Annotated in this window: 44 protein-coding genes and 7 pseudogenes (1 of these 51 only partly in view); 29 read left to right on the top strand and 22 right to left on the bottom strand. The window is 68.7% G+C overall.

Annotated elements, in window-relative coordinates:
- Nucleotides 1–12: 12 nt before the first annotated feature.
- Nucleotides 13–176: pseudogene (locus tag ACP4J3_RS18670) on the top strand (IS5/IS1182 family transposase); the annotation flags it as partial.
- 207 nt (nucleotides 177–383) lie between these two features.
- Here the strand turns inward: ACP4J3_RS18670 and ACP4J3_RS18665 are convergent.
- The 3 genes and pseudogenes from ACP4J3_RS18665 to ACP4J3_RS18655 form a co-directional block, all read right to left on the bottom strand.
- Nucleotides 384–564, bottom strand: a pseudogene (locus tag ACP4J3_RS18665) (hypothetical protein); the annotation flags it as partial.
- Between the two features lie 422 nt (nucleotides 565–986).
- The gene (locus ACP4J3_RS18660) at nucleotides 987–1,262 is read right to left on the bottom strand and encodes an aldehyde dehydrogenase family protein (RefSeq protein ID WP_426535736.1); all 276 of its coding nucleotides are present in this window, start codon (nucleotides 1,260–1,262) and stop codon (nucleotides 987–989) included.
- A complete protein-coding gene (locus tag ACP4J3_RS18655; protein WP_426535734.1) occupies nucleotides 1,256–1,609 on the bottom strand; it encodes a hypothetical protein in 354 nt (117 codons plus the stop codon). The genes ACP4J3_RS18660 and ACP4J3_RS18655 overlap by 7 nt, the downstream gene beginning before the upstream one ends.
- A gap of 60 nt (nucleotides 1,610–1,669) precedes the next feature.
- Between ACP4J3_RS18655 and ACP4J3_RS18650 the strand changes: the two genes are divergently transcribed.
- Entirely contained in the window at nucleotides 1,670–2,122 is a 453-nt protein-coding gene (locus ACP4J3_RS18650; protein ID WP_426535732.1) for a DUF1569 domain-containing protein, read from the top strand.
- Nucleotides 2,115–2,735: a TetR/AcrR family transcriptional regulator gene (locus ACP4J3_RS18645; RefSeq protein ID WP_426535730.1), complete on the top strand. Its 621-nt coding sequence runs from the start codon at nucleotides 2,115–2,117 to the stop codon at nucleotides 2,733–2,735. Before ACP4J3_RS18650 ends, ACP4J3_RS18645 begins: the two co-directional genes overlap by 8 nt.
- 294 nt (nucleotides 2,736–3,029) lie before the next feature.
- Here the strand turns inward: ACP4J3_RS18645 and ACP4J3_RS18640 are convergent, their stop codons facing one another.
- Complete coding sequence (locus ACP4J3_RS18640) at nucleotides 3,030–4,658, bottom strand: right-handed parallel beta-helix repeat-containing protein (protein WP_426535728.1); 1,629 nt, start codon at nucleotides 4,656–4,658, stop codon at nucleotides 3,030–3,032.
- A 179-nt stretch (nucleotides 4,659–4,837) separates the two neighbouring features.
- Nucleotides 4,838–7,921 (bottom strand): right-handed parallel beta-helix repeat-containing protein, encoded by a 3,084-nt coding sequence (locus tag ACP4J3_RS18635; RefSeq protein ID WP_426535726.1) that lies wholly within the window; start codon nucleotides 7,919–7,921, stop codon nucleotides 4,838–4,840.
- A gap of 658 nt (nucleotides 7,922–8,579) precedes the next feature.
- Between ACP4J3_RS18635 and ACP4J3_RS18630 the strand changes: the two genes are divergently transcribed.
- The 3 genes from ACP4J3_RS18630 to ACP4J3_RS18620 all read left to right on the top strand — a co-directional run bounded on the left by ACP4J3_RS18630 (nucleotide 8,580) and on the right by ACP4J3_RS18620 (nucleotide 11,105).
- Entirely contained in the window at nucleotides 8,580–8,897 is a 318-nt protein-coding gene (locus tag ACP4J3_RS18630) for a hypothetical protein (protein WP_426535724.1), read from the top strand.
- Between the two features lie 23 nt (nucleotides 8,898–8,920).
- Nucleotides 8,921–9,262 (top strand): amidohydrolase family protein, encoded by a 342-nt coding sequence (locus tag ACP4J3_RS18625; protein ID WP_426535722.1) that lies wholly within the window; start codon nucleotides 8,921–8,923, stop codon nucleotides 9,260–9,262.
- 571 nt (nucleotides 9,263–9,833) lie between these two features.
- Nucleotides 9,834–11,105, top strand: coding sequence for a PucR family transcriptional regulator (locus tag ACP4J3_RS18620; RefSeq protein ID WP_426535720.1), 1,272 nt, complete (start codon nucleotides 9,834–9,836; stop codon nucleotides 11,103–11,105).
- Between the two features lie 294 nt (nucleotides 11,106–11,399).
- On the opposite strand, the gene ACP4J3_RS18615 is transcribed toward ACP4J3_RS18620, so the two are convergent.
- From ACP4J3_RS18615 to ACP4J3_RS18605, 3 genes are all read right to left on the bottom strand, one after another.
- Nucleotides 11,400–12,605, bottom strand: a complete 1,206-nt coding sequence (locus ACP4J3_RS18615; RefSeq protein ID WP_426535718.1) for a thiolase family protein — start codon at nucleotides 12,603–12,605, stop codon at nucleotides 11,400–11,402.
- 165 nt (nucleotides 12,606–12,770) lie between these two features.
- Entirely contained in the window at nucleotides 12,771–13,880 is a 1,110-nt protein-coding gene (locus ACP4J3_RS18610) for a saccharopine dehydrogenase family protein (RefSeq protein WP_426535716.1), read from the bottom strand.
- A gap of 8 nt (nucleotides 13,881–13,888) precedes the next feature.
- Entirely contained in the window at nucleotides 13,889–15,508 is a 1,620-nt protein-coding gene (locus tag ACP4J3_RS18605; protein WP_426535714.1) for an AMP-binding protein, read from the bottom strand.
- A 396-nt stretch (nucleotides 15,509–15,904) separates the two neighbouring features.
- Here ACP4J3_RS18605 and ACP4J3_RS18600 point away from each other — a divergent pair, with 396 nt between their 5' ends.
- Complete coding sequence (locus tag ACP4J3_RS18600; RefSeq protein ID WP_426535712.1) at nucleotides 15,905–16,339, top strand: transposase domain-containing protein; 435 nt, start codon at nucleotides 15,905–15,907, stop codon at nucleotides 16,337–16,339.
- A gap of 95 nt (nucleotides 16,340–16,434) precedes the next feature.
- Here the strand turns inward: ACP4J3_RS18600 and ACP4J3_RS18595 are convergent, their stop codons facing one another.
- Complete coding sequence (locus ACP4J3_RS18595) at nucleotides 16,435–16,842, bottom strand: LysR substrate-binding domain-containing protein (protein WP_426535710.1); 408 nt, start codon at nucleotides 16,840–16,842, stop codon at nucleotides 16,435–16,437.
- 26 nt (nucleotides 16,843–16,868) lie between these two features.
- Between ACP4J3_RS18595 and ACP4J3_RS18590 the strand changes: the two genes are divergently transcribed.
- The gene (locus ACP4J3_RS18590) at nucleotides 16,869–18,005 is read left to right on the top strand and encodes an AMP-binding protein (RefSeq protein WP_426535708.1); all 1,137 of its coding nucleotides are present in this window, start codon (nucleotides 16,869–16,871) and stop codon (nucleotides 18,003–18,005) included.
- A gap of 213 nt (nucleotides 18,006–18,218) precedes the next feature.
- Here the strand turns inward: ACP4J3_RS18590 and ACP4J3_RS18585 are convergent.
- From ACP4J3_RS18585 to ACP4J3_RS18565, 5 genes and pseudogenes are all read right to left on the bottom strand, one after another.
- Nucleotides 18,219–18,588: pseudogene (locus ACP4J3_RS18585) on the bottom strand (CoA transferase subunit A); the annotation flags it as partial.
- 99 nt (nucleotides 18,589–18,687) lie between these two features.
- A pseudogene (locus tag ACP4J3_RS18580) lies at nucleotides 18,688–18,948 on the bottom strand (fumarylacetoacetate hydrolase family protein); the annotation flags it as partial.
- Nucleotides 18,949–19,177: 229 nt separating this feature from the next.
- A complete protein-coding gene (locus tag ACP4J3_RS18575) occupies nucleotides 19,178–19,645 on the bottom strand; it encodes a carbohydrate-binding protein (RefSeq protein WP_426535706.1) in 468 nt (155 codons plus the stop codon).
- A gap of 1 nt (nucleotide 19,646) precedes the next feature.
- The gene (locus ACP4J3_RS18570; protein WP_426535704.1) at nucleotides 19,647–20,018 is read right to left on the bottom strand and encodes a hypothetical protein; all 372 of its coding nucleotides are present in this window, start codon (nucleotides 20,016–20,018) and stop codon (nucleotides 19,647–19,649) included.
- A gap of 25 nt (nucleotides 20,019–20,043) precedes the next feature.
- Nucleotides 20,044–21,477 carry an amidohydrolase family protein gene (locus tag ACP4J3_RS18565; protein ID WP_426535702.1) on the bottom strand — a complete coding sequence of 478 codons (1,434 nt, stop codon included), beginning with the start codon at nucleotides 21,475–21,477 and terminating at the stop codon, nucleotides 20,044–20,046.
- 197 nt (nucleotides 21,478–21,674) lie between these two features.
- Here ACP4J3_RS18565 and ACP4J3_RS18560 point away from each other — a divergent pair, with 197 nt between their 5' ends.
- Nucleotides 21,675–22,553 carry a LysR family transcriptional regulator gene (locus ACP4J3_RS18560; protein WP_426535700.1) on the top strand — a complete coding sequence of 293 codons (879 nt, stop codon included), beginning with the start codon at nucleotides 21,675–21,677 and terminating at the stop codon, nucleotides 22,551–22,553.
- 273 nt (nucleotides 22,554–22,826) lie between these two features.
- Here the strand turns inward: ACP4J3_RS18560 and ACP4J3_RS18555 are convergent.
- A pseudogene (locus tag ACP4J3_RS18555) lies at nucleotides 22,827–23,195 on the bottom strand (aldehyde dehydrogenase family protein); the annotation flags it as partial.
- A gap of 69 nt (nucleotides 23,196–23,264) precedes the next feature.
- Here ACP4J3_RS18555 and ACP4J3_RS18550 point away from each other — a divergent pair.
- Nucleotides 23,265–23,561 (top strand): hypothetical protein, encoded by a 297-nt coding sequence (locus ACP4J3_RS18550; protein ID WP_426535881.1) that lies wholly within the window; start codon nucleotides 23,265–23,267, stop codon nucleotides 23,559–23,561.
- 1,107 nt (nucleotides 23,562–24,668) lie between these two features.
- On the opposite strand, the gene ACP4J3_RS18545 is transcribed toward ACP4J3_RS18550, so the two are convergent.
- Together ACP4J3_RS18545 and ACP4J3_RS18540 are read right to left on the bottom strand one after the other, a co-directional pair.
- Entirely contained in the window at nucleotides 24,669–25,076 is a 408-nt protein-coding gene (locus ACP4J3_RS18545) for a hypothetical protein (protein ID WP_426535698.1), read from the bottom strand.
- Nucleotides 25,077–25,186: 110 nt separating this feature from the next.
- Entirely contained in the window at nucleotides 25,187–25,723 is a 537-nt protein-coding gene (locus ACP4J3_RS18540) for a hypothetical protein (protein WP_426535696.1), read from the bottom strand.
- A gap of 438 nt (nucleotides 25,724–26,161) precedes the next feature.
- Between ACP4J3_RS18540 and ACP4J3_RS18535 the strand changes: the two are divergent.
- Nucleotides 26,162–26,914 (top strand): annotated as a pseudogene (locus tag ACP4J3_RS18535) (transposase).
- A 137-nt stretch (nucleotides 26,915–27,051) separates the two neighbouring features.
- Here ACP4J3_RS18535 and ACP4J3_RS18530 read toward each other — a convergent pair.
- On the bottom strand, nucleotides 27,052–28,155 hold the full coding sequence (locus ACP4J3_RS18530; protein WP_426535694.1) for a lytic polysaccharide monooxygenase auxiliary activity family 9 protein: 1,104 nt from the start codon (nucleotides 28,153–28,155) through the stop codon (nucleotides 27,052–27,054).
- 250 nt (nucleotides 28,156–28,405) lie between these two features.
- Between ACP4J3_RS18530 and ACP4J3_RS18525 the strand changes: the two genes are divergently transcribed.
- The 4 genes from ACP4J3_RS18525 to ACP4J3_RS18510 all read left to right on the top strand — a co-directional run bounded on the left by ACP4J3_RS18525 (nucleotide 28,406) and on the right by ACP4J3_RS18510 (nucleotide 31,605).
- Nucleotides 28,406–29,020 carry a Uma2 family endonuclease gene (locus tag ACP4J3_RS18525; protein ID WP_426535692.1) on the top strand — a complete coding sequence of 205 codons (615 nt, stop codon included), beginning with the start codon at nucleotides 28,406–28,408 and terminating at the stop codon, nucleotides 29,018–29,020.
- 109 nt (nucleotides 29,021–29,129) lie between these two features.
- Nucleotides 29,130–29,888: a GntR family transcriptional regulator gene (locus ACP4J3_RS18520; protein ID WP_426535690.1), complete on the top strand. Its 759-nt coding sequence runs from the start codon at nucleotides 29,130–29,132 to the stop codon at nucleotides 29,886–29,888.
- The gene (locus ACP4J3_RS18515) at nucleotides 29,885–31,153 is read left to right on the top strand and encodes an MFS transporter (RefSeq protein WP_426535688.1); all 1,269 of its coding nucleotides are present in this window, start codon (nucleotides 29,885–29,887) and stop codon (nucleotides 31,151–31,153) included. The genes ACP4J3_RS18520 and ACP4J3_RS18515 overlap by 4 nt, the downstream gene beginning before the upstream one ends.
- Before the next feature lie 218 nt (nucleotides 31,154–31,371).
- Nucleotides 31,372–31,605 (top strand): hypothetical protein, encoded by a 234-nt coding sequence (locus tag ACP4J3_RS18510; protein ID WP_426535686.1) that lies wholly within the window; start codon nucleotides 31,372–31,374, stop codon nucleotides 31,603–31,605.
- A 219-nt stretch (nucleotides 31,606–31,824) separates the two neighbouring features.
- Here ACP4J3_RS18510 and ACP4J3_RS18505 read toward each other — a convergent pair whose 3' ends face one another.
- Complete coding sequence (locus tag ACP4J3_RS18505; RefSeq protein ID WP_426535684.1) at nucleotides 31,825–32,829, bottom strand: acetylxylan esterase; 1,005 nt, start codon at nucleotides 32,827–32,829, stop codon at nucleotides 31,825–31,827.
- 185 nt (nucleotides 32,830–33,014) lie between these two features.
- Here ACP4J3_RS18505 and ACP4J3_RS18500 point away from each other — a divergent pair, with 185 nt between their 5' ends.
- The 5 genes and pseudogenes from ACP4J3_RS18500 (at nucleotide 33,015) to ACP4J3_RS18480 (ending at nucleotide 38,959) form a co-directional block, all read left to right on the top strand.
- The gene (locus tag ACP4J3_RS18500) at nucleotides 33,015–34,007 is read left to right on the top strand and encodes an ABC transporter permease (protein ID WP_426535682.1); all 993 of its coding nucleotides are present in this window, start codon (nucleotides 33,015–33,017) and stop codon (nucleotides 34,005–34,007) included.
- Nucleotides 34,001–34,873, top strand: a complete 873-nt coding sequence (locus ACP4J3_RS18495) for a carbohydrate ABC transporter permease (protein ID WP_426535680.1) — start codon at nucleotides 34,001–34,003, stop codon at nucleotides 34,871–34,873. The genes ACP4J3_RS18500 and ACP4J3_RS18495 overlap by 7 nt, the downstream gene beginning before the upstream one ends.
- Nucleotides 34,874–34,933: 60 nt before the next feature.
- A complete protein-coding gene (locus ACP4J3_RS18490; protein WP_426535678.1) occupies nucleotides 34,934–36,589 on the top strand; it encodes an extracellular solute-binding protein in 1,656 nt (551 codons plus the stop codon).
- Entirely contained in the window at nucleotides 36,586–37,272 is a 687-nt protein-coding gene (locus tag ACP4J3_RS18485; RefSeq protein WP_426535676.1) for a hypothetical protein, read from the top strand. Before ACP4J3_RS18490 ends, ACP4J3_RS18485 begins: the two co-directional genes overlap by 4 nt.
- A pseudogene (locus tag ACP4J3_RS18480) lies at nucleotides 37,269–38,959 on the top strand (beta-galactosidase). Before ACP4J3_RS18485 ends, ACP4J3_RS18480 begins: the two are co-directional and overlap by 4 nt.
- Before the next feature lie 58 nt (nucleotides 38,960–39,017).
- On the opposite strand, the gene ACP4J3_RS18475 reads toward ACP4J3_RS18480, so the two are convergent.
- Together ACP4J3_RS18475 and ACP4J3_RS18470 are read right to left on the bottom strand one after the other, a co-directional pair.
- Entirely contained in the window at nucleotides 39,018–41,030 is a 2,013-nt protein-coding gene (locus ACP4J3_RS18475) for an alpha-glucuronidase (protein ID WP_426535674.1), read from the bottom strand.
- A gap of 20 nt (nucleotides 41,031–41,050) precedes the next feature.
- Complete coding sequence (locus ACP4J3_RS18470; RefSeq protein WP_426535873.1) at nucleotides 41,051–44,788, bottom strand: GH92 family glycosyl hydrolase; 3,738 nt, start codon at nucleotides 44,786–44,788, stop codon at nucleotides 41,051–41,053.
- A 414-nt stretch (nucleotides 44,789–45,202) separates the two neighbouring features.
- Between ACP4J3_RS18470 and ngcE the strand changes: the two genes are divergently transcribed.
- The 9 genes from ngcE to ACP4J3_RS18425 all read left to right on the top strand — a co-directional run bounded on the left by ngcE (nucleotide 45,203) and on the right by ACP4J3_RS18425 (nucleotide 57,286).
- Nucleotides 45,203–46,666, top strand: a complete 1,464-nt coding sequence (gene ngcE, locus ACP4J3_RS18465) for an N-acetylglucosamine/diacetylchitobiose ABC transporter substrate-binding protein (protein WP_426535672.1) — start codon at nucleotides 45,203–45,205, stop codon at nucleotides 46,664–46,666.
- Nucleotides 46,667–46,682: 16 nt separating this feature from the next.
- Nucleotides 46,683–47,609 (top strand): carbohydrate ABC transporter permease, encoded by a 927-nt coding sequence (locus ACP4J3_RS18460; protein ID WP_426535670.1) that lies wholly within the window; start codon nucleotides 46,683–46,685, stop codon nucleotides 47,607–47,609.
- Between the two features lie 2 nt (nucleotides 47,610–47,611).
- Nucleotides 47,612–48,535, top strand: coding sequence for a carbohydrate ABC transporter permease (locus ACP4J3_RS18455; protein WP_426535668.1), 924 nt, complete (start codon nucleotides 47,612–47,614; stop codon nucleotides 48,533–48,535).
- A 218-nt stretch (nucleotides 48,536–48,753) separates the two neighbouring features.
- Complete coding sequence (locus tag ACP4J3_RS18450; RefSeq protein ID WP_426535666.1) at nucleotides 48,754–49,965, top strand: ROK family transcriptional regulator; 1,212 nt, start codon at nucleotides 48,754–48,756, stop codon at nucleotides 49,963–49,965.
- A gap of 134 nt (nucleotides 49,966–50,099) precedes the next feature.
- Nucleotides 50,100–51,200, top strand: coding sequence for a substrate-binding domain-containing protein (locus tag ACP4J3_RS18445; RefSeq protein WP_426535871.1), 1,101 nt, complete (start codon nucleotides 50,100–50,102; stop codon nucleotides 51,198–51,200).
- Nucleotides 51,201–51,406: 206 nt separating this feature from the next.
- Entirely contained in the window at nucleotides 51,407–52,198 is a 792-nt protein-coding gene (locus tag ACP4J3_RS18440; RefSeq protein WP_426535664.1) for an ATP-binding cassette domain-containing protein, read from the top strand.
- Entirely contained in the window at nucleotides 52,195–53,496 is a 1,302-nt protein-coding gene (locus ACP4J3_RS18435) for a sugar ABC transporter permease (protein ID WP_426535662.1), read from the top strand. Before ACP4J3_RS18440 ends, ACP4J3_RS18435 begins: the two co-directional genes overlap by 4 nt.
- Nucleotides 53,497–53,689: 193 nt before the next feature.
- Nucleotides 53,690–55,618, top strand: a complete 1,929-nt coding sequence (dxs, locus tag ACP4J3_RS18430) for a 1-deoxy-D-xylulose-5-phosphate synthase (RefSeq protein ID WP_426535660.1) — start codon at nucleotides 53,690–53,692, stop codon at nucleotides 55,616–55,618.
- A gap of 144 nt (nucleotides 55,619–55,762) precedes the next feature.
- Nucleotides 55,763–57,286 (top strand): amino acid permease, encoded by a 1,524-nt coding sequence (locus tag ACP4J3_RS18425; RefSeq protein WP_426535658.1) that lies wholly within the window; start codon nucleotides 55,763–55,765, stop codon nucleotides 57,284–57,286.
- A 19-nt stretch (nucleotides 57,287–57,305) separates the two neighbouring features.
- Here ACP4J3_RS18425 and ACP4J3_RS18420 read toward each other — a convergent pair whose 3' ends face one another.
- A protein-coding gene (locus ACP4J3_RS18420; protein WP_426535656.1) for an NTP pyrophosphohydrolase crosses the window boundary here: on the bottom strand, nucleotides 57,306–57,671 show its 3' portion. Its footprint extends 6 nt past the window's final position; only the last 366 of its 372 coding nucleotides appear in the window; the start codon falls outside the window, past its right edge; the stop codon is at nucleotides 57,306–57,308.

Below are 57,671 nucleotides of genomic sequence, written 5' to 3'. Positions count from 1 at the left end.
TCCAGCTAACACTTGGGCCGCCGCAGGCGGGTGATCGAGCGAACGATGCCTCCTGGCTGTCCGGCTACCGCCGACTCGGCCCCCGCTGCGAACGCCACTGCCGCAACTCCCTGGCCTTTCTCGGCCTCGCCGCAGCCCTGTGCTGCTACAAGCGGCTAGTCCGCCTCGCTGCATAGGGCACCGTAAAGGGATTCCCGACATTGCAAAAGGAGGGTCCTGCCTGTCTGGTCAGGATCCCGTTTAGGCCCCAACGAAGGGGGTCGCGTTCCTATGGAGTCCCTACTGCCGAAGCAAAGGGCGAGTGTTTGCATCTGCAATAATATGTCGGTCTGTGGGTATGGAAACGTTTTTCCGAACTTGATTAATCGGTTGGCTCGTGCGTCGACCTCTCCGGTGAACTCGTCGCCCGGCACCAGCGGGGTGTGCACGGCCCACCGCGCCCATCCGGCGTAGGCGCGGATGTGTTAGGTCCGTGCCGCTACGGAGCACCCTGACCAGACCGTCATCGGATCCGGGGACGGGGCTGTGGACACCGACATCCGAACCGTCACCGGCCAGCAGCAATCTGCCTTGCGCCGGCCGTCCGGTCCATCGAGGATTTCTTAACCTGGCCTACAGCCGGTCTTCACGATGGGCCGACCGTTCCTTGCACGCGTCGGTTGTCTCCCCGGGTGCGGGTGCGGGCCGGGTGTCGGCGTCCCTCGGCTCCCGGGACCTGAGGGAACTGCCTGGCGATCGGCGACGCGTCGCCGCCGCACGCCCCGCCACAGGGCGCGGTCCTCAGGCGGGTGAGCACGACCTTGTCGAGGAGCGCAGCGCGCGGGCCGGGGGCTGCGGCGAACCGATGCCCGCGATCCGGCGGGGCGGTGGGAGCGCATCGCCGTGCCCGTGTCGGCGGGGGCGGCACGCCGTCGGCCGCCGTGGCCGTCTGCAGGCCCGGCACGGTCCGAGCGGACCGAGGGTTGGAGGGCTGGCCGGTGGCGCGCTCATGCGTCCAGCCGGCGTCTGGAGATCTCCGCGGCCGCATCGGCGATTAGGCGGCCCCACTCGGGTAGCCGGTCCTCGTCGTACCGGGAGTCGGGCATGGAGATGGCCACGGTGGCCAGCGGTGTGCCGTGCTCGTCGAGGACGGGTGCGGCGATGGTGCAGACACCCGGCCGGTACTGGTTGCGGTTGACCGCGCAGTTGCCCGCGGCCAGCGCGCCGACAAGAGGTGCCAGGGCCAGTTGCAGCGGGTAGTTCCAAGGGCTGATGATCAACACCGTGCCCAGCGGTTCCCGTACTGTGCGGGCGCGGGCCGGGGCGAGCGACAGTAGTATGCGGACCCTGTCAGGGCGGACCCAACGGTCCAGGTGGCGCAGCTGTGGTCGATCTCGTTGACGGTGAACCCGATCTCGGTGATGTGTGCCTCGGCCGCGCTCTTGCCGAGGTCGGCGTTCAGCGCCGCCGCGAGCATCTGCCGATGGTCGCTCAGCAGGCCGCACAGCGCCCGAAGTTGGGCCTTCCGCCAGGCCAGGGGTCTGGTGCGGCCGGTGGCGAAGGCGGCGCGCAGACGGGAGTCGGTTTCCGCCACGGCGCCGTCGCGGGTCAGATCAGTGTCAGGGATCATGCTGCCGGGGCATATAGGAAACGAAAATTGGTCGTTTTGTTTTTGGATAGGATGACCCCCATGACGTCAGCCATCCTCACCGACCTCACTGACCGGCTCCCCGGAAAGGTCGGCCGCCCCGAGCACGAACTGCTGGCTCCCGGCGGCCCCTGGAACCTGTCCCAGACGCTGCAGCACTGCGCCCAGACGGTCCGCTACTCCGTGACCGGATACCCCAGACTCAAGCCCGCCCTGTTCCGTGCCACGGCGGGGGCGCTGGCGAAACGCGTCTTCTTGCGCCGCGGAACGATGAAGCACCCGCTCGGCGCGGAGATCGACGGAGCCCCGCCGCTGGACCCCAACCTGCCCGCGACGCAGGCGGCAGCCGCCCTGGCGGACGCGGTGGCCCTGTTCACCGGCCACACCGGACCGCATGCACCCCACCCTGCCTACGGACACTGCACGCACGACGAGTTCGCCCGACTGCACGCCATGCATCTCGCCGAACACCTGCCGGGACTGCTCGATGCCTGAGGCCGGGCCGAACCGGGGACGCCCCCGCGACGCCGCGCGGGACAGGGCCCTGCTGGACGCCACCCTGGCCGTTCTGGCCGAGAGAGGTTACGGCGCACTCACCACCACTGCCGTCGCGGCTCGCGCCGGAGTGTCCACCGCAACTCTCTACCGCCGCTGGTCCTCCAAGGAGGACCTGGTGATCGCCGCCGCCTCGACCTACACCCGCGACCTGAAGACCCCGCCCGGCACCGGCACGCTCGAAGGCGACCTGCGTGCCGTGCTCCTGGACAAGGCCGCCGCTCTGGTGGGCGAGGGCGGGCGGCTGATGCGAACCCTGGTCGGCGAGGCCGCACACAACACCGCCCTCGCCGAGGCTCTCACGACCGCGTTCGTGGCGCCCCTACGCCGAAGCGTGGAGGAAATCGTGCGAAGCGCCGTCCACCGGGGCGAGATCGCGCCGCCCGAGGATGCCGACCTGCTCGGCGATCTGGTGATCGGTCCGCTGGTGAGCAGGTTTCTGCTCACCTCGGTACTGCCGGACCAGGTGGACGAGGCCGCGGCGGCGCAGACGGCCGACCGACTGCTGCCCTTCCTGCTGCGCGCCCTCAGCAGCAACGGCGGCCGTTACTGACTTCGGCGTATTGTCGATCCATTCTGAGACGCCCGCCGTTCACACCCGGCCCCCAGCCTCGGGGCGGGGCGTCCGGGGTCCTCGCCAGGGCATCCACATGGCGACCCCGTTCCTCAGCCTCGACCGGCAAGGTCGAACATATGGGCTCTGAGGTACTCCTGAGGGCACGCCGATGGCGCGCAACGGCATTGTCATCAGCCCCCCCGGCCGCTAGCGCAACCATTCCTGGAAGAAGGAGATGGCCTGCCGGGGCTTCCTCACTCGGATTCTCGAATCAGGTCCCGGTCCGGGCCGTCAGGCGGCGCCGGTCGTGACGTCCAGGTAGTCGATGTTCGGCAGGCCGTCGGAACCGGTCGCGGTCAGCGAGATCGCATTGTTGCCCGCGTTCAACCGCAGGGTGACCGTCGCGGTCGCCCAGTTCGCCCACGCGCTGGTGGTCCCGAACGAGATCGACTGCGCCGTCGCGCCGTTGACGACGACGTCGGCAGGTCGGTCGGACGAGCCACCGTTGGCGTAGCGGATCTTCACAGTAGCCGTGCCGGAACCGGCGGCTTCGACCGTAAACCGCGCGGCCGCACCGGAGACGTTGTCGGTGTTGCAGAACCCGGTCCCCGAGTATCCGGCGTGGTTGGCGTCGATGGAGCCGTCGCAGGCGGCAGGAGCGTCCTCGGCCTCGTAGCGGCCCGGGTCGCCCGTGTTGCCGCCGTCGCCGCTGAAGTCGGCGCCGAGGTTCGGGTAGTCCCGTGGGAGCAGGAAGTCCGTGGCGGGAATCGAGCCGTCGGCCTCGCGCGGGCCCTTGATGGTCGAAGTGCCGGTGCTGACCAGGTCGGCGTTGCTCCAGTCGTCCCGGATGTCCCAGGAGTTGCCGCTGCCGCCGGACGGCCCGAGATCGACGCCGCTGCCGTTGCTCACGGACAGGTTCCGGTTCAGCGTCGAGGTCGAGCGGTCGAAGACGAACCCGCTGCCGCCGTTGTCCCAGGCGGTGTTGTTCTCCAGCCGCAGCGAGGCGGTGTTGCCGTTGTCGATGAATCCGCTCACCGCGTTGTCGAAGGCGATGCTGTTGGTCACGACGTGGTCGGCGTCACCGCGTCCGAGCTTGAAGCCGTTGCCGTCGCCCTCCCATCCGGGGAAGCCCCAGCGGTCGACGCCGTTGCCCCACGCGACCGAGTCCTCGATGCGGATCGGGCTGAGGAACTCCCAGGAGTCGAAGCCGTCGTCGGCGTTGTTCCACAACCTGGCCCCGACCACGGTGTTGCCCGAGCCGGTGCCCTGCTTGATGGCCAGCCCGTCGGCGCTCTCGCCGTTCTTGCGCGGGTCCCGGTTGCCGTAGCTGTCGAGGTTGATGACCTGGTTGTCGCTGGAGTCGAGCACGAGGTGCAGCCCGGTCTCGTAGTTCTCGCGGGTGACCAGGTCCCGGTAGATGTTGTTGTCGGACTCGATGGCGAAGATTCCGTAGGGTCCGTTGATGATCTCCAGGTCCTCGAAGCGCCACCAGTCGCCGGCGACGTGGATCGCGCCGCGCTCGATGCGCGGGTACGACTCACCCAAGGGGGCGGGGGTGTTGGGCATGTTCTCGCCGTCGATGACGACATGCTCGCCGTCGTAGGCGCGCATGGTGATCGGCTGTGAGGCGGTGCCGCTCTTCTCGATGCGGATATTGACGCCGGGGTCGTAGGTGCCGCCGCGGATCTGGATCACGGTGCCGGGTTCGGCCAGATCGACGGCGCGCTGGATGGTGCGCAGGGGAGCGGCGACGGTGCCGGGGTTGGCGTCGTCGCCGTTGGTCGCGACGGTGAGCGTGCTGGTCCGCGCCGACGACGGCGACGCGAGCGCGATGGTGGCGAGCAGGACCAGTACCGCCGCCAAGGCGATCCGCACCACTCTCGACCGCTTGCCATGGACTCGCATTCCACTGAGTGGCATATTCGGTACAACCTCCCTCTGTACGACATGAGATGGCACGACCGATTGCATGTACCTGTTGGTTACGGGGTCCCGGCCCCGCCGGGAGTGGTGTGGAGACGTGGAATGGCCGGCCCGTCCGGTTCATTCGGACGGGCCGGCCAGTGTCCTACCGATGCCGGCACCGTCGGCCGGATCGGCTACAGGTTGACGGGATCGCCTCCTATGGTCACCAGCAGGCGACCGTCGGAGGCGAATTGCCAGTCCAGGTTTCCGGAGTACTGGGAGCACCTGGACCCGTTGGAACCGGACCACCACTGGTTTCCGCCGGCGTCGTCGCCGATGATCCGGTCCTTCGACCCGCTGTCGCAGGAGGTGTTGTTCCGGAACGTCGAGTCACCCGCGTCGAAGTTGTAGTTGCGCTCCTCGTTGCCGATGCTCAGGTTGTTCTCGATCGTCATCGACCCGGGGTTCCTGTTGTAGGTGAACCCGTGCTTGCCATTGTCGAAGGCGATGGTCCGCCGCACGGTGTGGTCGACCGCGATGTCCTCGCCGCCGAGCTTGAACCCGTTGCGGTCGCCGTTTCCGGCCTGGCCGCCGTTGGAGAGCGTCCCGTTCTCGTACGCGAGGGAGTCCTCGATGGTGACCGCTCCGATCGGGCCGGTGTCGTCCTTGGTGAACATGTCCCAGCCGTCATCGATGTTGTTGTGGGCGACGCAGTACCGGAAGACGTTCCCCGGACCCACGGTGAGCTTCGGAGCGAATCCGTCGGCGTCCTCGCCGTCGGAGTCGGCGTTGTCGTGCGACTCCGAGCTGGTGATGAGGTTGTTCGACGGCCACTCCGAGGACGGCGCGCCGGCGGTGTAGCGCGACAGCTGCAGCCCGGTGTCGCGGTTGAACCGCGTCACCACCCGCTCGATGATGTTGTTGCTCCCGCCCAGGAGGATCCCGTTGTCACCGGCGCGTTCGACGGTGAGGCCCTGCAGATGCCACCAGTCACCGCCGATCGCCAGGCCGCGGTTGGACGAGTTCTCGCTCTGGGCCGAGAAGTTCAGCACCGGGGTCTCACCCGGGTAGGCGAACAGCTCGGTGCGGTTGCCCGAGGTGCCGTCGTTGCCCGGCTCGATGTGGACCGTCTGCGAGAAGTTGTAGGTGCCCCCGTGCATGTAGATGGTCCCGCCGGGCTCGATCCCGGCGATCGCCGCGGTGAGCGTCGTCGGGTCCGTCTCGGTCCCGGCGGCGCCGTCGCGGCCACCCGGCGTCACGTGCAGCGCGTCCCCGGTCGGCGGCGGGTTGTCGCCGCCACCATCCGGCGGGGTGCCGGTCGAGGAGTCCAGGTAGTCGATATTCGGCAGGCCCGCCGAGCCGGTGGCGACCAGCCGGACGGTGTTGGTGCCCGAACCCAGCTGCGCCGTCAGTGACTTGGTGGACCAGGTGTTCCACGCGCCGGTGGCCTCGAACGAGACCGACTGGACCGTCGAGCCGTTGACGACCAAGTCCGCGCCGCGGGCCGATGAGCCGCCGTTGGCGAAACCGACCTCCAGGGTCGCGGAGCCGGCGTCGGCCGCCTCGATGGTGAACCCGGCACCGGCGCCGATGGAGTTGTCGGTGTTGCAGAACGCGGTGCCGGAGTAGCCGGAGTGGTTGGAGTCGATCGTGCCGTCGCACGTCGCCGAGGAGGACTCGGCCTCGAACCGCACCGCCTCGCCGCCGTCCGGCGGCTCGGTGGTCCCGTCGTCCGGCGGCGATCCGGCGTAGGTCTCGAACTCGGCGACCCTCGGCGTGCCGCTCGAGCTGGTGATCTCGAAGTTGATCTTGCTCAGCGACGCCGCCGGGAAAGTGATGACCCCCGCCCCGCTGCCGGAGGCCAGGACGTCGCCGGTGTCGTGGTTGACGACCCGCCAGGAGCCTATGTTGCCTTCGGAACCTGCCGCCTCACGGACGTTGATCGTGGACACCGTGGTGTCCGAGCCCCATTTGACCGAGATCCGGCCGGCCGAGCCGCTCGGTGACCAGTAGGTGCTCATGTCGCCGTCGATGACGTTGCCGTAGCTGGTCCCGCTGGCCTTGCTGGAGCCGTCGGCGCCGGCCCCGATGCTGAGGTTGGTCCCGCTGGGGGGATCGGTCGGGTCCGTCGGGTCCGTCGGGTCGGTCGGGTCGGTCGGATCCGGGTTCTGCGGCGTGCAGTTCCCGTCCGACACCTTCAGACCCTTGTTGGCGCCCGCCGTCTCGCTCACGATGCCCGGCACGCAACTGGCCTCATCGAGGCTGTAGGAGTACGGAATGCTGACCGTGGTGGTGGACTGCGGGTTTGGGCCGGCCGGGTAGTTCTCGCTGCCCTCGCTCGACCAGGTCACGTTGTCGAAGATGTTGCCGCCGACCTCCCAGGAGCCGCGCTCGTCGGTGTAGAAGGTGCCCAGGACGTCTTTGGAGTCCTCGAAGTAGTTGTTCTCGACCTTGGCGCGAGCCCCGGCCCGGGAGTTGATGCCGGACTCGACGAGGCCCACGTAGTGGTTGTTGAACATGTGGGCCGTGCCGCCACGCAGCAGGGGTGTGCGGGAGTTGAGGTTCGAGTACAAGTTGTTGTGGAACGTGATGAAGCTGTTCGACCGGTCGCTTTCACTGGATCCGATGAGACCGCCGCGCTCGGAGTTGCGCAGGATGCTGTAGGACAGCGTCACGTACTGAGTGTTGTCCTTCATGTCGAACAGGCCGTCGAAGCCCTCCGACTCCCCACCCGACGCCTCCAGGGTGAGGTGGTCGGCCCAGACGTTGCGGACGTTCCTCTCCATGCTGATGGCGTCGCCGCCGTTGGAGGTGGGCGAGCCCGACTTCTTGACGTTCCGGACGGTCACGTTCTGGATGATGATGTTGCGGGATTCACGGATATGGATGCCGAGCTGGTCGAAGACGGCTCCGCTGCCGACCCCGACGATCGTGACGTTGCTGACCTTCTTGAGGTCGATCAGGTCGTCGGTGACATCGCAGCTGTCGCCCGACACGTCTCTGGTATTGCCGTGGTTGATGGTCCCTTCCACCTCGATGATGACCGGGGTATCGGTGCCGGCCCGGTTGCACAGGGCCTCGTTGATCTCGGTTCCCGTGGTGGCCCGCACCGTCTGCCCGCCCGCGCCGCCGGTGGTACCGCCGTTCTGGGCCGCGTAGCCGCTGGCGCTGCCGGTCGCCGCCGACGCCGTGGGCATCGACAGGACCCAACCGCTCGCGGCCGTGAGGGCCATCGTGGCCAGCGCTGCACGGAGTCGCAGTCCGACTAATCGTCTCATCCTCGTTTCCCCATTCGTCTTCGAACGCTGAGTGGTGCCGCTCCATGCCGGGTTGTTCCGGCAGACCGTCGAGGTCGCCGGTCTGCCGCTGACGGGTCGCCGACCGGCTCAGAAGTTGAGTGCTCCTCTCGTTGTGGATCGGTGCTTCCGCTGCTGCCGGAGGCTTCCAGGCCGTCGGTGCCGGTCGGTCAGGTCACCGTGACGGTGTGCTCCGGCGCGTTCTTTCCAACGGCGACGACGCAGGTGCGTCCGGCTCCGGCGCCAGGAGAGCGGGTACATGTCGCTGATCTCCTTCTGTGTGGCGGCTCTGAGTGCGACGACGCGGTTGCTTCGAGGGACATCCATGGCCCGGATACCGCACTGTGGGAAAGCGCTTTCCGTGGAAAGTAAGCGCTTGCCGAGAACAGGTCAATGAACCTGTACTTGATTCTTATTCACAAATACGAACATCCGTGAGGCGGGGCGAGGGCGTCCTGTCTACGCTCGGCTGCCGCATTGTCGCCGCGCGGCGCTGCCCCGCCGCATCCAACGAGTCGGACCGACCGACGCCCGCCAGCCATTCCCCGGCGTCCTGCAGTCGGGGTCTGCGACGAGCACCGCACGCACCTTGACTCACAGCACGCACCACGACAAAACAACTCGCAACATCGATATTCGCGTGAACATCGCCGTCCAGAGTCAAAGAAGACGTCATGACGCGAGGACCGCGCAGAACGCGAAGAGTGCGACTGGCAGCCGCCGCAGGCGCCCTCATCACCCTCCCCGCCGGCGCCGAGGCGGAGGCTCCGACAACGCCGGCAACGCCGCCGTCCGCTCGACCGTCACCATCACCCCCGACCCCTCCTGCCAGGGCGAGGACTTCGAGGGCGGCAGCCTGGTGTGGTTCGCCAACTCCACCGAGGACTACCCCGACGAGATACGCCAGGAGCCGGCTGCCGCTGGTGGACGCGGGGCTGGTGCGACGCGCCAACCTTGAGGGCGGCCGGCACCCGCCTTGCCATGGGCAGCGACTGGCCGGTGACGGACCCCAACCCCTTCTGGGCGATCTACAGGGCCGTGACCCGTCTCGGCCCCCGCCAGGATCCCCACGCGGTCGGTGACGAAGTGCTCACCGACATCCTCGAAGCCCAGCACGCTCACGATTTCGATGTCGCGCCGGACGCCTACACGGCGGGTTCGGCGTACGCCAACCATGCCGAGGACGAGGTCGGCGCGCTCACCGTCGGCCACCGTGCTGATCTGGTGGTCCTCGACTGTCCGCTGACCGACCTGGAAACGGTCAGCCCGGCCCGGCCCGTCCTGACGCTCGTGGACGGCGAGGCCATGCACGGCGACCTCTGACACAGGCTCCGTCCGGAGCGCACCGCCGCCCGGGCCCGCAGGTATCGGGTAGGCGCTCATGCTGGTGGCGTGAGGCGGGTTCCGGTTCCACAGGCCCTGCTTGCCCCGTTCCAGGAGGCTGTGCCGGTGCGGCGCGAGCCGGCCGATGAAATCGTCGCAGCCCTCGCTGTTCGCGCAGGCGGGAGAGGTGGTGCCGTCGTCCAGCACCTCAAGGACGGGCACGGTGAAGGAGTCCGAGACGCGCCACAGCAGGTCGGCGCCGGTGGCGTGGGTCTTGCTCACCAGGGACAAGGAGGAGGCCACGACCCGTACCCGGGACGAGCCGAGCTTCGGGCGGGGTGCCGGTACGTCGCGCAGCACCAGCCCGGACAGCGGGTCGGCGGCGCTCTGGGAGATGGCGGTTGCGGCAAGCACGGAGCCGCGGCCACCCGCACCCGGAGGCGGGACACAGCCCGTGTGCGTGCAGCTGCACGTCCGGGCCATGGACGCGCCGGTCGCATTACGATGCGGGCACGGCCGGGCGCGATCCTTGTCGTAGGCACCCGCTCCGCCTTGGGGCCAAGGAGGCAGCATGGACACCGAAGGCGATGTCGATCTCCTCATCCGGGACATGGTCGGCGAGCTCGCCCAGCGCATCCCCGAGATCAGCGACGGGCTGCGGGCCCAGATCCTTGCGGACATTCCCTCGCTGCGCGGGGACCCGTACATCGAGGGCATGCTCACCGCCAGCATCGAGGAGAACGTCGCACTGATGCTCCACCTGATGCAGCACCGCATCGACCTGGACCGCGTCGAGGCTCCGGTGGCCGCGGTCGAGTGGGCTCGGCGGTTGGCCCAGCGGGACATCCCGACCAGTGTGCTGGTCAGGGCGTACCAGCTGGCCCATGCCAGGTTCGTGTCCGACTGCCTGGACGAGCTGGGCAGGCGGGCAGCGGACGTGAAGGTACTGGCTCTCGCCGGTCCGGTCTTCAACCAGCGGCTGTTCTCCTATGTCGACATCGTCTCCGAGCAGGTCACCGCCGCCCACGAGCGGGAGCGGGATCGTTGGCTGCGGCACCACGCCGTGGCGCAACTGTCCACGGTGAAAGCGCTGTTGTCGGGTTCCGGCATCGACATCGACGAGGCCGAGGCCGTCCTGAACCATCCCCTGCGACGGGATCATCTCGGGCTCGTCGTCTGGGGCGGCGGACCGGAGCACACGGTCGAAGCGGCGGATCCGCAGCGGGTGGTGGGTGAACTGGCCCGCGCCGTCGGCAGTGGCGCTCCCCTGTTCGTCCACCGCGACGAGCAGCTCGCCTGGGCCTGGATCGCGTTGCCATCCGGCCGCACACCGGCGCGGAGCAGTCTGGACGAGGTGCTGGGCCGATGCCGGTTGCGAGTGGCCTTCGGTGAACCGGCTCACGGCGTGGCGGGCTTCAGGGCCACCCACCGGCAGGCGCAGCTGGCTCATACGGCGGCGACGCTCGGCGGGCCGGAGCACGCGCAGGCCACCTGGTTCGCCGAAGTGGGTCCGCTGGCGCTGATGTGGTCCGATCCGGATGCCGCCCGAGACTGGGTTCACTCCGTCCTTGGACCGCTTGCCCAGGAGGGCGAACGGTTCGCCCGGCTCAGGGAGACCCTGCACGTCTTCCTTGCGCTGCGGGGCAGTTTCACGGCGACGGGTGAGCGACTGATGCTGCACAAGAACACCGTTCAGTACAGGGTGCACAAGGCGGTGGAGTGTCTTGGCCGTCCGTGGGAGGAGGACACGGCGAATCTGGAACTGGCCCTGCGGGCCTGCGGCTGGTTCGGCGGCCGCATGACCGCTGCCTCGGGCCGAGTGGGTCCCGGGGCGGCGTCGTGAACGGGGTGCGGGTGGTTCGGGCGACGTTGACGAGCGTCGTGCCGCCCCCGCCGATCGTGTATGCGCTGCCGGTGAGGCAGGCGGCCTCGTCCGAGGCGAGGAAGAGCACGAAGCGGGCGACGTCCGATGGTTCGGCGATGCGCCCGAGCGTAGAGAGAACGGGGCCGAGTGCCTCCAGCGGAACCCCCGCCGTCCTAGCGCCGTACTCCGCCATCGCGGTGTCGACGTACGACATCTCCTTCCTGCTTTCCGGTAGGGACGGTGATGAGGTCCGGGGGAGTGGCGGTCGGTGCCTCAGTCCGCCGTGAGAATCGTGACGACCATGGCGGCCGGATCCGTGCCGAGGAACCCGCCGCCGTTCTCGGCGAGCGCGACCCGGGCCCCGGGCACCTGCCGTGGTCCGCAGCGGCCGCGCAACTGGCCGGTGAGTTCGACCAGTTGGGCGCAGCCGGTGGCGCCCAAGGGGTGGCCGCGGGAGAGCAGACCGCCGCTGGGATTGACCGGGAGGCGTCCGCCGAGGGCGGTCGCGCCGGACTTCAGCAGTGCGGGGCCCTCGCCCGGGCCGCACAGGCCCAGTTCCTCGTAGACCATCAGCTCGGCCGGGGCCGCGGCGTCGTGCACCTCCACGACGTCGAGGTCTTGTGGGCCCAGGCCCGCCCGCTCGTAGGCCGCGGCACTGGCGCGGGCGGCGGCCGGCTCGGCGTTCGGCCGGTCGCTTCCGGATACGAGCACGCTGGCTCGTACACGTACCGCCGGGCCGGGCAGGCTCCGGGCCCGGCGTGGCGAACACACCACGATCGCTGCCGATCCGTCGCCGATGGGCGAGCACATCAGGAGGGTGAGCGGGTCGGACACCATGCGGCTGGTGAGGACCTCCTCGGCGGTGACCGGTGTGCGGTACTGCGCGTTGGGGTTGAGGGATGCGTGGCGGTGGCTCTTGACCGCGACCTCGGCGAAGTCCTCCCGGGTGGCCCCGGTGCGCGCCATGTAGGCCCGCGTGTTGGCGGCGTAGATGTCCATGAAGAACGACTTCTTGGAGTCGTCCGCGTTCTCAGGTGTGCCGCTTCGGCTCCACGCCTTGAGCTCGTCGAGCTGGAGGAGGTCGACGGCGGCGCCGATCGCCGCGAAGGACCTGGTCTTGTCGGGGTGGGTGAGCTTCTCGGCGCCCACGGCGAGCGCCACGTCCACGCTGCCCGAGTCGACCGCCGCAACGGCCAGGTGGAAGGCGGTCGAGGAGGAGGCGCAGGCGTTCTCGACGTTGACGATCGGCACTCCGAGCAACCCGGTGTGCCGAAGGGCTGCTTGGCCGCGGATCATTTCCTGGCCGCTCAGCACGCCGTCGGCGGCATTGCCGAAGTAGACCGCCTCGATGTCGCGGGCAGTCATCCCCGCGTCGGCCAGGGCGGCGGCCACGGCTTCCTCGGTCAGTGAACGGACCGTGGCGCCGGGGAATTTGCCGAAGCGGGTGGTCGCCGCTCCGGCCACATAGGCGTTCTGCATATCGTTCGGGCTCTCCTGTCGGTGGGTGTCCGGCGGTTGCCGGGCGCGGCCCCGGCCGCCCGGAGCCGCGCCCGCAGCGCTCAGGCCGGCCGGTTCTCGTCGATCAGATGGGCGCTGCCTGTCAGTGACAGGACGTGGTTGCTCGTGGGCGGACGGCGGTGGTCATCAGCGCAGCTCGAATTCGACGAGACCGGCTTCGGACCATTCCGAGAGCAGGGGACGGGCGCCGAAGGCGTGGGCAGGGGAGACGAAGCCGACGGCTCGGTGGCGTTCCCGCAGCAGCCGCTCGATGGCACCGGCGGCGATCACGCCGGTCTGGTCGTAGCCGCAGTTGCCCCACAGCACGGCACTCACGCCGCCGGTCAGGCCACGCCCCTGGCAGGAGACGATGGTGCGGCTGATGTTCGCGTCGTCGCGGGGCGGCTCGCTCGCGGCCATCTGGTGGCCCCAGTTGTTGGTGGCAGCCTCCTGCTCCTCGGCGGGCAGGTGCGCGTACTTGTCGGCGAATTCGCGGGTGAGGTTCAGGACCGCGGCCATCGCGTTGGGATCGCCGAAGGAGACCAGGGTCTCGCAGTGGCGGACCCGTTCGTCCTCGGCGAACCAGACCGGCTCGCCGCCTCCACTCCACGGGAGGCAGTCGAGGGTGCGGTGGATGCCGGGTGAGGTGGCCTGGAAGCTGGTGGCGGCGGGCCACTGCACGAGCTCGTTGTCGACCAGCCGGTACTGGGGCTGGCAGCACATGCGCAGGAAGGACAGCGTCGAGCCGACCGACGGGGTGCTGCCGCGCGGCACGTACAGGATGTCCAGGCTGTCGACACCCGGCGTCTCCAGACACAGCTCGGCCACCAGGTTGCCCGACGCCCACATCATCGACAGGGCCGGGATGAGCAGCAGGTCGCGCTCCGCGAACTGCCGGCCGAACGCGCGCTGGGTGTGCAGCATCCAGTCCTGCTCGCCCGTGCTGTCCAGGTAGTGGCAGCCGGCGGCCAGGGCGGCGCGCACGACGGGCTCGCCGAGCTGCATGAACGGGCCCACCGTGTTGTAGACGACCTTGCGGTCCCGCAGCAGTTCGGTGAGGGCCGCCTCGTCCGCGGACACCTCGGCGATCTCGTACGAGGCCTCGTCGAGTTCGGGCAGGGCGCCGAGTTCGGCCTTGAGACGGTTGCCGTTGCGGCCGGCGGCCACGAACGGAATGCCGCGTGCGGCGAGCTGGCGGGCGACCAGCTTCCCGGTGTAGCCGCTCGCTCCGTAGAGGACGACGTCTGGCTGGGTCATGGTGGCGCTCACTTTCCTGTCGAAGTGACGGTTCCGGCCCGCGCGATCTCGCGCTCGACGCGGTCGGGGTGCTGGTCGAACATCTGGCGCAGGAAGCGTTCCTGCGGCTTCTGGGAGGCGGTCTTCGGGATGTCGTTGACGATCTGCACGTAGGCGGGCGCGTGGCTCGGCTCCAGGCGTTCGCGGCACCAGGTGAAGACGGCCTGGGGGTCGAAGGAGGCGGGGTCGGCGGGGAGGATCGCGGCGACGGGCTCGCGTTCGCCCGGTGCGCCGGAGGCTGCCGGGACGCCGTAGACGAAGACGTCGCTCACCTCGGGGCACTCGGCCACGGTCCGCTCGATGCGGGCGGGGTCGAGGAACTCCCCGTTGCGGCGGATGCCGCCGCCCATCCGGTGCCGGTAGTACACCCAGCCGTCGGCGTCCATCACCACGGCGTCCCCGGAGTGCAGCCAGCCGCCGACCGTCTTTGCGGCCGAGGCTTCGGGGTTGCCCAGGTACTGCACGGGAATCGGGCTCCCGTCCGCGTAGCGGAAGCACAGCTCGCCCACGGTGCCGGACGGCAGCTCCTGGCCGTCGGGGTCGAGAACACGGCCGATCAGCTGGGGAACCACCCGGCCACAGCTGCCCACCGGGCCCTCACCCGCCCGGTTGAGGGCCATACCGCCTTCCATGGCGGCGTAGAACTCGATGATGTCGACGCCGAACCGGGTACGGAACGCCTCCCAGACCGCCGCGGGCATCCCGGCGCTGACCACGTGCCGCACCGGGTTGTCCCGGTCCCGTTCGGACGGCGGTTCGCTGTAGATGGCGGTGGCCATCCCGCCCAGCAGCGAGAAGGTCGTGCAGCCGTGCTCCCGGATGACGTCCCACAAGCGGGACTTGGTGAATCGCCGGCTGATCACCGCCCGCAGCCCCTGGCCGAGTGCCGGTGCCACGGTGACGAACTGGGCGTTGCCATGGGTGAGGGACAGCCCGGTGTACGGGCGGTCGTCGGGGCGGTAGTCGAACAGCTCCCGGCCGAATGCGGTGGCGGCGACGAACCGGGCATGCGGGACGACGATCCCCTTCGGGTCCCCCGTGGTGCCGGAGGTGTACATGATCTGCATGGGGTCGGCGGAATCGCGTACGGCGATGTCCCGCATGGGCGGTGCCCCGTTCGCGGCATCGGGTGCGTGGACCACCCGGACACCGGACCGCACGCCCTCGTGGCCCGCCCCTCCGACGACCATGACCCATTCCAGGCTCGGCACCTGCGGAGCGACCGCGAGCACGGCGTCGACGGCGTCGGCGCCACACACCACGCCACGGCATCCGGCGTCGGCGACCATGAAGGCCAGCCGGTCTCCGCGCAGCCGCGGGTCGAGGGGCACGAAGACAGCGCCGAGCACGTTCGCAGCGATCATGGACTCGATGAACTCGGGCTCGTTGTACAGCAGCAGTCCGAAGCCGTCCGAGCGGGAGATTCCGAGCGCCGAGAAGGCGTCGGCGAGCCGCAGCGCGTTCGTCCAGAGGGCGCCGTAGGTGCGCACCCGGGTGTGGCCGTCGGTCTCGAAGGTGAGGACGTCGAGGTCGGGGTTGGTGTCGGCGCGCCCGCGCACCAGGTGGGCGAGTGATAGGGGTTCGTTCACGATCTCTCCTTCTGCGCGCACGGCAAGCGGGAGCGGCTGCGCCGCAGGGCTGTGATGGGCTGCGATGGGCCGCCGAAACCGGGCGGTGATGCTCCGGTAACGCGAGGTAGGGGAACCTTATGAACGGCCGTGACCGGGGTCACTGGCCCGGGGATACGAGAAGACGCTGCCGGACTGCCGTGGATTCGTCCTCGGAGTACAAGGCGTCCCCGCGGAGCGCAGGACGTCACCTCCGTCCACACGGTGACGCGGCCTTCTGCCTCATACCTGCGGTAGGCCGAGGACAGGACCGAGACGATCACGCCTCCGCGTCCGCACTTGGCACCGGCCCGAACCCGACGTGCTTCCAACGCTGTTGCGTTTCGCCGGGAAGCGGACGATCGAGGTAGCGGGGGCGTGTACGCGCGCGGACTTCTGGGTGAGTTGCCCCGGGCCGTGGATTTCGCGCCGGTGGACGCGGTGCTGGAGGAGACCGGGGCACGCGAGCGCAGGCTGCGGCTGCTGCCCTCGCGGGTGGTGGTGTACTTCGTCCTCGCGCCGACCCTGCGAGTTCCTGCACGGGTCCGTGAGCGTGGCGCACAGTTCCTGATGCGGTCCTCCGCCCGCCGGGTGCCCACCTGCACCGGGCACCTGGCCGGCGGCTCCTACCTGCCCCGGCTCGGCTACCGTGTCCTATCCGTCCTGCTCCCGCTACGTATCCCGCAGATCGCATGCCCCACGCGTGCACGGACCCTGCGGTGCTCCGGCGTCATGCTCCCCTCGCCCTGCCCCAGCGGACGCCCGGGCGTTCGCGCTACGCGGTCCCCGACCCTCCCGAGCCGCGTAGAGTGACTTCGCCTGCCCCTGGGCGTGTTCGCTCATCCGCTGGGGCGGGCGGCAACGCGTCGTCCACCGTCGGCGCTTCCCCTCCAAGACGGCGGCGATCCTCAACCCGCCCCCTGAACCGGCCGGGATCGGCAGGCGTCGAGGCAGAAATCGACGAAGGCGCGAGTCCTGCGGGTCAACCGCATACCGGCCGGAACGGCCAGCACGACATCCACCTCCTCGATGTCGTCGCGGATCTCCGCGGTGGCCAACGGCAACGCCTCGTAACTGAGGTCGATGGCCGGACGCTGGATCAACAGCGACCACCCGATCCCCCGGGCGACCAGCGAACGCACCGATTCGAAACTGGCCGTGCGGTGACGGACCGCAGGCGTGATGCCGACGCTGCGCAGCATCGTCGTGTAGTACTGCTCACTGGGTCCCATGTCCAGCATGATCATCGGCTCGTCGAGCACCTCGCGAAGCCACAGTACCCGCCTTCCTGCCAGCTGGTGGTCGGCCGCGAGCACTGCGGGTGGCCGCCGCGGTACCGTCCGTGGGTACGCTGCTCGTCGTCGGCGGCGAGCCCACGCCGTCCGCGGTGAACGGGCTGGACGTGGTGCCACTGCAGGCAGCCGGCGCCTACCCGTCCGACCGCCTGACGGCCGTCAGCCTGCCCGGTCCGCAGGACGTGGCCGCGCTCATCCACACCGGAGGCACCACCGGCTCTCCGAAACTCGCCGCCCACACGCACCACAACCAGGTCTACATGGCCTGGGCGATGGCCGGCGCCTTCCGCTACCGCCGCGGCGGGACGCTGCTGTGCGGCATGCCGTTCTTCCACGTCAACGCCATGCTGATCACCGGCCTGGCGCCCGTGCTGAGCGGTGCGCCCGTCGTGAGCCTGGGCGAGGCGGGCTTCCGTGACACTCGCTACCGGCAGCAGTTCTGGCGCATCATCGAGCACTACCGGGTCACGGCATTCAGCGCCGTGCCCACCGTCTGCGCCATGCTCAGTCAGGTTCCCGTGGACAGCGATCTCTCCAGCCTCGAGGCCGTCCTGGTCGGAGCCGGCACCCTGGCGAGCGGCGTGCGCACGGCGTTCGAGAAACACACGGGAGTCCCCCTGCTCGAAGGATGGGGCATGACGGAGGGCACCTGCGGCTCGACCTTCACGCCTCGAGAGCACCGTCGGCCTGGATCGGCCGGCATCCGCATGCCTTACCAGCGGATCAGAGTCGCGCAACTGGACGCGACCGGTGCGCCCGTGCAGGATCTGCCGCGCGGCGCCACCGGGGCCGTCCTGGTCTCAGGCCCCAACGTCTTCCCCGGATACGTACACAGCACGGCGGACGGGACGATCCGCCTCGACTCCGCGGGAAAGGTGTTCGACGGCTGGCTGGAGACAGGCGACCTCGGCAGTCTGGACGATGACGATTACCTGTGGCTGCGCGGACGGGCCAAGGACCTCATCATCCGGGGTGGTCACAACATCGATCCCTCCCACGTCGAAGAAGCCCTCGCTACAAGCCGGCCCTGCGGCACAAGGCCATCCACCAGGTGGTGTGTGCCGAACTCCAGGCCCTGCACGTCTACGCGCAGGTCACTGTCAGCCAAGAGGAAGGGCTCGACACCGCCGTGGTCGTCCTCCCGACCCCCGGCAGCCACTCGCACGCCGTGCAACGTGCCCTGAGCGCCTACACGTTCCCCAGCCGGGTCATCACGGCGCCGTCGGCACAGACGAGGAACCGACGAGACGATCCATCATCTTGAAGTCGCTGGTCACGGGGGCTGGTGTGGGTCGTGTGCTCGTGCTGGTCGCGGGCGGTTGCCTGGCCTGAAGGTCGTCTGCCAGCGCGTGACTTGGAGGTTCGTCAGGACGAGCAGGGCGCGCAGGAGCGTGGTGGGCGAAGTCGTTGGTGACGGCCTCCTCCAGGATGTACGTACGGCCGCGGAACTCCCGCGTTTCCTTGGGCGGGGGAGGCCACATCGACGCTGCCGTCGGGGCCGTAGTGCCAGGGCAGTCCACCCTCGGCGACCTGGGTGCCGACCCCGGCCGGGGTGTAGAAGGCCGGGATGCCGGTGCCACCGGCGCGCAGCCGTTAGGCCAGGGTGCCCTGCGGGGTGAGCTCCACCTCCAGTTCACCGGCGAGGTACTGGCGGGCGAACTCCTTGTTCTCCCCCACGTAGGAGCCGGTCACCCGAGCGATCCGGCCGGCCGCCAGCAGGACGCCGAGCCCCTGGCCGTCCACGCCGCAGTTGTCGGAGACCGACCTTGTCCACGTTGTTCGTGCCTTAATTGTTTCGTGCCTTTCTCCCGGTGCCGGACGGGGTGTCCGGTACCGGGGGTGTTGCCAGAGCTCATGGCACGGTGGTCATTGTCTGCGGCGGGCAGGCGGCAGAGGCACCGGCACGACGCCCTCGACGACGGTGTTGCTGATGGTGCCGATGGCCTCGACGGTCATGGTGACGGTGTCGCCGGGGGCCAGCGGCGGGGGTTCGAGGAGGCCGCCTCGGCCCCAGAGTTCGGCCAGGCCGCCGCCGTTGCCGCAGGTTCCGGAGCCCAAGACGTCGCCAGGGCGGATCCAGGTGCCGCGGGAGGCGTACGCGGCCATCTCCTCGAACGTCCAGGCCATGTCGGCCACGTTGCCGGCGCCCTGCTTGATGGCCAGGCCGTCGGCGCTCTCGCCGTTCTTGCGCGGGTCGCGGTTGCCGTAGCTGTTCAGATTGATGATCTGGTTGTTGCTCGACGCAAGCACGAGATGGAGATCGGACTCGTAGTTGTCGTAGACGTTGTTGTGGGAGTCCGGTCCGAAGATGCCGTACGGGCCGTGGATGATCTCCAGGCCGGTGATGCGCCACCAGTCACCCTCGATGTGGATCGCGCCGCGCTGCGACCGGGGATGGTGGAGCCGACCTCGCCCGGCGTGTTCGGCATGTTCTCGCCGTCGATGACCACCCGCTCGTTTCCGTGGCTGCGGAGGGTGATGGGTTGGGCCGGGCACCGTTCTTGAGGATCCGGATGTTCGTACTCGGCGCGTAGGTACCGCCCCGTATCTCGATGGTGTCTCCGGGCTCGGCCAGATCCACGGCGCGCAGCGGCCGGGCCAGGGTTCCCGGGCCGCTGTCGTTCCCGTTCGTTGCCGCATACAGGACGTCCGGCATGGTCGGCGGGGTGGTGCCGTCCATCGAGACGCCGATGTAGTCGATGTTCGCCAGTCCGCCGTCGGTCGTGGCGACCAGCCGGATCGCGTTGCTCCCGGCCATCACCGGCACGGTCACGGTGGCGGTCGCCCAGTTGTTCCACGCCCCGGTCGGCTCGAGCCTGAACACGTTAACTGCCGTGCCGAGTGATCTTTTCTGGACTCGCGCTGTACGGGCGGGACGGCGTCATTCGGCGACAGCCCTCGCCCGCATCTCCCGGCGGCCGGTTCGCCCAGCCGGCCACTTCTTCGACGTGCTGCTCGAACGTCATGAAGTCCCGCACGGTCGGCGGCTGCGGAATCGGCGCACGCAGCCGGAGCGAGACGTACGGATGCACGGCGCGGGGATCGCGCGGCGCCGCCTGTGCGGCGTCGTTCAGGCGCTGCGGGTCGTCCAGCAGGTCGATGAGACGGATGCGGGGTGGCGGTGCGTGGACTAGGTTGTCGGCGCCGAGTAGGCCGACGCGGTCTCCAACGCGTTCGATGGGGGTGACGAAGCGCATGGCCTTTTCCCGGGCGGGATGCGGATCACCGTTGCTCGGCAGTTGCCTGGTGGCCGGACGACATCCGCGCGACGAAGGCCCAGCCATCCGGCGGGGTGCCCGGCAGGGGCCGCTCGGCGGCGGCGAGTCGGCCGAGGACGCCTTCGGCCGAGGCATCGGCGTGGGCGAGCAGGGCCGGAAGGTCGGCCCCGGTGAGCCGGCCGTCGCGCTTGACGAAGCGGCCGGCGACCAGGACGTGCCGGACGTCGTCGGGTGTGGTGTGGAAGACGAGGGTCCCAGCCGGGTCGAGGTGGGGGCGCTGGGACATGCCGGTCCCGCCGACCACGATGATGTCGGCCTGCTTGCCGGGGGTGAGGCTGCCGATGCGGCCTTCCAGCCCGATCGCCTCGGCCGCGTTGACCGTGGTCCAGCGCAGCGCCTCCTGCGCGGTGATGGTGACTGTGGTGGGGTCCCCGCCGTCGAGGTTGAGCGCCTCGGTGTCGGCCCAGCGCTGGAAGGCCAGGCCCATACGGGTCTGGGTGAACAGGTCGCCGGTGTTCAGGGAGACGATGTCGCAGGACAGGGTGGGCTTGATGCCGTGCCGCCGGGCCGCGGCGAAGGCGGGGCGGCCCATGCCCATGTTGAGTTCGGTCTCCACCGAGATCGACAGTTTGGCGCCGTGGTCGGCCAGCAGGCGCCACTCCGCGTCGGAAAGCGTATTGCAGTGGACATGGACCTGGTCAGGCCCGAGCAGGCCCGCCGCGGCGAGCTCGGTCACACCGCTCGGCAGCGACCACACACACCCGGTGTGCGTGACGATCAGTGCGCCTTGTTCGCGGGCGGCGGTGATCTCCGCCCGGGTGGTGTCGAACGGCAGCGTGCCGTACTCGGTGAGCGCCACGCCGAGGGTCAGCAGAGCGTCGCGGCTCGGGAAGTGGGCGTCGGCGATGCGCCGGAAGTCAGCGAGGCGCGAGGCGTGGTCCGCGAAGTGCGGCGGCTGCAGAGGGTTCGATTCGAAGAACCCGTAGCCGAACACCGCGCGGATGCCGGCTTCCCGCAGACCGGAGATCGCCGCGTCGGCGTGCTCGGGTGTGTTGTTGCAGTGCGAGAAGTCCAGGATCGTGGTGACACCGGAGTTGATCGCGTCCAGGGCACCCAGGTGATTGCCCAGACGGACGTCCTCCGCCAGGTAGGCGGGCGAGACGCCGAGCCGGATCCCGAACAGGTAGTCCGCCAGAGTCCAGTCGGCGCACAGCGCGCGCAACTGCGTCTGCCACGTGTGCCGGTGAGTGTCGATCATGCCGGGCGCCATGATGTGCCCCGTGACGTCCACGGTCTCCGCCTCGTCGACGGACAGGTCCGGTGCCACCGCGGCGATCACGCCGTCCTCGATCAGCACGTCCCCGCGGGGCAGCAGCCCCAGGCGCGGATCCATGGTGAGGACGGTGCCGCCACGCAGCACGATGCGATGCCTGGCCATGACGATGACTCCTTCGTCATCCGAACCACAGAGGCAGTGCCTCCCTTGGCCTCAGCTCACCAGACGGAGGATCGGGGATCATCAGCCGAAACGGTTGTGAACCCGCCGCGGCCGAGGGGTTGACGGCACGACATCGCGGGACGTACACGGTGCACAGGGCGCGACGCTCGGCACGGAGCGGGAAGCACGGAGGCACGATGGACATCCGGGCACTCCGCTACGCGGTGACGCTGGCGGACGAACTGCACTTCGGCAGAGCCGTACGGCGGCACTACATCAGCGCCCAGCCCTTCGGCCGCCACATCCAGCGGCTGGAACGGGAACTCGGCACCAGGCTCTTCGAACGCACCAGCCGACGCGTGGCGCTCACTCCTGACGGCGTGCGGCTTATCGCCGAAGCCCGGGCGCTACTTGACACCCTGGACTCCCTGACCGACCAGCCCCGGAACACCGAGTCCGACGAACACATCCTCACCCTCGGTGTCCTGGGATTCGGCCTCGGCGAACGCTGGACCGATCTGCTCCAAGTGGTGCACAGCCAGGACCCCGGCATCGCCTTCGCCTACGCCGAACTGGACCTGGCCGACCAGTACGAGGCGCTGCGCGGCCACCAGGTCGACATAGGCATCGTCCAGTACGTCGGACCAGTCGACGGTCTCGTCTTCGACCGCGTGCTGACCATGCCCCGGGTCGTGGTGGTGCCCGCCCGCTCTTCCTTCGCCGACGCCGACCACCTGACTGAGGCCGACGTCAGCGACAGTGCCTGGCTGCCCACCGCCCTGGCCCACCCAGCGCTGGCGGCATGGTCCGGCCCCGCCGCGGACGCGTCCCGCGGCCGGGGCGCCCTGCGCAACCCCGCCGCCATACCAGCGGCCGTATCGACCACCGGCCGTATCGCCCTGCACGCCGAGGCCGCCAGCCGCTTCTACCCACGCCCGGACGTCCGCTTCATCCCGCTCCAGGGACCGCCGATGGACATAGCCATCGCCACCCGCGCCGACGACGACCGGCTCACCGTCGCAGCTGTGCGCCACGCCGCCCAGCTTCTCAGCGCCCTGCAGCCGAAGCAGCGGTGATCTCGACGGTGGTGATCGGCGTGCTGTCGCGAGGTCGTCCGTCGCGGTTCCCACTGTTGTAGCGGGTCCACGCCTACTTCCGCCCTGGCGGGACATCGACCTGATCAGCAAGTTCCACGACCGGCTTCGCGCCTGTGCGCGCCGGGTGGCGGGCCGTCGCATCGAACCGATCACTGGTGGCTGCTGTGCGACCACAGCATGAGACGGCGCTTTTCTCCGGAAGTCCCTGGCCGGCCAGCGGTGGGCCCTCCGGCCGCCGCGGTGCCCGTCGACTCACATCATCCGTCGCAGCAGGCGCTCCTTGCGGCGGGTGAAGGGAGGGTAGGCCAGGTGCAGCGTGTCCGGCAGGAACGGCTTGTCGAGTACGGCTTTGGTGTGGCTGAAGGTGTCCAGGGAGTGCGAGCCGTGGTAGCGGCCCTGGCCGCTCTCGCCGACGCCGCCGAAGGGCTGGCCGGGCACGGTGAGATGGGCGTTGGGAATGCCGAAGGCCAGGGCACCGGAGGAGGTCTCGGTCACGAGCCGGGGCTTGGAGTGCCGGGAGGCGGTGAAGGCGTAGAGGGCCAGCGGCTTGTCCCGGCCGTTGATGAACGCGATCGCCGTGTCCAGGTCGGGGACGTGCACGACGGGCAGGATCGACCCGAAGTCGAGTCTGGCGCACGCACTCCGCGGTCTCCACTGAACTTCCGAATACGTTCCGAATACTGTGGATCCATGACCATCGCAGCAGGCCCCCCCGTGGCGACTCGGCGCTCCTCGGACCTGAGCAAGCACTCCGCCGAGGTCTTCGCCGAGGCCGAGGACCACCCCGTGACGGTGACCCGGCGCGACGGCGAGGCTCTGGTCCTGATGTCGCAGCGCGAGGCCGAGGGTCGTGCCCGCTTGCTGAACTTTGCCGCGCAGCTCATCACCGTCACCCTCGACGACCGCGGCTCGCTCGCCGAGCGGATGTCCAAGGCCTTCCCTTGGATGCTCGCGCTGTCGCCGACCGACCGGGAGTCCTGTGCGTAGGACCTCGTCGATGCGGCGCGCGCGTCGTTCTCCACCGGCCAGCCGCACCTCGCGATCGCAGAGCTGACTTCCTGGAAGGAGACGGCCACAGCCGTCGCGGCCGGGCTCAGCAGCGGAGGCGCCGGGCTGGAGTGGCTCGACGACCATGAGCCCGTGGAGCGTCCGTAGCCGTGGCGGCCGCCAGGAAGGACGAGCTGGTTCCTCGCCCTCCGAAGAAGATCGAGTACGAGATCCGCTTCGCCACCGGCAGTTTGGGGATAGCGGACGTTCAGCCGAACGTGTCAACCATGTCCAGAGCACAACCGGTTAAGCATCTCCTGAGACCTCACACCGACAGCCTCCTTCCTCAAGTACGAGTCGCTCTCGACTCGTCAGCCGAACGCGTCGGTTTCGCTCAGGACGACTGGTCTTCGCCTGCCCGCAGCAGCACTGCCATGCCCACCCATGACTGACGAAGCCGGTGCCAAGCGCGGAAGCTCGGCTCGGACCCCGGGTCGATCGCAACGTCGGATTTCAGGGGAGGTGGCGATCTCAAGTACCGCAACCGAAGCATGTGAACTGAGGTGCTTCACCAACTACGAGTTAGTGCCTATATGTATCCCTCGGCACGCCTCTGACCAGGCGTTTTGTGTGGTTGGTCGAGAGTGAGGTCAAGCGGCGGCGGTGAATAGGGTTAAGAACGGCAATCGAAGCATGTCTCAGTACGTGGTGCGCAGCCTCATCCGCAAGTGATGTGCCCCTTGGCATGAGCGCCTAGGGTTCTGGCCGTCGCCCTTCACGGGGCGGCGGCCAGTGCTGCACGCATCCGAGCGCCACCTCTCGCCCCCGCCTGGGGACTGCGCGTGCTCTTGATGACCGCGTCGCCCATCCGGCGTGCACGGGCCTCGATTTCGATCGAGGCGATGCGATCCGTGTGGTCGAGGTGGCCACAGTGAACGCATGCGAACTCTCGGCTGCAACGGAGACGGTTCGCGCTCCTTGCGGCTGCTGGTGCGGCAGGGTTGCGCCACCTGCCCGGTGCGAGGGCGGCGAGACTGCGTGCTGCGTTTTCGTGGCGATCCGTCACGAGCGGGCATTCGTCGCAGTCCTAGCCTCGCCCGTGGGCAGTCATAGCGGGTAGGGCCCGAGTCGACCCCATGCGACAAGTAGCGGCGGCGTGACGAGATAGAGCATTCCGAAGAACGAGGCGAAGAACCCAATCTCACCGCGTATCAGCTTCCGCGCCGGGGCGACCACCGCCGGAACCAGCAGTGAGAGAGCGGCGGTCGGCGTCAGCACCGTCGCCGCGCCGATCAGCCCCGGAACCACCAGCGCAGCCCCACATGCGACCGCCAGGAAACCGCCAACCCGCGCTGCCGGGCTCGGTCCGTCCCCTAAACGGACCGCCATGCCGGCAACTTCCGGCGGACCATACCGAACGTATGCTTGCTGCTCCCGGTGCAGGAGGGTCATCAGGCCCCACGGAATAGTGAGAAAGGCCATGATTCCCTGCAAAACCCACAGTAGTGCATTCATGATGACTCACCTCAACCGAGAACAATGAAGAAGAGCCGGGCGGGTAGGGCGGGCGGCACGGGGCGCCGGTGCCGTCGCGACGACGTGCCGGCCGAGTCGCCTTCCGCGGCTCATTCCGGCAGATACTCCCAACGCTTGGCACCACGTGCACACCTGTCGAAGCCGAACTTCTTGGCGGCAGCTCCGGACTCCTCCGCCTTCTCCTTGACTTCGGCGGAGGTCATGATGATCAGCATGTCCCAGCCAGGCTGAGCGTTCTCAAAGAGGTTGTGCATCGTGTTCAGTTCGTCGGCGTACGCGTTGAGCTTGCGCAGCCAGGCATCCAGTTTGGCTCGTTCAGCGTCGGATTCGGGTTCCGGCATCCCTCGTACGTGCTTCCGCAGGTCCTTGATGAGCGCAATCCGCTTGCGCATCTTCTTCAGGTCGTCCGCGCCGATCGTTCGGCCGTAGGCCAGATCCCCGGCGAACCGGTCGTTGATCGAGTCGCACTTCTTGTCGGCACTCTCGATCAGCTCCTCCTTCGGCGAAGAGGAACATCCGCCCAAGGCGACAACCGCGGCAAGCACGGCGGTCCCGGCGACGCCCCTCGCCAACCAGGTGGCGCGGCCCCGCAGGCGGAAGGTCCGATATGTGGTCTCCTGGCGCATGCCGGGATGGTGACACGGGCCACTCGGGACCCGTCCCGAGCATGACGGATTTCGGCATTTCGTTGATGGGTTCGCGGCAATGGCATTACCGCCGTGACTGCCGGGTCGGCCATGGCGAGGGGCCCGCCCATTCCCTGTTTTCTACGCGCTTCGCGCGACCGATTCGCCTTGCCCAAAAGAAAGTAGACAATGCCGAACGATTTCAGGGGTGCTGGCATGATGATGCTCATGACCACGTACCGAAAGGCCGATGCCGCGTAGACGGCCCGGCGCGCTGCGCGCTGAACAGTCTCCTCGTGTCGCGTGGAGCCTTCTGCAAGGACCGGGACGGCGGCCGCCCTATCCGCAGGATTCGGAGTGTTCGTGCCGCGGTTGTTCCTTCGACGACGTGCGGCACGCCCGCGACGTGCTTGATGAGGTTGGCGCGTACACTGCCGGATCCTTTCGCCGCTCATCGGCAGGTTCACCGTGCTGAGCCCGCGGTGCTTCGCCAAGCTCGTGAGCGCACTGCGCTGGGAGGGCGTGGACGTGGTCCGCCGAGGTATCGGCCGTGGAGTCTGCCCCTGGAGGGCCGCGTCCTGCTGGTCGCGGCGTACTGGCGCACCAACTTGACACTGCGCCAGCTTGCTCCGCCGTTCGGCATCTCGAAGTCCGCGGCCGACCGCATCATCAACCGCCTTGGGCCGCTGCTCGCTCTGCGACCGCGCCGACGGTTCCGCAAGGACGCCGTGCTCATCGTGGACGGCACCTTGGTGCCCACGCGTGACCATACGGTGGCCGAGCAGTCGAAGAACTATCGGTACTCCACCAGTCACCAGGTCGTCATCGACGCTGGTACACGGCTGGTCGTCGCCGTGGGCCGACCCCTGCCCGGCAACCGCGACGACTGCAGGGCCTCGGAGCTGTCCGGAGCGAAGGCCGCCGTGGGCAAAGCCACGGTGATCGCTGACGGTGGTTACCGCGGCACTGGGCCGGTGATCCCACACCGCCGCGAACGCGGCCAGACTGAACTCCAGGCATGGAAGGACGAGCACAACCGCTCACACCGCAAGGTCCGCGCCCGTGTTTAGCACGCCTTCGCCCGCATGAAGAGCTGGAAGATTCTCCGAGACTGCCGTTTGATAGGGCGATGGCGTACATCGCGCCGTGCTCGGCATCGCCCGCCTGCACAACCTCGCCCTCGCTGGATAGGCAGAGGGAGCGCGGACGAGCCCGACCCCGACCCTGAGGACCTCGAGCCCGGACGTCTCTGCAAGGTTCCGGTACGCCCTGCCGTCGGACCCGATGGACGGCGGCTCACGCCCACCGGGTCCATCCCGAGCAGCGGTTCAGCCCACCCGGCAGGGCAGGGCCGTCGTACTGTCGCCACCGGAACCGGAGACGACATAGCCGAAGGTCGTGCTCTCCCCCGGATCGAGGGAGCCGTTCCAGTCCGCGTTGTGGACCATTACCGCCTGGCCGTTGTAGGTCGCGTTGCCGCTCCAGAGGCTGTCGACCTTCTGGCCGGCGGGGAGCGTCCAGTCGACCATCCAGCCCAGCATCGGGACGTCGCCGGTGTTGGTGACCGTCACCTCGGACTGGTAGCCGCCGGACCAGGTGCCGGTCGTGCGTCGGGTGGCGGAGCACTCGCCGGGCACCGGGTCGGTCGGGTTGCCGGGCTCCTTGACGCCGGTCACCTCGCCGTTGCCGCCGTCGAAGACGACGTCGGAGCAGGAGTAGAAGGTCTCGGCGCTGTCCGAGCGCTGCCAGACCATGTAGATGATGTGGCGGCCGGACTTGTCGTCGGGGAGCTTGCCGGACCAGGAGTAGTTGGCCTCGACCGTGCCCGGGGAGCCGTTGAGGGGCGGGTGGTCGACCGAGAGGAAGGGCTGCTCCTCCATGTCGTCCCAGGTGAGGGTCCGGGTCGGGTCGAAGCCGTCCTTGGTGATGTAGACGTAGAACCAACCCGGGTGCGCGGCCCAGGCGTTGTAGGAGAAGTCGACGGTCGCACCCGAGGTGAGGTGGGTGAGCGGCCAGTCGTTGCTGGGGGTGTTGAAGCCCGTGAAGTTGGTGTTGCCGCCGCTGCACAGCTCGCCGTCGGGCACGAAGCCGCGGGTGCGACCGGCGCCGTCGGAGCGCAGCACGGAGAACCAGTTGTAGAACGGCGTTGTGCCGCTGACCTGTTGGGCTGTTCTGCAGGCCGGGTTGACGGGCTTGATCTCACCGGTGTCGGTGAGGCCGTCCTGCCAGCACAGGAAGGTGCGGCTGCCCGGCTTCATGGGCGTGCCGTGGGCCTCCGCCCGGCCGCCGGTGCTCATGACGAGGGCAACGGCCGGGACGGTGGCGACCAGGGCGATCAGGACGAGGAAGAGGGCTCTGGCGCGGGTGGGGAGTGTTAATCGGCGGGGTGAGGGCTTGGGGGCGCCCGGGGAGGCGATTCTTGTCAGGATCATGACAGGCAAGTCCGTTCCTTGGGGTACGGGACGTGCGGCTGGGTGCGGGGTGGGAGCGGGCCGGGGCGGTGGGTTCCGGTCCACCGCCTCATGGGAGCGCTCCCACCCCGTCTTTTGCGGAAGGTAGCGCCGTGGGGCGTGGTTGTAAACGCCTTTCGCCCGTCAATGGCGTGCCATGGAATCGCCGGATCGGGTCGCGCTACCTTCGTATGTACGATCACGCCGTGTATCGGCGTCCACACTGGCGTCCATGGGAGCAGTGATGACCACACCCCAGCAGGGACCGGCCACCGAGGACACCTGGATGTTCCCTCCGGCCGACGGCTGGACCTTCGACCAGGTCAAGCACCTGGAGCTGCCCTTCGACTGGGAACTCGAGGATGGACGGATCGTGGTTCGAGGACAGACCAAGTTCTGGCACAACCGTGTGCGGGACAGGTTGGCGGCCGCTCTGGAGTCGGCACGCACAGAACCATATGAGGTCGTGGCCGAGCAATGTGTGATGGTCGACAGCCAGAACACGCCCAAGCCCGACGTACTCGTCTTCGACCCTCGAAAGCTGAACTTCTTCGAGGTCGAGTGCATCCCTGTGGCGAACGTCTCCCTCGTCGTGGAGGTCGTCTCCTCCGGCTCTCGCCAGGACGATCGCGTACGCAAGCCCGCGCTCTTCGCCACCAGCAAAGTTCCCTACTACTGGCGCGTCGAGCTGGACCGGGAGCAGAAACTCGCGGTGCACGAGTACTGGCTCAACGCGGACACTCTCTCGTACTTCCCCGCCCCGTCGCACCCGGTGCACCACGACAAGCTCGTCACCGAGCTGCCGTTCCCCATCGAGATCGACCTCGACGCACTCGTCGGGTTCTGACGAGCGCCGGGCGTAATGCCGCTCCAGTAGCTTCCCCGCGATGCGCTAGCTTCCCAACTCCGTCGGCAGTCACGAGCTGCCGTGCAGCAGAGCAACGGGAGGGTCGTGCATGCCCCGACAGGCGCCTTACCTGGAGGTGGCCGACGCGCTGCACGCGCGGATTCTCGCCGGCGAGTGGGAGATCGGGGAGCGGCTGCCGTCGCGCGCGCGGCTCGCCGCGGAGTACGGGGTCGGGCGCAATGTCACGCAGCGGGCCGTGGAGCACTTGATCGTCGAGGGCCTCCTCGAAGGGCGCGCGGGCTCGGGGACGTACGTACGGGTGCCGCGTGAGCGCCTGCGGATGGTCCGCTCGCGGCACGGCGCTCCGTCGCTCGCCGCCATGAAGGAGCGGGGCAGGGCCGGGGCCTGGGATGCGCACAGCGAGGTCCGGGTCGCGGCCCCGGCGGCGATCGCCGAGCGGCTCGCGATCGGCCCGGGCGACCTCTGCGTCAACACCCACTACGAGTTCCTCGCCGACGGGCAGCCGGTCCAGCTCTCGAATTCCTGGGAACCGATGGCCATCACGGACGGAACGCCGATCATGCTGCCCGAAAGGGGGCCGCTCGCGGGAAAGGGAGTGGTCGAGCGGATGCGCTCCATCGGCGTGGACGTCGAAACGGTGATCGAGCTGCCGCGCCCGGCTCGCGCCACCCGGGAACAGGCGAACCTCCTGGGAGTCGGTGTCGGGGATCTGGTGCTCCGGATCGAGCGCACCATCTACGACACCGACGGACGTCCGGTGGAGACCGCCGACATCGTCATTCCGGACGCACGGCGGGAAGTGGCCTACGAGTTCGCGGTGGAGCGGCTGGAGCGGACCACCAAGTGACCCGTATATCGATACTCCCCTGGACCGGAGTGTCACGGGATCCGGATTTCCGCCGGCTGTTCGCCGCCACCGCATTCGGTCAACTGGGCGACCGCGTCGTGTTCCTGGCGCTTCCGCTGGTCGCCCTCACGGCCTTGCGGGCCGACGAGTTCCAGGTCGGGCTGCTGACCACGATGACGACGGCGGGCTCGCTCCTGGTCGGGCTGCCGGCCGGTGCGTGGGTGGACCGGATGCGGAAGCGGTCGGTGCTGATCAGCACCGACCTGGCGAGGGCACTGGTCCTGCTCAGCATCCCGTTGGCGTGGTGGGCGGATCTGCTGAGCATCTGGTGGCTGTACGCGGTCGCACTGGTTCATGGGGTGCTGACGGTCTTCTTCGACGTCGCCTACGTCAGCTATCTGCCGCATCTGGTGGGGCGCGACCAACTCATGGAGGGGAACTCGAAGCTCTCGGCGATTCGCTCGGTGACCAGTATCAGTGGGCCCGGGCTGGCAGGGCCGATGGTCGGCTGGGTCGGGGCGCCTGTGACGGGGCTGGTGAGTTCGGTCGGAGTGGCCCTGTCGGGAGTGCTGGCGATCGGCATCCGAAAGCGCGAGCCGAAGCCGGAGCCGAGTCGGCATCCCCGACTGGGCCGGGAAATCAGGGAAGGTCTGAAATTCGTGCTCCGGCATGCCGGCCTGCGCGCGATCATGCTGGGCGACGCGACGTTCAATTTCTTTCTGGTCATGTATCAGGCCATGCTGCTGGTCTTCCTGGAGAGGGAAATCGGCCTCGGCTCCTTCGGTATCGGGGTCGTTCTGTCAGGGATGGGGTGTGGTGCGCTCGTCGGGGCGCTGCTGGCGACCCGGGTTTCGCGGTGGGTCGGGCAGGGGCCGGTCATCTGGCTGGCGCCGCTCGCCACCGGCCCTCCGACGGCCTTGATGGCGTCGGCCCGACCGGGATGGAGCGTGTACGCGGCGGCCGTCGGGCTCGCGGGTCTCTCGCTGGGCGGCGTCGTGCGCGTGGTGGCCCAGTCGAGCTTCCAGCAGGCCCTCGCGCCGGACCGGCTCCTGGGCCGGGTGAGCGCGACGGCCCGCTTCGTCTCCTGGGGCGGGATTCCGCTGGGCGGACTGTCGGGGGGAGCGCTCGGCTCGGCGTTCGGTGCGGCGGCCAGCTTGTGGATCGGTGCGGTCGGCATGACGCTCAGTGCCGTCCCGGCCTTCCTGTCGCCGCTTCGCACCCTGCGCACCGCGCCGAAGGGGGAAGCCGCCGCGCCCGTACGCTGACGTGCGAGGACCTGGCCCTCAGACGCGCTACCCCGCCGTCGCCGTGTCCGGGGACAGCGCCACCGCGAGGGCGTGGACATCCTTGCGCGGTCGGGGCCCGGCCACGTCAGCCCGCCGGCGACGCGCCCGTTCGTCGGTGCGCATGCCTGGCAGGAATTTGAAGGCACCTGGCAGCCCTGCCACTCCTGTTCGGCTCCGTCAGGCATCAGGCTTGAGTCATGAACAATACCTTTGACGCTACTGTCCAGACGGTCATCGCCCTCGCCGTGCTCTCCCTGGCCGTCCTCCCCGCGATCCTCGGGATGATCCGTGACCGCCGTATCGACATCCAACTGAGGGACGCGGAGGAGCATCGAGATCGCCGCACCGGCGTCCTGGTCGTCTTCGACCTCGCCTACGGGCCGCACGAAGAGAGGGTGTTCCGCGCGAACGCTGGCAGGACCAGCTACTGAACATGATGCTGCGGTGCCCGACCCGGCGGTTCGCTTCCGCTCCGGGCGGACCCGGTGGCGTTGAGCAGACGCCCACCGGGTCCGCGAGCCGGACGGGCTCGAGGGGGGAAAGAAGCTCGTCCGGGTGGTGGTTGGCAGGTGCGGCCAGTACGAGGTGTGACGTATGAGGCCGTGGTCCGACAACGATGTCTACGCGCTCTGTGCATGACTTTACCGTGTTCACACCGGACGCGGGTCGAGTCCCAACACCTCCGCCATCCAGTCCAGTTGGCGGCGTACGTGTACCGCGTCGCCGCCCTCGTGGCCGTTGAACGGATAGGGGTGGATCTCCTTGCGCGGGTCGGCGCCGGACAGCTCCGCATAGCGGTTGAAGGCGCCGTACGCCCCGCTCGGCGGGCACACCATGTCGCGCAGGCCGACTCCGAAGTGGGCCGGGGCCCGGGCGCGCCGGGCGAAGGAGATCCCCTCCATGTGGGCGAGCGTGTCGTACGCGGCCCGCTCGGCGCCCCGGTGCACGGAGAGGTACGCGGTGATCTCGCCGTAGGGCGCCGCGTCGGTGAGGTCGAGTGCGCGCCGGATGCCGCACAGGAACGGGGCGGTGACCAGGGTCGCCGCGAGGTCGGGCACGAGTCCCGCCACGGCCAGCGCCAGTCCGCCGCCCTGGCTGTTGCCGACGGCCGCGATCCGGGAGGCGTCCACGCCGGGGAGCGTTCGTATCGCCTCGACCGCTCGTACCGCGTCCGTGATGAGGCGGCGGTAGTGGTAGTCGCCGAGGGAGAGCAGGCCGCGTGCCGCCGGGCCCGGGCCGCCCGGTGCCGTGGCGTGCGGGTCCGGGGTCGCGCCGCCGTTGCCGTACTGGTCGCCCTGGCCCCTGTTGTCCATCAGCAGATGGGCATACCCGGCGTTCACCCAGGTCAGCCGCTCGTGCGGGAGGCCGCGGCCGCGGCCGTAGCCGGCGTACTCGACGACGGCGGGAAGCGCCTCGCGCGGCCCGGCCGGTCTGCTGAACCAGGCCCGCACCGGGTCGCCGCCGAAGCCCCGGAAGGTCACGTCCCAGGTGTCCGTCAGGCGCAGGCCGGTCTCCACCGGGTGAGCCGACACCAACACCTCGTGCCGGGCCGCCTCCTCGAGGGTGTCGCGCCAGAACTCGTCGAAGTCCGCGGGCTCTTGGAGATCCGGACGGTAGTGCTCCAGGGCGTCCGGCGGCAGGTCGAATGCGGGCAACGATGACCTCCGATTGTTGCGGCTTGATATCAGAATGTTTCGTTGTCTTTGGGCTCTCCGCGGTAACTGCTTCCTCAACTGACTTACGTGTCAGCCCCATTGACAGCCATTACACCCGCCCCTAACCTCGCCGCAAAGTTGCCGGTACGACTCCGAAACTTTCGGTGCCACCGGGAGGCCACTGCATGAGCACGTCCACCACGTCGGCTCCACCGCCCGGCACACGGCAGCCGCCGTCGGCGAAGGCGCCACCCCGTCGCGGTCGGCGGTCGGCGCGCACGGGCTGGCGGCGTGCGCTGCGGCGGGACTGGCAGCTCTACTCGCTGGCCGTGCTGCCGCTGCTGTTCTTCCTGGTCTTCCGCTATGTGCCGATGCTCGGCAACGTGATCGCGTTCCGACGCTTCGAACCTGGCGGCTCGATCTTCGGCGGGGAGTGGGTGGGCCTGCGCTATGTCGAGATGTTCCTCAGCGACCCCACCTTCTGGCAGGTCTTCCGCAACACCCTGTGGCTCGGCGGGCTCACGCTCGTCTTCTGCTTCCCGATCCCGATCGTGCTGGCGCTGCTGCTGAACGAGGTGCGCCGCCGTGCGCTGAAACGGTTCGTTCAGTCGGTGTCGTATCTGCCGCACTTCCTCTCGATCGTGATCGTCGCGGGCATCACCATGCAGATGCTCGCCACCGACGGCGCGATCAACCATGTGCTGGGCTGGTTCGGGCACGACCCGATCCGGTTCATCCAGGAACCCGAGTGGTTCCGCACCGTCTACGTCGGCTCGGAGATCTGGCAGACCGCCGGGTGGGGGACCATCCTCTATCTCGCCGCGCTCACCACCATCGACGAGGACCTGTACGAGGCCGCCCGGATCGACGGCGCCAACCGCTGGCAGCAGATCTGGCACGTCACGCTGCCCGGCATCCGGCCCACCATGATCACCCTGCTGATCCTCAACATCGGCACCTTCATGGCCGTCGGCTTCGAGAAGGTCCTGCTGCTGTACAACGCGCTGACCTACCCGACCGCCGACGTGATCTCCACGTACGTCTACCGGACCGGCGTCGAGTCCAACAACTTCAGCTACGCCGCCGCCATCGGCCTGTTCGAGGCGATCATCGGCCTGGTCCTGATCACCTCCGCCAACCAGCTCTCGCGCCGCACAGTGGGGACCAGCCTGTGGTGAAGCCGAGCCGTTCCTACCGCCTCTTCCAGGGCGTCAACGGGGTGATCCTCACCCTCGTCGTGGTCGTGACCCTGTACCCCTTCCTCAACATCGTCGCCCGCTCGCTCAGCGGGGAGCGCTACATCCGGGCCGGTGAAGTGACGCTGTGGCCCAAGGGATTCAACCTCACCACGTACAGGATCGTCTTCCAGGACTCGGTGTTCTGGCGGAGCTACGGCAACACCGTCTTCTACACGGTCGTGGCGACCGCCGTCGCCATGGTCCTGACCACCTGTTACGCCTACGTCCTGTCGAAGAAGCAGCTCAAGGGGCGCGGGGTGCTCGTCGGCATCGCCGTGTTCACCATGTTCTTCACCGGCGGACTGATCCCCAACTACGTCCTGGTCACCAGCCTCGGACTGAAGAACAGCGTGTGGGCGCTGGCGCTGCCGAACGCGATCAGCGTCTTCAACCTGCTGGTGATGAAGGCCTTCTTCGAGAGCCTGCCGACCGAGCTGGAGGAGGCCGCCCAGATCGACGGCCTGAACACCTACGGCACCCTGCTCAGGATCGTGCTGCCACTGTCCAAGGCGGTCGTCGCGACCATGGTGCTCTTCTACTCGGTGTCCTTCTGGAACTCCTGGTTCGGGGCGTTCCTCTATATGGACCGGACCGATCTCATGCCGGTCACCGTGTATCTGCGCAACATGATCTCGGGCGCCACGACAGGGGCCAACGCCGGCGCCGTCGACGCACAGCTCAGCCAGGTCGGGGCGAACATCCAGGCGGTCACCATCGTGCTCACCGCGCTGCCGATCATCTGCGTGTACCCGTTCGTCCAGCGCTACTTCGTCTCGGGCGTGATGCTCGGCGCGGTCAAGGGCTGACCGATCCCTCAACTCGCTTACGGAGCACCAACGGCGCACTTACGGAACAAAGGAGTATCCGTGATGAACGCAGGAGAGCTGTCGCGGCGTCAGATCCTGGCCGCCGCCGGCTTCATAGGTCTCGCCACCCTCACGGGCTGCGGCAGCGGCGACGACGGCGGGGACGGCAAGGACCTGTCGAAGAAGCAGAACGGCGCGATGAAGGAGTACCGCACGGGCCAGCAGTTCAAGGCGGCCAAGCCGCTGTCCTTCTCGGTGCTGCACAACAACAACCCGGTCTACCCGATGAAGAGCGGCTGGCTGTTCTGGAAGGAGGTCACCAAGCGCACCGGGGTCACCCTCAAGCCCGTCGACGTGCCCCTGGCCGACTACGAGAAGAAGCGCAGCGTTCTCATCGGCGCGGGTGACGCCCCCTTCCTGATCCCCAAGACGTACCACCCGTCCGAGGTCGCGTTCGTGTCGTCGGGCGCCATCCTCCCGGTCAGCGACTACGTACACCTGATGCCCAACTTCCGGGACAAGGTGAAGAGATGGAAGCTCGAACCCGAGCTCGACTCCATCCGCCAGTCCGACGGCAAGTACTACCTCCTGCCCGGCCTGCACGAGAAGGCCAAGTCCTACTACTCGCTGTCCTTCCGCACGGACGTCCTGGACCGGATCGGCGTGAGCCTGCCCACCACCTGGGACGAGGTGTACGACGTCTTCAGGGCGCTCAAGGAGGAGTACCCCGACAAGTACCCCTTCACCGACCGCTGGAGCACCAACACCCCCTTCCCCGCCGCCGCCCTGCTCAGCTACCTCGGCCAGGCGTACGGGGTCAGGGCGGGCTGGACGTACAACAACCTCAGCTTCGACTCGAAGGCGCAGAAGTTCGTCTTCACCGGCGCCACCGACGCCTACCGTCAGATGGTCGAGTACCTGAGGAAACTCGTCGCCGAGAAACTGGTGGACCCCGAGAGCTTCACCCAGCCCGACGACGCCGCGGTCCAGAAGCTGCTGGCCGAGAAGTCCTACGCGATCAGCGCCAATCCGCAGGAGCTGGTGCAGAACTACCGCTACAACCTGACCAAGCAGGTCAAGGACGCCGAGATCGAGATGATCCCGGTGCCGCTCGGTCCGGCGGGGCCGGTGGTGATGGGCGGCACCCGGCTGGAGAACGGCGTCATGATCTCCAGCGAGGCGCTCAAGAGCGACACCTTCGTCGCGATGATGCAGTTCGTGGACTGGCTCTGGTACTCGGACGAGGGCCAGAAGTTCTGCAAGTGGGGCGTCGAGGGCGTCACCTACACCGAGTCCGGCGGCAAGTACGAACTGGAGCCGGGCATCAGCCTCATGGGCTCCATCCCCGACGCCCCGAAGGACCTCCAGAAGGACTACGGCTTCTTCAACGGCGTCTTCACCTACGGCGGAAGCTGGGCCCTGGTCTCCTCCAACTTCAGCCCCGACGAGCAGAAGTTCCAGGACGTCATGACGCGGCGCGAGGAACTGCCCGTCGACCCGGCCCACCCGCTCCAGTCGGTCGAACAGGAGCAGGCGACCCTCTGGGACACCCCGCTCAGGGACCACGTCACCCAGAACATGCTCAAGTTCGCCCTCGGCAAGCGCCCGATGTCCGAATGGGACGCCTACGTCACCGAGCTCAAGGGCAAGAACCTGGACCGGCTCGTCGACCTGCACAACAAGGCGTACGAACGCTTCAGGAAGGAGAACGGGTGAGCGGCGGCGTCCGCACGGCCGACTTCGGCGCCGGAGCCCTCTCCCGCGCCGCCGCCCTGATCCACACCCTGGTCACCGTCGAGGCCCTGCTGCTCCTGGCCGCCGCCCCGGGACTCGCCGGACTGCTCCTGCTCGGCCCCGACCCGGCCAACCTGCCCCTGGCCGCCGTATGTCTGCTCCCGCTCGGCCCGGCCCTGTCCGCCGCCCTCTACGCCCTGCACCACCGCACCGCCGACCTCACCGACCTGCACCCGGCCCGCGCCTACGCACGCGGCTGGCGGCTCAACGCGCTCCCCGCGCTGAAGCTCTGGACGCCGCTGCTCGCCTGGCTGACGGTCATCGCCTTCACCCTCACCCACTTCGCCGCCACCGGTCTGCCCGACTGGTGGGCGGTGCTGCTGGGGGCGATCGGGGCCGGCTCCCTGCTGTGGGGCGCGCACGCGCTGGTCCTCACCTCGCTGTTCGCCTTCCGCGCCCGCGACACCGCCCGCCTCGCCGGGTACTTCCTCTTCCGGCACGCCCGCGCCACCCTCGGCGCCGCCTCCCTGCTGGTGCTGGTGGCCGCGTCGACGGCCCTGCTGACCGAGGCCCTGCCCGCCCTGCTGGCCGCCCCGCTGCTGCTGTCCCTGCTGCACAGCAGCCGCCCGGTGATCGCCGAGACCCAGGAGGACTTCACGGCATGACCGCGCCGCGCACCCCGAGGATCCCGTACGGCGGCGACTACAACCCCGAGCAGTGGCCGGAGCAGGTCCGGGACGAGGACCACCATCTGTTCACGCAGGCCGGCATCGACACCCTCACGGTAGGCGTCTTCTCCTGGTCCCTCACCCAACCCGCGCCCGACACCTACGACTTCACGGTCCTGGACCGCGTCCTGGACCGCGCCGCCGCCGAGAACCGCCAGGTCTGCCTGGCCACCGGCACCGCGGCCCTGCCACCCTGGCTGGCCAGGAAGCACCCCGAGGTCAACCGCACCGACTTCGAAGGCCGCCGCCACCGCTACGGCCGGCGCCACAACTTCTGCCCCAGCTCACCGGCGTACCGCGACCACGCCACGGCGATGGCGGCCCGCCGCGCCGAACGCTACGCGGACCACCCGGCGTTACTCGCCTGGCACATCAACAACGAGTACGGCGGCGCCTGCTACTGCGACCTGTGCGCCAAGGCCTTCCGGGTATGGCTCCGGGACAGATACGGCACCCTCGACGCCCTCAACGACGCCTGGTGGACGACCTTCTGGTCGCACCGCTACACCGACTTCGGCGAGATCGAACCCCCGAACGCCCTCACCGAGCACTGGCGCGGCCCCGACCACACCGCGTTCCAGGGCATCACCCTCGACTACCTCCGCTTCACCACCGACGCGCTGCTCGGCTGCTTCCTCGCCGAGAAGGAGGTGATCCGCGCCCATGACCAGGAGACACCCGTCACCACCGACTTCATGGGCATGTTTCGCCCCCTCGACCACCACCGCTGGGCGCCCCACCTCGACTTCGCCTCCTGGGACAGCTACCCGCCCCTCGACGCCCCGCCCACCTGGACCGCCTCGCCCACGACCTGATGCGCGGCTTCAAGGACGGCGCCTGCGAGAAGTACCACGGTGCGGTCATCGGCCACGCCGGCCGTGATGACACCCGCGTGTTCCGCGAAGTGGCCGATCTGGGGCGGGAGTTGGAGTCGCTGGGCGACGCGACCCTCGGCGCCCGTACTAGATCTCCGACGGCCCGTCCCGGCTGGTGAAGTACCGGGAGGTGGTCCACGCCTACTGCCGAGCCGCCCGGCCTGCACATGGTGAAGGGGGACCTGGCGCAGCGCCTCGAAGCGGTGGCCGCACGGGGCGGCACGGTCCTCACGACGTTCCTCTCCGGCCGCGTCGACGAACACGACCGCGCCTTCCGCACCGACGTCCCGGGCCCGCTCGCGCCCCTCACGGGCGTCCGCGTCGACGAGTGGGACGCCCGGCCGCGGGACTTCGTACAGCCCGTCCACATGGGAGGGGAGAGCTGTGCGGCCCGCCTGGTCTTCGAGATCGTGCTGCCGCGCGGCGCCGAGCCGGTCGGCAGGTACGGCGCCGACTTCTACGCGGGCACCCCGGCCGTCACCCGGCACACCCACGGCATGGGCGAAGGCTGGTACGTCGCCACCGCCCTGAACCAGCCCGGCGTCGACCGGGTCGCCCGCCGGATCCTGGCCCGCCACGACCTGCTCGGCCCATACGACGACCACTCGAGCGTCGAGACGGCGACCCGAGTCGCCCCCGACGGCACCCGCCTGCTCTTCCTCCTCAACCACGCCCCCGGACCGGCCCACCTGACCGCCCACACCAGCGCCACCGACCTGCTGACCGGCAAGCGGGTCGAGGAGGGCTAGCCACTGACCCTCGATCCGCTGGGCACAGCGATCCTGCGGGTTCAGTAGACGCGGCCTTTCAGTAGATGGGCCGCCCATGTGCGTCGCCCACACCCGACTTGCGCAGGAAGTAGCTGTTGATCTGATCGCGCCACTCACGGGCACTGCGGAGCTGCTCCTCGAACCGCTCCGCCACCCGTGCGTGGCGCGCCGGGTCCATCAGCCCCGCCAGCGAGGCCCACACCTCGCGGGCCCGCTCCACTTCCGCCACGCCTTCGAAGTGGGTGTCGTATATGTGCTGGATCACCGTCTTCCCGCTGTGGAGTACATGGTCGTACGACACGTGGTGGAAGAACAGCAGCAGCTCGTCCGGGCAGGTGTCCGGTGACTCGTACACCCCGGCCCACGGCTTGGCGTACTGCCCCGCGTATCCGGTGCCGGTCGCCACGCTGCGGTCGACGCCGATGCCGTCGCGGTCGGCGAAGTGGTAGGTGCCCCAGGGGCTGTACTCGTAGCCGTCCACGCTCGGGCCGTAGTGATGGCCGGGCTGCACCATCCAGCCCACACCGAGCGGGGCGGTGTACTTCTCGTACGTCCGCCACGAACCGTCGAGCACCGCGCGCAGCCCGTCGACCAGCCGCTGTGAGGCGTCCGGGAAGGTGAGCCCGATCCACTCGTCGAGGAGTCGGCCCGGATCCGCGCCGGGCTGCCAGGCCAGGCGCCCGAAGGTGTACAGGTTCGCCTGGGCCAGCGGATGCCCGGTCCAGAACGGATCGTCACCGACGTTGGACACGGCCACCAGACCACCGCCGTGGGCCGCCAACTCCCCGACGGACGACCCCGCTTCGGGCCGGAACCGCAACACCTCGCTCCACATCGGCCCGAGCCAGCACACATGCCGCTGCTGCCCGGTGTACTCCTGCGTGGCCTGTACCTCCACCGCGAGCCGGGTACGTGGCATCGCGCCGATCAGCGGCGAGACCGGCTCGCGCACCTGGAAGTCCATCGGCCCGTGCTTGACCTGGAGGACCACGTTCGGGGCGAAATGCCCATCCAGCGGGACGAAATGGTCGTACGCGGCACGCGCCCGGTCCGTCGCCCGGTCCCGCCAGTCCTGGCGGTGGTTGTAGACGAACGCCCGCCAGTGCACGGTGCCGTTGTACGGGGCGAGCGCGGCGGCCAGCATGTTCGCGCCGTCCGCATGACTGCGGCCGTACGCGAACGGTCCCGGCTGCCCTTCGGAGTCGGCCTTCACGACGTACCCGCCGAAGCCGGGTATCGCTTTGTACACCCGCTCGGTCGCCTCGGCCCACCACGCCTGCACCGCCTCGTCCAGCGGATCGGCCGACGGCAGCCCGCCGAGCACCATCGGAGCGGCGAAGGTGACCGACAGATGCGTCCGGATCCCGTACCGCCCCAACGCGCGTGAGATCTCCGCGACTTCAGCGATCCGGTCCGTGAGCAGATGGGCCTCGGCCTCGTGTACGTTGACGTTGTTCACGGCGACGGCGTTGATCCCGCAAGCCGCCAGCAGCCTGCCGTACGCGCGCACTCGCCCCAGCAGCTCACCGCGTGCCCGGCCGTCCGCCCAGAACAGCGACCCACCGGCGTAACCGCGCTCGACCTGGCCCATCACCGGGTGCACGGCCACGTTGTCCCAGTGGTCGAGCATGCGCACAGCCACCGCCGGCTGGAGCACCTCCGGTGCCCATTCGCCACGGAAGGCGTCCTCACCGAGCCGCGCGACGTGGAACAGCCCGTACAGCAGCCCGCGTTGCCCTGACGCCGTGACGGTCGTAGTCGTACCGTCCTCGCGCCCGCACACGAACCCCTCGTCTCCGCTCGCCCCGGTCAGTTCGAGCACCAGGTCGTACGGAATGCCGTCGCCCGGCTCGGGATCGCGTACGACACGACCACCGAACCGGGCGACAGCGTCCGCCACTTCGTCGTGCACCGTCTCCACCAGCGGAGCCGACCCGCGCCGACCCGACCACCGGATCAGCGTGCGCCGGCTGCCGAGCGACCGGAAGGCCTCCGGCGGCAACCAGGCCGGGTCGAGGCCCTCGGGCAGGACAGGCAAGGGAAGCGGCATGGGACTCCCAACTCCGTTTTTCAGCTGAGCAGTTCGACCTCCGCGACGGTCGCCTCACCGTCGAACACCAGGCGGTACTTCCCGTACGTACCCGGCGACCCCACGGAGAACGCCCGCGTCTGGCGGTCCCATACGAAGGACTGCCCGGAGCGCTCGTCGAGCGTCCGCCACGTGGTGCCGTCCTTCGACCCCTGGAGCTTCCAGCCGGTCGGCGCCTTCGCGCGGTCGGACGGCGACGTCAGGGTGTACTGCACGGCCTTGGCGGCCTCGGACACCGGCAGCTCCACCGACGTGACGCTCGCCTGCGTCTCCGAGGTGTTGTCGAACAGCGCCCCGTCACCCTTCAGCACGTCCGCCCGAGGCGTCGGCACCTTGTCGTCCTTCGTGATCGACACGGGCGCCGCGTTCTTGCCGGTGCCCCAGGACGAGGGCCGCGGGCCCATGTCGAACTCCAGGACGCCGCCCTTCGCGATCAGTGAGTGGGGGAGTGAAGTCGACTTCCACGGCACGCCGTTGACCTTGAGGCCCTGCACGTACACGTTGCGGGCGCTGTTCCTCGGCGCCTTCACCACCAGCTTGCGGCCGTTCTCGAGCCGGACCGTCGCCTTCTTGAACAGGGGCGACCCGATGGCGTACTCGCCGCTGCCCATCACCAGCGGATAGAAGCCCAGCGCGGAGAACAGGAACCAGGCCGACTGCTCGCCGTTGTCCTCGTCGCCGTGGTAGCCCTGCCCGATCTCGCCGCCGACGTACAGCCGCGACAGGACCTCGCGTACGTTCTTCTGCGCCTTCCAGGGCTGACCGGCCGCGTCGTACATGTAGATCGCGTGGTGGGCCACCTGGTTGGAGTGGCCGTACATGCCCATCCGGACGTCCCGCGCCTCCGTCATCTCGTGGATGACACCGTTGTAGGAGCCCTTGAACTCCGGCGAGGCCGTCTCCGGGGTGGCAAAGTACTCGTCGAGCTTGTCGGCGAGGCCGCCGCGGCCGCCGTAGAGGTTGGCCAGGCCCCGGCTGTCCTGGGGCGCCGTGAAGGCGTACCCCCAGCCGTTCGTCTCGGTGTAGTCGTAGCCCCACACCCGCGGGTCGTACTCGGCGGACTCGACGCGCCAGTCGCCCTTGGCGTCGCGGCCCTGGAAGAAGCCGGCTTTCCCGTCGAAGAGGTTCACATAGTCCCGAGCGCGGTTCAGGAAGTACTCCGACTCCTCCTTGTACCGCTTGTCGCCGGTCTTCTTGTACAGGGCCTGGCCCATCTTCGCGATGCCGTAGTCGTTGAGGTAGCCCTCCAGCGCCCACGACAGGCCCTCGTGCGTGTCGGTGCCGGTGTAGCCGAGGAACGGCGAGGTCGCCATGCCCTTGCGGCCGACGCCGGACGACGGGGGCACCACGGTCGCGTTCTTCACGGCCGCGTCGTACGCCGACTTCGCGTCGAAGCCGACGCCCTTGACGTAGGCGTCCGCGAAGGCGACGTCCGAGGAGGTGCCGGTCATCAGGTCGGCGTAGCCGGGGGAGGACCAGCGGGAGGTCCAGCCGCCGTCCTTGTACTGCTGCACGAAGCCGTCGACCAGCTCGCCCGCCCGGCCCGGGGTGAGCAGCGAGTACGCGGGCCAGGTGGTCCGGTAGGTGTCCCAGAAGCCGTTGTTGACGTAGACCTTGCCGTCCACGATCTTCGCCCCGGTGTGCGTCGGCGTGTCGGGGTTCGGCATCGGTGAGAACGGCGAGGCGTACCGGTACTTCCCGCCGACCTTCTCGAAGCCGGAGTTGGGGTACAGGTACAGCCGGTACAGGCTGGAGTACAGCGTGGTGAGCTGGTCCGGCGTCGCACCCTCCACCTCGACCTTGCCGAGCAGCCGGTCCCACTGGCGCTGGGCGCGCGACTTCACGCTCTCGAAGGAGGCGCCGTCGACCTCCTGGCGCAGGTTGTCCTTCGCCTGGTCGACGCTGATGAGCGAGGTGGCCAGGCGCAGGGTGACCGTCCGGTCGGATCCGGCGTCGAAGCGCAGATGGCCCTTCACCCCGTCGGCCGAACCCCCGGTCACCGGCTTGTCGAACTCGCCGTACACGAACAGCCGGGTCGCGCCCGTCGACAGCCCCGACTTCACGTCCGAGTAGCCGGTGACGATCCCGTTCTCCTCGTCGAGGGTGAGCCCCGCCTGGTCCGTCACGTTGTCGAAGATCACGCTCGCGTCGTCACCCGGGTAGGTGAAGCGCAGCACCGCAGCGTGGTCGGTCGGTGCCATCTCCGCCTTCAGCCCGTTCTCGAACCGCACCCCGTAGTAGTACGGCCGCGCGGTCTCGTTCTCGTGCTTGAAGGCCAGCTCGCGGGCCTCGCGCCCGGTGTCCGGGGTGCCGGCGGCGGCCGACGGCATCACCTGGAAGGTCTGCCGGTCGCCCATCCAGGGACTGGGCTCGTGGCTGGCGCTGAACGCCTGGATGGTCGGCAGGTTGTCGGCGTTGTTCGCGCGTGCGTAGTCGTAAAGCCAGCTCAGCGAGCCCGCGTTCGTCACCGGCGTCCAGAAGTTGAAGCCGTGCGGCACGGCCGTCGCCGGGAAGGTGTTGCCGCGCGAGAAGCCGCCGCTGGAGAGCGTGCCGCGGGTGGTGAGCGCGTAGTCGGACGGGTGCGCCTTCGGCTTCTCGGGGGCCACGGACTTCAGCGCGATGTCGTCCAGCCAGCCGCGGAACTTCGCCGGGCCCTTGGGGGAGTCGTACGCCACCAGGATCCGGTCGACCGTCTTGCCGGCCGCGACCGAGCCGATGCGCGAGGCGACGTTGTTCCACTGGTTGACGTAGAGCACCTTGGCCGCGCCCTGCCCGCGCGGGGAGAGCGGGAAGCCGTGCTGGTCGGTGGCGCCGAGGTCGCTGAGGTGGGTGCCGTCGGTGAAGGCGAGGTCGACGGAGACGTTCGTGGCGTCGTAGTCGAGGTCGCCGTCCGCCATCGACGGGAAGATCCGGTAGGACAGCCGGGTGTCGCGGCCGACGGCCACGTTCACGTCGTAGACCTTGTTGTACGAGTACGCCCGTCCGTCCGTGGTGTGCCGGCCGGCGTAGCGCAGCGCCCGCTTGCCGGTGAAGCCGGCGCCCGCCTTGGCGGTCGGCGAGCCGCTCGGGCCGCGGTCGACGTGGGAGAGCATGTCCGGCGGGACCGGGCCGTCGTCGGCGCCCGTGGAGAGCTGGACGTCGGCGAGCTGGAGGATGCCGGCGCCGTGGTTCTTGGTGATCTCCAGCCGGAAGTGCTGGTACTCGACCGGTTCCGCGAGGTCGTAGGTCCTGGTCTGGAACCGTTCGGCGAAGCTCTCGCCCGATCGGGTGTCGACCGTCTTCCAGTCCTTGCCGTCCGTGGAGCCCCGCAGGATCCAGTCCTGGGGGTCGCGTTCGGCGTAGTCATTGGCCGAGGTGAGGGCGTACTTCGCGATTCTCACCGGCCTGTCCAGGTCGAACTCCGCCCACCCGGTGGGTGCGAAGACCAGCCATTTGCTGCTGGGCTCCCCGTCGGCGAGGTTCTCCTTCACCTCGCCGCCGCCGGTGTTCTCCCCGCTCGCCCGTACGTCCGTGACCTGGTCGGTCACATTGCCCGGGATGCCGGTGCGGTAGCCGCCGTCGACGCCCGAGGCGCGTTTGGTGCCGTCCGGGGCGGTGTCGACGGTGTTGAGCCAGTCGGGTGCCGGATCGTCCGCCTCGAAGGAGGAGGCGAACTCCCGGCCGGCCGTCGCGGGCGCCTCGGGCAGGGCCACCGCCGCCCCCTGCGAACCCACGGTCAAAGCGAAGGCGGCCGCCGACACGACCGCCGTACCCCATCTGTGCCGAGCTCTCTGCTGCTTCAACGGGTACCCTCCCTGCGCACGGGACAACGTTGTCAACTTCGCTGCGCAAGGACCAGTTGTGACTCAAGTGCCAAGTATTGTCAAGGGCGTTGGGTGTGGCATTCGGGGCTTATGCCGCGGATTTTTCGGGCAAGCCGCGCACAGGCCACTCATATTTCCGGGAGGTCTCAACTCGGAAAAGACCACCGGCCAACCTTGCGTTCGATCTTGCTCCGCTGGCGGGAAGTGGACTATACCTGTCGGCACTTCACATGATTCCGCACTTCCTGCACGACCCCAGCTTGACCCGATCGCGGTGCCGGGGAGGATCCGGTTCACCGCCTGAGTCCTGGAGAAGGCGAGGACTTGAGCATGGGATCCACTTCCGCCCAGAACCCCGAGATCAACGGCTCCGCACGCGTCGGACGCCGCGATCTGATCAAGCGGTCCGCCGCGCTCGGCCTGATCTCCGTCCCCACGATGAGCTTTCTGTCCGCCTGTGCCAGCGGCGGCGGGAGCGACAACGGGGACAAGGCCAAGGAAGGCGAGAAGACCGCGAAGAACCCGCTCGGCGTCAATGACACCGCGCAGATGGAGTTCGTGCTCTTCGACGGCGGCTTCGGCAAGGAGTACGCCGAGGACGCGGTGAAGATCTACGAGAAGAACTTCCCCGAGGTGAAGGTGAAGTTCTCCGCCACCCAGAAGATCCAGTCCACCCTGCAGCCCCGCTTCAACCAGGGCAACCCGCCGGACCTCATCGACAACTCCGGCGCCGAGCAGATGGACATGGGTGTGCTCGCCAGCAAGAACCAGCTCACCGACCTCACCCCGCTGCTGGACGCCCCGTCGTACGACGACCCGGACAAGAAGGTCCGCGACACGCTGCGCCCCGGCATCGTGGAGATGGGCCAGCTCGACGGCGATCCGGTCTGGATCATGTACTACGCCTACACGGTGTACGGCGTCTGGTACTCGCAGAAGGCCCTGGACTCGCTCGACGAGCAGTACCCCGAGACCTGGGACCAGATGCTCGCGGTCTGCGAGAAGGCCAAGAAGAAGGGCATGGCGGGCTGGACGTACGCGGGCAAGTACCCGTACTACCTCCCCTTCTCGCTCTACCCGATGATCGGCAAGGTCGGCGGCGTGGAGGTCCTGGACGCCATCGACAACCTGGAGCCGAACGCCTGGAAGCACCCGGCGGTCAAGGCCTGCTTCGACGCCTACTACGAGCTCTACAAGAAGGGCTACGTCCTCAAGGGCACCCCGGGCCTGGACCACATCCAGTCGCAGACCGCGTGGGCCCAGGGCAAGGCGCTGTTCATCCCGAACGGCTCCTGGGTGGAGAACGAGTCGGCCAACGTCATCCCGAAGGACTTCGACCTCGCCGTCTCAGCGCCGACCGGCATCGACTCCTCCGACAAGCTGCCCTTCGGCACGATCTGGGCCTCCGGCGGTGAGCCCTTCATCGTCCCGGCCAAGGCGAAGAACCCCGTCGGCGGCATGGAGCAGCTCCGCATCATGCTGAGCGAGGCCAGCTCCAAGAACTTCACCAGCAAGGTCAAGTCGCTCACGGCGTACAACGGCGGTACCGACGGCATCACCCTGACCCCGGGTCTGAAGTCCGGTGTCGCGGCACTGGACAAGGCCGGCGAGAACGTGGTGAACCCCCGGATGCAGGACTGGTACGTGCAGTTGCAGAAGGAGAAGATCGGTGTCTCCGGTCTCGGCGAGATGATGGCCGGGCGCCTCACTCCGGCCGAGGCCATCAAGAAGATCCAGGCCTTCGCCGACGAGACCGCCAAGGATTCGTCGATCAAGCACTACAAGCACCAGTAAAGGCACCGGTGTAGCGATGCAGCACGGCAAGTACCGGTTCATCGTGGGGTTCCTTTCGGTACCCCTGGGGCTGTACACGCTTTTCGTGATCTGGCCGTTCATCCAGTCCATCTACTACTCGTTCACGGACTGGACCGGCCTGAGCCCCGAATTCAAGATGGTCGGGTTCGACAACTACGAGAGAATGCTCGACGACGACATCTTCTGGAAGTCGTTGCAGCACAGTCTGTTGTTCGCGCTGTTGCTGCCGCTGGTGACACTCAGTTTCGCGCTGTTCCTCGCGTTCATGATCAATGTGGGCGGGCGGCGCCGGAAGGGCGGCCCGGCGATCAGCGGTGTCCGCGGGTCCTCGTTCTACAAGATCGTCTATTTCTTCCCGCAGGTGCTGTCGATCGCGATCGTCGCGCTGCTGTTCGCCTTCGCGTACAACCCGGACAGCGGCGCGATCAACTCGATCCTGCGCGGCGTCGGACTCGACAGCGTCCAGCCGCTGTGGCTGGGTGACCCGAACCTCGCCCTGTGGGCCGTGATGGCGGTGATCGTCTGGTCCACGGTCGGCTTCTTCGTGGTGCTGTTCTCGGCCGGTATGGCCTCCATCCCGGCCGATCTGTACGAGGCCGCGCTGCTCGACGGAGCCGGCCGCGCCACCACGTTCTTCCGGGTCACCCTGCCGCTGCTGTGGGACACCGTGCAGTCCGGCTGGGTCTACATGGGCATCCTCGCCCTCGGCGCCGAGTCGTTCGCGGTCGTACACATCATGACGACCGGGCCCGGCGGCCCCGACTACTCGACCACGGTCATGGTCCTGTACGTGTACCAGAAGGCCTTCCGGGACGGGCAGGCCGCCTACGCCACCACGATCGGCGTGGCCCTGCTCATCGTGACGCTGGCCTTCGCCGCGGTCGTGATGCGGCTGGGGCGGCGCGAGCGGCTGGAGTTCTGACAATGAAGACGACCGAGACCACCGCTCCCGTACCCGCCGAGTCCGGTACGCCCGTCACCAAGATCGACGTATCGGCCAAGAAGCCGGGCGGGAAGAAGAAGGAGGGCACCACCCTCAACGTCTTCTCCCACGGCATTCTGATCATCTGGGCGTTCATGGTCGTCATGCCGCTGCTGTGGGCGGTGATGACGTCCTTCAAGGACGACGCCTCTATCTTCGGCTCGCCCTGGTCACTGCCGGACAAACTACACTTCTCGAACTGGGCCCGGGCGTGGACCGAGGCCAATATGAGCGACTACTTCCTCAACACCGTCCTGGTGGTGGGGGGTTCGCTCGTGGGCACCCTGGTGCTGGGCTCGATGGCGGCTTATGTGCTGGCCCGCTTCGACTTTCCGGGCAACCGCTTCATCTACTACCTGTTCATCGGCGGCATGAGCTTCCCGATCATGCTCGCGCTGGTCCCGCTGTTCTACGTCGTGAACAACATGGGGCTGCTGAACACGATCCACGGGCTGATCCTGGTCTACATCGCGTACTCGCTGCCGTTCACGGTGTTCTTCCTCACGGCGTTCTTCCGCACCCTGCCGACCTCGGTGGCCGAGGCGGCCTTCGTGGACGGCGCCTCGCACAGCCGTACGTTCTTCCAGATCATGCTCCCGATGGCCAAGCCGGGCCTGGTCAGCGTCGGCATCTTCAACTTCCTGGGCCAGTGGAACCAGTACATGCTGCCCACGGTCCTCAACACCGACCCCGACAAGCGGGTGCTCACCCAGGGCCTGGTGCAACTGGCCGTCAGCCAGGGCTACAAGGGCGACTGGTCCGGGCTCTTCGCCGGCCTGGTGATGGCCATGCTGCCGGTGCTGGCGGCCTACATCGTCTTCCAGCGCCAGGTGGTGGCGGGGCTGACCGCGGGGGCGCTGAAGTAGACCGAGGTGGCGCCCTGAATCCAAGCAGCGGGTAGCGCTCCGGAACCGATCGAGTGCACGCCGTTCCCGGCCCTGGGAGCGGCGTGTACATGTGTGTGCACATACCCGGATCCGGTTCAACCTCTTGACGGGAGGCAACCCGAACGGCTCAGCTTAGAGTTCACTAGTTGGACACGGACGGGGCCTCACCGAAGCGGCCCCGCGCGCAGGAGGTCGTCGTGGAGACTCCGGGGTCGCAGTCGTCGCTGCACCGAGCCAACCTGGAGCGGGTCGTGCGGGCCGTACGACTGGCCGGATCCCTCACCCAGGCGGAGATCGCGAGGACCACCGGTCTGTCCGCGGCGACCGTCTCCAATATCGTCCGTGAGCTCAAGGACGGCGGAACGGTCGAGGTCACGCCCACATCGGCGGGCGGCCGCCGGGCCCGCAGCGTCTCGCTGAGCGGGGACGCCGGCATCGTCATAGGGGTCGACTTCGGCCACACCCATCTGCGCGTCGCGGTCGGGAACCTCGCCCACCAGGTGCTGGCCGAGGAGTCCGAGCCGCTGGACGTGGACGCCTCCTCGACCCAGGGGTTCGACCGCGCCGAACAGCTCGTCAACCGGCTGATCGCGGCCACCGGCGTCGACCGCACCAAGATCGCCGGGGTCGGCCTCGGCGTGCCCGGACCGATCGACGTCGAGTCCGGCACCCTCGGCTCCACCGCCATCCTGCCGGGCTGGACCGGCACCAAGCCCGCCGAGGAGCTGCGCGGCCGGCTCGGCGTGCCCGTGCACGTGGACAACGACGCCAACCTCGGCGCCCTGGGCGAGCTGGTCTGGGGCAGCGGGCGGGGCGTGCGGGACCTGGCGTACATCAAGGTCGCCAGCGGTGTCGGCGCCGGCCTGGTCATCAACGGCAAGATCTACCGGGGCCCCGGCGGCACGGCGGGCGAGATCGGGCACATCACCCTCGATGAATCCGGCCCGGTCTGCCGCTGCGGAAACCGGGGCTGCCTGGAGACCTTCGCGGCCGCCCGCTATGTGCTCCCGCTCCTCCAGTCCAGCCATGGCACCGATCTGACCATGGAGGGCGTTGTGCGGCTGGCCAGGGACGGGGACCCGGGCTGCCGTCGGGTGGTCGCCGACGTCGGCCGGCACATCGGCAGCGGAGTCGCCAATCTCTGCAATCTCCTGAACCCGAGCCGGGTGGTGCTGGGCGGCGATCTCGCCGAGGCCGGCGAGCTGGTCCTCGGGCCCATCCGGGAGTCCGTCAGCCGCTACGCCATCCCCAGCGCGGCCCGTCAACTGTCCGTTCTTCCGGGGGCACTTGGCGGTCGCGCCGAGGTGCTCGGAGCCCTTGCGCTCGCACTCAGCGAGATGGGCGATTCAGCCCTTTTGGATGGAAGTGTCGCCAGCCCGCTGCCCGCGGCCACGCCTGCCTTCACTTAGAGAACGCATGGCACCGTTGCCAACCCGTTAAGGATTTACTTCTTGACGTCGCACGTGTGGCCGAGTTGACTTCCTGCCACCTCGGCCGCAATGTCGCGGCCTCGTCAGGGAGGTTTGTAGAAGTGAACACGCGCATGCGTCGTGCCGCCGTTGCCGTTGCCGCTGGTGCGATGGCCATCTCGCTGGCTGCCTGTGGCAGCGCCGAGGAAGCGGGCGGCGACAACGACTCCACCGCCTCCGCGGCCAAGGGCGACGACATCAAGGTCGGCCTCCTGCTCCCGGAGAACCAGACGGCTCGCTACGAGAAGTTCGACCGCCCGCTGATCGAGAAGAAGATCGGCGAGCTGACGAACGGCAAGGGCGAGGTCGTCTACGCCAACGCCAAGCAGGACGCCAGCCAGCAGGCCCAGCAGGTCGAGTCGATGATCACCAACAAGGTCGACGTGATCATCCTGGACGCGGTGGACTCCGCGGCCATCAAGTCCTCCGTGCAGAAGGCCAAGGACGCGGGCATCCCGGTCGTCGCCTACGACCGCCTCGCGCAGGGCCCGATCGACGCCTACACCTCGTTCGACAACGTGACGGTGGGCAAGACCCAGGGCGAGGCCCTCCTCACGGCCCTTGGCGACAAGGCCAAGGACGGCCAGATCGTCATGATGAACGGCTCCTCCACCGACCCGAACGCCGCCCAGTTCAAGGAGGGCGCGCACTCCGTCCTCGACGGCAAGGTGAACGTCGGCAAGGAGTACGACACCAAGGAGTGGAAGCCGGAGAACGCCAACGCCAACATGGAGGGCGCGATCTCCGCGATCGGCAAGGACAAGATCGTCGGCGTCTACTCCGCCAATGACGGCATGGCCGGTGGCATCATCACCGCCCTCAAGGCCGCCGGGATCTCGAACGTTCCGGTGACCGGTCAGGACGCCGAACTCGCCGGTGTGCAGCGCATCGTCACCGGCGAGCAGTACATGAGCGTCTACAAGCCGTACGCCCCCGAGGCCGACGCCGCAGCCGAGATGGCCGTCGCGCTCGCCCAGGGCAAGTCGCTCGACTCCATCGCCAAGGACAAGGTCGACAGCCCGACGAACCAGGGCATCCCGTCGGTCCTGGTCGACGTCACCTCGCTGACGAAGGACAACATCAAGGACACCGTCATCAAGGACGGCGTCTACACGGTGAACGAGATCTGCACCGCCAAGTACAAGGCGGCCTGCGAGAAGATCGGCCTCGAGTAAACAGCCGCAAGTGCCTGGCCGGACCAGGGGATCCGTCCCTGAAGTCCGGCCCGGGACTTAGTGCTCAAGGCTCCGTCCGGCCCCCGCGCACACCAGCCCCGCAAGCTCGCCGCGGGGCGCCGGACGGAACGTTCCCGCGGGTAGCTCCCGCCCACCCGCCCAGCAATCTTTCTGCACAACCTCCCGCCGGTCAGGCGGCGAAGGAGATGGTTCACGTGTCCGCTACGCCCGTGCTGGCGTTGCGCGGAGTCTCCAAGCGCTTCGGTGCCGTTCAGGCGCTCACCGACGTAGAGCTTGAGGTCCACGCCGGTGAGGTGGTCGCCCTGGTCGGCGACAACGGCGCCGGAAAGTCCACGCTGGTCAAGACAATCGCCGGCGTACACCCCATCGATGAGGGTGTCATCGAGTGGGACGGCAAGGCCGTAACGATCAACAAGCCGCACGACGCCCAGAACCTGGGCATCGCGACCGTCTACCAGGACCTCGCGCTGTGCGACAACATCGACGTCGTCGGCAACCTCTACCTGGGCCGGGAGGTCCGCAAGCGCGGAGTCCTGGACGAGGTCGAGATGGAGCGCCGCTCCCGCGAGCTGCTGGACACGCTGTCGATCCGCATCCCCAGCGTCCGTATCCCGATCGCGTCGCTCTCCGGTGGCCAGCGCCAGACGGTGGCCATCGCCCGCTCCATGCTGGGCGAGCCCAAGCTGGTCATCCTCGACGAGCCCACCGCCGCCCTCGGCGTCGAGCAGACCGCCCAGGTCCTCGACCTGGTGGAGCGGCTGCGCGAGCGCGGCCACGCCGTGATCCTCATCAGCCACAACATGGCCGATGTCAAGGCGGTGGCCGACAAGGTCGCCGTCCTGCGCCTCGGGCGCAACAACGGCGTCTTCGAGGTCAAGTCGACCTCGCAGGAAGAGATCATCTCCGCCATCACCGGCGCCACGGACAACGCCGTGACCCGTCGTGCGGCGCGCAGCAATGGGGAGGCTCAGAAGTGAGCATCGACAAGACCACGGCGACTTCGGGGACTCCCGAAGACCACGTCGTGGAGAACCCCGAGGCGGCGAAGGGCTCCGACGTAGCCGTCGACCCCCGGCTGCTGGTGCGCGAACAAGGCCTCGCGGGCTACGTCACCGAGTTCAAGCGGAAGCTGAAGGCGGGTGACCTGGGTTCCGTCCCGGTCGTCATCGGTCTGGCGATCATCTGGATCATCTTCCAGAGCCTGAACTCCAACTTCCTCACCGCGGGCAACCTGTCCGACATCTCCGTCGCCATGGTCGGCACGGGCATGATCGCCGTCGGCATCGTGTTCGTGCTGCTGCTCGGCGAGATCGATCTGTCGGTCGGCTCGGTCTCCGGCGTCGCGGGCGCCACCTTCGCGGTGCTGAGCGTCACCCACGGCATGACCGAGTGGCTCGCCTTCGTGCTGGCCATCCTCACCGGCACGGCCGCCGGTGCGATCCACGGTTTCTTCTTCGCGAGGGTCGGCGTCCCCGCCTTCGCCGTGACGCTGGCCGGTCTGCTGTTCTGGCAGGGCTTCATGCTCCAGATCCTGGGCAGCAACGGCACCATCAACCTCGACTCCGACGGTCTGGTCGCCAAGCTCACCAGCTACTACTTCACCGACGTGGCCGCCGCCTACGGCCTGGCGATCGTCGCGACCGCCGGGTACTTCCTCGCCGCCTTCCGCGAGAACCGCCGCCGCGAAGCCGCCGGTGTGCCGTCCCGCCCGCTGAGCGAGATCATCGTGCGGACCGCACTGCTCGCCGTCGTGTCGTTCGCCGTGGCCATCGTCTACAACCAGTACAAGGGCCTGCCGCTGGCCGTGGTGCTCTTCCTCGCGGTCCTGCTGTTCACGGACTTCGTCCTGCGCCGCACCGCCTACGGCCGTAAGGTCTTCGCGCTCGGCGGCAGCGTCGAGGCCTCCCGCCGTGCCGGTATCAACGTGGAGCTGATCCGGATCTCGGTCTTCGCGATCGCCGGCACCTTCGCCGCGATCGGCGGTCTCTTCGTCGCCTCGAAGATCGCCTCCGCCAACCAGGGCGCGGGGACCGGCGAGTTCCTGATGAACGTCATCGCCGCGGCCGTGATCGGCGGAACCTCGCTCTTCGGCGGCCGGGGCCGCACCTGGAACGCCCTGCTCGGTGTCCTCGTGATCGTCTCGATCCAGTACGGCCTGGCCCTGGAGGGCATCGCCTCCCCGGTCCAGTACATGATCACCGGTGGCGTGCTGCTGACGACCGTCGTCATCGACGCGGTCACCCGGCGGACACAGCGGACCGCCGGTCGCGCGTAACGCGTCACACAGAGCTGTTGCCCGGTACCCGTTGGCGGTACCGGGCAACAGGCGTGTCGTAGGAACGCCACATTTTGGGTACAGCCGATCGCGTGACGCATCACGCACCGCCCAGGCATCGGCCGCGCAGGCGGAACATTAGACTCGACAAGCCCGGCAACAGCTCGAACAGCTCTACTGCAAGGAGGCACGGGTGCCGCTGCTGACCCGCATCACGGGACCGCGCGATCTGGACCGGCTCAGCCCTGAGCAGTTGGACCAGCTTGCGGAGGAGATCCGCACCTTCCTCGTCGACGCGGTGTCCAAGACCGGCGGCCACCTCGGCCCCAACCTCGGTGTGGTGGAGCTGACCATCGCGCTGCACCGGGTCTTCGACTCGCCGAAGGACAAGGTGCTGTGGGACACGGGTCATCAGTCCTACGTGCACAAGCTGCTCACCGGCCGGCAGGACTTCTCGCGGCTGAAGATGAAGGGCGGCCTGTCCGGCTACCCCTCGCAGGCCGAGTCCGAGCACGACGTCATCGAGAACTCGCACGCCTCGACCGTCCTCGGCTGGGCCGACGGCCTCGCGAAGGCGAACCAGTTGCGCAAACGCGACGACCATGTCGTGGCGGTCATCGGTGACGGCGCCCTGACCGGCGGCATGGCCTGGGAGGCGCTGAACAACATCGCCGAGGCCAAGGACCGCCCGCTGGTCATCGTCGTCAACGACAACGAGCGGTCGTACTCGCCCACCATCGGCGGGCTGGCCAACCACCTCGCGACCCTGCGCACGACCGACGGCTACGAGCGCTTCCTCACCCGGACCAAGGAGATCCTCGACCGCACGCCCGTCGTCGGCAAGCCGCTCTACGAGACCCTGCACGGGGCCAAGAAGGGCCTGAAGGACTTCATCGCGCCGCAGGGCATGTTCGAGGACCTCGGGCTGAAGTACGTCGGCCCGATCGACGGACACGACATCGAGGCCCTGGAGTCGGCGCTCGCGCGCGCCAAGCGGTTCGGCGGCCCGGTCATCGTGCACTGCCTCACCGAGAAGGGCCGCGGCTACCAGCCCGCCCTCCAGGACGAGGCCGACCGCTTCCACGGCATCGGCCCCATCCACCCCGACACGGGCCTGCCGATCAAGGCCTCCGGCGCCGACTGGACCTCCGTCTTCGGCGACGAGATGGTGCGCCTCGGCAAGGAGCGCGAGGACATCGTGGCGATCACCGCGGCCATGCTCCAGCCGGTCGGCCTGAAGAAGTTCGCGGACGCCTTCCCGGACCGGATCTACGACGTCGGCATCGCCGAGCAGCACGGCGCCGTGTCCGCGGCCGGCCTCGCCCACGGCGGGCTGCACCCCGTCTTCGCCGTCTACGCCACCTTCCTCAACCGCGCCTTCGACCAGGTCCTCATGGACGTCGCCCTGCACAAGTGCGGGGTCACCTTCGTCCTCGACCGCGCCGGCGTCACCGGCACCGACGGCGCCTCGCACAACGGCATGTGGGACATGTCGATCCTCCAGGTCGTCCCCGGCCTCAGGCTCGCCGCCCCGCGCGACGCCGACCAGGTGCGGGCGCAGCTGCGCGAGGCCGTCGAGGTCAAGGACGCGCCGACCGTCGTCCGCTTCTCCAAGGGCGCCGTCGGCCCCGCCGTACCCGCCGTGGGACGCGTCGGCGGCATGGACGTACTGCGCGAACCGGGCACCGACACCCCGGACGTGCTGCTGGTCTCCGTGGGCGCCCTCGCGCCGATGTGCCTGGAGATCGCCGACCTGCTCGACAAGCAGGGCATCTCCACCACCGTCGTCGACCCGCGCTGGGTCAAGCCCGTCGACGAGGCCATGGCCCCGCTCGCCGAGCGCCACCGCGTGGTCGTCACCGTCGAGGACAACTCCCGTGTCGGCGGCGTCGGTTCCGCCATCGCCCAGGCCCTGCGCGACGCGGGCGTCGACGTCCCGCTGCGTGACTTCGGCATCCCGCCGCGCTTCCTCGACCACGCCTCGCGCGCCGAGGTCATGGCCGAGATCGGCCTCACCGCCCCCGACATCGCCCGCCAGGTCACCGGCCTGGTCTCCAAGCTGGACGGCAGGTACGGCAGTACGGCGGCCGAGGTCGACTCGGTGGAGCCCGCGCGCGACTGAGCGACCCCCGGGAAGCACGGGCCGGTTTCACCACCGCGAAGGGTGGTGAAACCGGCCCATCCGCGTGAATCCGCCCGCGTCGGGGCATCCGTACCGCGCCCCCTCTCGATCATGTCGAGGACGGCAAGCGTGGGAGGTACGACCGTGAGCAGCACACTCTTCAGGACGAAGAGAGTCGAGCAGTCCCTCCTCGACACCGAGGAGCCGGAGCACGCGCTCAAGAAGTCCTTGTCCGCGCTGGATCTGACCGTCTTCGGCGTCGGCGTCATCATCGGCACCGGCATCTTCGTGCTCACCGGCACCGTCGCCAAGAACAACGCCGGGCCCGCGGTGGGCCTGGCGTTCGTCACGGCCGCCGTCGCCTGCGCGCTGGCCGCCCTCTGCTACGCGGAGTTCGCGTCCACCGTCCCGGTCGCCGGGTCCGCGTACACCTTCTCGTACGCCTCGCTCGGCGAACTGCCCGCCTGGATCATCGGCTGGGACCTGGTCCTGGAGTTCGCGCTGGGCACGGCGGTGGTGGCCGTCGGCTGGTCGGGCTACATCCAGTCGCTCATGGCCAACGCGGGCTGGGAGCTGCCCGCGGGCCTCGGCAGCAGAGAGGGGACCGGCGACTTCGGCTTCGACATCCTCGCCGCCGCGCTGGTGCTCCTGCTCACCTGCGTCCTCGTGGTCGGCATGAAGCTGTCGGCGCGGATCACGGCCCTGGTCGTCGTCATCAAGGTGACCGTCGTCCTGACCGTGATCGTCGCGGGCGCCTTCTTCATCGACGGCGACAACTACGACCCGTTCGTGCCGAAGACGCAGACGGTTCAGGCCGGCAGCAGTCTCCAGGCTCCGCTGATCCAGCTCATGTTCGGCTGGGCCCCCTCCAACTACGGTGTGATGGGCATCTTCACCGCCGCCTCGGTGGTGTTCTTCGCCTTCATCGGCTTCGACGTCGTGGCCACCGCGGCCGAGGAGACCAAGAACCCGCAGCGCGACATGCCCCGCGGCATCCTCGGCTCCCTCCTGATCTGCACCACGCTGTACGTCGCCGTGTCGATCGTCGTCACCGGCATGCAGCACTACACCGAACTGTCCGTCGACGCCCCGCTCGCCGACGCCTTCAAGGCGACCGGGCATCCCTGGTTCGCGGGCTTCATCAGCTTCGGTGCCGCGGTCGGCCTGACGACGGTCTGCATGATCCTGCTCCTCGGGCAGACCCGCGTCTTCTTCGCGATGAGCCGCGACGGACTGCTGCCCCGCTTCTTCTCCCGCGTGCACCCGAGGTTCAAGACCCCGCACCGGCCGACCATCCTGCTCGGTGTGCTCATCGCGGTCCTCGCCGGCTTCACCCCGCTCACCGAACTCGCCGCCCTGGTGAACATCGGCACCCTGTTCGCCTTCGTGGTCGTGGCCGTCGGCGTGATGGTCCTCCGCAGGACCCGCCCCGACCTGCACCGGGCCTTCCGCACCCCGTGGGTGCCGGTCATCCCGCTCCTGTCGGTGTGCGCCTCGCTGTGGCTGATGATCAACCTGCCCGCCGAGACCTGGGTCCGCTTCGCCATCTGGATGGCGGCCGGCTTCCTCGTGTACTTCTGCTACGGCCACTCCCACAGCCGGATCGCACGGCACGAGGAGACGACGGTCGGCGAGGTCATGAAGCGGCCGCGGCGGGACGAGCGGTAGCCGCGACCCACGACGACCCTCACGGCCGTACCGTGCGCGGCCCCGCCACCTGTGCCCCCAGCTCGGTGACCCGCCTGCGCAGTTCCCGATCCGCCGTCACCACCAGACAGGGCCGGCCACCGGCCCGCGCGACGAGCCCGACCATGTGGTCGTCGCCGCTGCCGACGGCGGACTCCACCCGCACCCCCGGCACCGCCTCGACACCCCGGGCGGCCCCCTCCACCACGAGCACGATCTCCACCGGCCCGGCCCGCCCCGGCACCCCGTCCGCCGCCAGCCGGTCCCGCAGCCGCTCGGCGGCCCCCCGCCGGTCCCGCCACCACCCGTCGGGCACCGACCCGACGACGTTCGCGGCGTCGACGATCACGAGCAGGGGGACGTCATC

Source organism: Streptomyces sp. UG1, from assembly GCF_049974585.1.
Taxonomy (GTDB): domain Bacteria; phylum Actinomycetota; class Actinomycetes; order Streptomycetales; family Streptomycetaceae; genus Streptomyces.
The sequence above is the reverse complement of the archived record's forward strand: the minus strand, read 5'-3'. Positions and strand labels throughout refer to the sequence as shown.

Coding starts and splice junctions, on each gene's coding strand:
- ACP4J3_RS18655 (WP_426535734.1), bottom strand. CDS start 1,609: ATGATCCCTGACACTGATCTGACCCGCGACGGCGCCGTGGCGGAAACC.
- ACP4J3_RS18650 (WP_426535732.1), top strand. CDS start 1,670: ATGACGTCAGCCATCCTCACCGACCTCACTGACCGGCTCCCCGGAAAG.
- ACP4J3_RS18645 (WP_426535730.1), top strand. CDS start 2,115: ATGCCTGAGGCCGGGCCGAACCGGGGACGCCCCCGCGACGCCGCGCGG.
- ACP4J3_RS18640 (WP_426535728.1), bottom strand. CDS start 4,658: ATGCCACTCAGTGGAATGCGAGTCCATGGCAAGCGGTCGAGAGTGGTG.
- ACP4J3_RS18635 (WP_426535726.1), bottom strand. CDS start 7,921: ATGAGACGATTAGTCGGACTGCGACTCCGTGCAGCGCTGGCCACGATG.
- ACP4J3_RS18625 (WP_426535722.1), top strand. CDS start 8,921: ATGGGCAGCGACTGGCCGGTGACGGACCCCAACCCCTTCTGGGCGATC.
- ACP4J3_RS18620 (WP_426535720.1), top strand. CDS start 9,834: ATGGACACCGAAGGCGATGTCGATCTCCTCATCCGGGACATGGTCGGC.
- ACP4J3_RS18615 (WP_426535718.1), bottom strand. CDS start 12,605: ATGCAGAACGCCTATGTGGCCGGAGCGGCGACCACCCGCTTCGGCAAA.
- ACP4J3_RS18610 (WP_426535716.1), bottom strand. CDS start 13,880: ATGACCCAGCCAGACGTCGTCCTCTACGGAGCGAGCGGCTACACCGGG.
- ACP4J3_RS18570 (WP_426535704.1), bottom strand. CDS start 20,018: ATGCGCTTCGTCACCCCCATCGAACGCGTTGGAGACCGCGTCGGCCTA.
- ACP4J3_RS18565 (WP_426535702.1), bottom strand. CDS start 21,477: ATGGCCAGGCATCGCATCGTGCTGCGTGGCGGCACCGTCCTCACCATG.
- ACP4J3_RS18560 (WP_426535700.1), top strand. CDS start 21,675: ATGGACATCCGGGCACTCCGCTACGCGGTGACGCTGGCGGACGAACTG.
- ACP4J3_RS18550 (WP_426535881.1), top strand. CDS start 23,265: ATGACCATCGCAGCAGGCCCCCCCGTGGCGACTCGGCGCTCCTCGGAC.
- ACP4J3_RS18545 (WP_426535698.1), bottom strand. CDS start 25,076: ATGAATGCACTACTGTGGGTTTTGCAGGGAATCATGGCCTTTCTCACT.
- ACP4J3_RS18540 (WP_426535696.1), bottom strand. CDS start 25,723: ATGCGCCAGGAGACCACATATCGGACCTTCCGCCTGCGGGGCCGCGCC.
- ACP4J3_RS18530 (WP_426535694.1), bottom strand. CDS start 28,155: ATGATCCTGACAAGAATCGCCTCCCCGGGCGCCCCCAAGCCCTCACCC.
- ACP4J3_RS18525 (WP_426535692.1), top strand. CDS start 28,406: ATGGGAGCAGTGATGACCACACCCCAGCAGGGACCGGCCACCGAGGAC.
- ACP4J3_RS18520 (WP_426535690.1), top strand. CDS start 29,130: ATGCCCCGACAGGCGCCTTACCTGGAGGTGGCCGACGCGCTGCACGCG.
- ACP4J3_RS18510 (WP_426535686.1), top strand. CDS start 31,372: ATGAACAATACCTTTGACGCTACTGTCCAGACGGTCATCGCCCTCGCC.
- ACP4J3_RS18500 (WP_426535682.1), top strand. CDS start 33,015: ATGAGCACGTCCACCACGTCGGCTCCACCGCCCGGCACACGGCAGCCG.
- ACP4J3_RS18475 (WP_426535674.1), bottom strand. CDS start 41,030: ATGCCGCTTCCCTTGCCTGTCCTGCCCGAGGGCCTCGACCCGGCCTGG.
- ngcE (WP_426535672.1), top strand. CDS start 45,203: ATGGGATCCACTTCCGCCCAGAACCCCGAGATCAACGGCTCCGCACGC.
- ACP4J3_RS18460 (WP_426535670.1), top strand. CDS start 46,683: ATGCAGCACGGCAAGTACCGGTTCATCGTGGGGTTCCTTTCGGTACCC.
- ACP4J3_RS18455 (WP_426535668.1), top strand. CDS start 47,612: ATGAAGACGACCGAGACCACCGCTCCCGTACCCGCCGAGTCCGGTACG.
- ACP4J3_RS18445 (WP_426535871.1), top strand. CDS start 50,100: ATGCGTCGTGCCGCCGTTGCCGTTGCCGCTGGTGCGATGGCCATCTCG.
- ACP4J3_RS18440 (WP_426535664.1), top strand. CDS start 51,407: ATGGTTCACGTGTCCGCTACGCCCGTGCTGGCGTTGCGCGGAGTCTCC.